This window comes from Mycobacterium sp. DL99 (assembly GCF_004762045.1).
Lineage (GTDB): Bacteria > Actinomycetota > Actinomycetes > Mycobacteriales > Mycobacteriaceae > Mycobacterium.
This window is the reverse complement of the sequence record NZ_SJOM01000007.1, coordinates 3,520,658-3,577,821: the sequence shown is the minus strand read 5'-3', so window position 1 is coordinate 3,577,821 and position 57,164 is coordinate 3,520,658. Positions and strand designations below refer to the sequence as shown.

General features: G+C 67.2%; 56 protein-coding genes and 1 riboswitch (2 of these 57 running past the window's edge). Of the genes, 31 read left to right on the top strand and 25 right to left on the bottom strand.

From position 1 onward, the window contains the following. On the bottom strand, nt 1-167 hold the 5' portion of the coding sequence (locus EYZ64_RS17650) for an SDR family oxidoreductase (RefSeq protein ID WP_210115664.1). 688 nt of this gene lie to the left of the window's left edge; 167 of the gene's 855 nt are visible here — the first part of the coding sequence; it begins with the start codon at nt 165-167; its stop codon lies beyond the left edge, outside the window. Between the two features lie 60 nt (nt 168-227). Here EYZ64_RS17650 and EYZ64_RS17645 point away from each other — a divergent pair, with 60 nt between their 5' ends. The 3 genes from EYZ64_RS17645 (at nt 228) to EYZ64_RS17635 (ending at nt 2,695) form a co-directional block, all read left to right on the top strand. After that, nucleotides 228-1,028, top strand: coding sequence for an SDR family NAD(P)-dependent oxidoreductase (locus tag EYZ64_RS17645; protein ID WP_135455207.1), 801 nt, complete (start codon nt 228-230; stop codon nt 1,026-1,028). Further along, entirely contained in the window at nt 1,025-1,525 is a 501-nt protein-coding gene (locus EYZ64_RS17640; protein ID WP_135455205.1) for a nuclear transport factor 2 family protein, read from the top strand. Before EYZ64_RS17645 ends, EYZ64_RS17640 begins: the two co-directional genes overlap by 4 nt. A 123-nt stretch (nt 1,526-1,648) precedes the next feature. Continuing rightward, nucleotides 1,649-2,695, top strand: a complete 1,047-nt coding sequence (locus tag EYZ64_RS17635; RefSeq protein ID WP_135455203.1) for a DUF7159 family protein — start codon at nt 1,649-1,651, stop codon at nt 2,693-2,695. A gap of 19 nt (nt 2,696-2,714) precedes the next feature. Here EYZ64_RS17635 and EYZ64_RS17630 read toward each other — a convergent pair whose 3' ends face one another. The 5 genes from EYZ64_RS17630 to EYZ64_RS17610 form a co-directional block, all read right to left on the bottom strand. Beyond that, the gene (locus EYZ64_RS17630) at nt 2,715-3,719 is read right to left on the bottom strand and encodes a hypothetical protein (protein ID WP_135455201.1); all 1,005 of its coding nucleotides are present in this window, start codon (nt 3,717-3,719) and stop codon (nt 2,715-2,717) included. Beyond that, on the bottom strand, nt 3,716-5,047 hold the full coding sequence (locus tag EYZ64_RS17625) for a Dyp-type peroxidase (protein ID WP_135455199.1): 1,332 nt from the start codon (nt 5,045-5,047) through the stop codon (nt 3,716-3,718). The genes EYZ64_RS17630 and EYZ64_RS17625 overlap by 4 nt, the downstream gene beginning before the upstream one ends. A 6-nt stretch (nt 5,048-5,053) precedes the next feature. Then, on the bottom strand, nt 5,054-5,575 hold the full coding sequence (locus tag EYZ64_RS17620) for a hypothetical protein (RefSeq protein ID WP_135460087.1): 522 nt from the start codon (nt 5,573-5,575) through the stop codon (nt 5,054-5,056). A 265-nt stretch (nt 5,576-5,840) separates the two neighbouring features. After that, nucleotides 5,841-7,361, bottom strand: a complete 1,521-nt coding sequence (locus EYZ64_RS17615; protein WP_135455197.1) for an AMP-binding protein — start codon at nt 7,359-7,361, stop codon at nt 5,841-5,843. Next, nucleotides 7,358-7,951, bottom strand: coding sequence for a TetR/AcrR family transcriptional regulator (locus EYZ64_RS17610; RefSeq protein ID WP_135455196.1), 594 nt, complete (start codon nt 7,949-7,951; stop codon nt 7,358-7,360). The genes EYZ64_RS17615 and EYZ64_RS17610 overlap by 4 nt, the downstream gene beginning before the upstream one ends. Nucleotides 7,952-8,065: 114 nt before the next feature. Here EYZ64_RS17610 and EYZ64_RS17605 point away from each other — a divergent pair, with 114 nt between their 5' ends. The 3 genes from EYZ64_RS17605 to EYZ64_RS17595 are packed head-to-tail and all read left to right on the top strand — an operon-like array spanning nt 8,066 to nt 10,546. After that, nucleotides 8,066-8,902, top strand: coding sequence for a mycofactocin-coupled SDR family oxidoreductase (locus EYZ64_RS17605; protein ID WP_135455193.1), 837 nt, complete (start codon nt 8,066-8,068; stop codon nt 8,900-8,902). Next, complete coding sequence (locus EYZ64_RS17600; protein ID WP_135455191.1) at nt 8,899-10,083, top strand: cytochrome P450; 1,185 nt, start codon at nt 8,899-8,901, stop codon at nt 10,081-10,083. Before EYZ64_RS17605 ends, EYZ64_RS17600 begins: the two co-directional genes overlap by 4 nt. Nucleotides 10,084-10,087: 4 nt before the next feature. Further along, nucleotides 10,088-10,546 (top strand): SRPBCC family protein, encoded by a 459-nt coding sequence (locus EYZ64_RS17595; RefSeq protein ID WP_135455189.1) that lies wholly within the window; start codon nt 10,088-10,090, stop codon nt 10,544-10,546. A 26-nt stretch (nt 10,547-10,572) separates the two neighbouring features. Here EYZ64_RS17595 and EYZ64_RS17590 read toward each other — a convergent pair whose 3' ends face one another. The 3 genes from EYZ64_RS17590 to EYZ64_RS17580 form a co-directional block, all read right to left on the bottom strand. Next, a complete protein-coding gene (locus EYZ64_RS17590) occupies nt 10,573-12,243 on the bottom strand; it encodes an acyl-CoA synthetase (protein ID WP_135455187.1) in 1,671 nt (556 codons plus the stop codon). A 101-nt stretch (nt 12,244-12,344) separates the two neighbouring features. Then, on the bottom strand, nt 12,345-12,782 hold the full coding sequence (locus EYZ64_RS17585) for a hypothetical protein (RefSeq protein ID WP_135455185.1): 438 nt from the start codon (nt 12,780-12,782) through the stop codon (nt 12,345-12,347). Between the two features lie 113 nt (nt 12,783-12,895). Further along, complete coding sequence (locus EYZ64_RS17580; protein ID WP_135455184.1) at nt 12,896-13,282, bottom strand: Rv0313 family protein; 387 nt, start codon at nt 13,280-13,282, stop codon at nt 12,896-12,898. 89 nt (nt 13,283-13,371) lie between these two features. Here EYZ64_RS17580 and EYZ64_RS17575 point away from each other — a divergent pair, with 89 nt between their 5' ends. From EYZ64_RS17575 to EYZ64_RS17565, 3 genes are all read left to right on the top strand, one after another. After that, nucleotides 13,372-14,172 carry a ketosteroid isomerase family protein gene (locus EYZ64_RS17575; protein ID WP_135455182.1) on the top strand — a complete coding sequence of 267 codons (801 nt, stop codon included), beginning with the start codon at nt 13,372-13,374 and terminating at the stop codon, nt 14,170-14,172. Between the two features lie 71 nt (nt 14,173-14,243). Further along, nucleotides 14,244-14,807 (top strand): hypothetical protein, encoded by a 564-nt coding sequence (locus EYZ64_RS17570; RefSeq protein ID WP_135455180.1) that lies wholly within the window; start codon nt 14,244-14,246, stop codon nt 14,805-14,807. Nucleotides 14,808-14,851: 44 nt separating this feature from the next. Next, nucleotides 14,852-15,253, top strand: coding sequence for a DUF732 domain-containing protein (locus tag EYZ64_RS17565; RefSeq protein WP_135455177.1), 402 nt, complete (start codon nt 14,852-14,854; stop codon nt 15,251-15,253). Here EYZ64_RS17565 and EYZ64_RS17560 read toward each other — a convergent pair. Both EYZ64_RS17560 and EYZ64_RS17555 read right to left on the bottom strand, forming a co-directional pair. Further along, nucleotides 15,250-16,020: an SGNH/GDSL hydrolase family protein gene (locus tag EYZ64_RS17560; RefSeq protein ID WP_135455175.1), complete on the bottom strand. Its 771-nt coding sequence runs from the start codon at nt 16,018-16,020 to the stop codon at nt 15,250-15,252. The two genes, EYZ64_RS17565 and EYZ64_RS17560, sit on opposite strands and share 4 nt — an antisense overlap. A gap of 101 nt (nt 16,021-16,121) precedes the next feature. Beyond that, nucleotides 16,122-16,421, bottom strand: a complete 300-nt coding sequence (locus EYZ64_RS17555) for a hypothetical protein (RefSeq protein ID WP_135455173.1) — start codon at nt 16,419-16,421, stop codon at nt 16,122-16,124. A gap of 298 nt (nt 16,422-16,719) precedes the next feature. On the opposite strand from EYZ64_RS17555, the gene EYZ64_RS17550 reads away from it, so the two are divergent. Then, complete coding sequence (locus EYZ64_RS17550; RefSeq protein ID WP_167857866.1) at nt 16,720-17,217, top strand: NUDIX hydrolase; 498 nt, start codon at nt 16,720-16,722, stop codon at nt 17,215-17,217. A gap of 4 nt (nt 17,218-17,221) precedes the next feature. Here the strand turns inward: EYZ64_RS17550 and EYZ64_RS17545 are convergent, their stop codons facing one another. The 5 genes from EYZ64_RS17545 to lysA form a co-directional block, all read right to left on the bottom strand. Then, nucleotides 17,222-18,340, bottom strand: a complete 1,119-nt coding sequence (locus EYZ64_RS17545) for a PDR/VanB family oxidoreductase (RefSeq protein WP_210115523.1) — start codon at nt 18,338-18,340, stop codon at nt 17,222-17,224. 11 nt (nt 18,341-18,351) lie between these two features. Then, complete coding sequence (locus tag EYZ64_RS17540) at nt 18,352-19,251, bottom strand: metal-dependent hydrolase (protein WP_135455171.1); 900 nt, start codon at nt 19,249-19,251, stop codon at nt 18,352-18,354. A 97-nt stretch (nt 19,252-19,348) separates the two neighbouring features. Continuing rightward, entirely contained in the window at nt 19,349-19,759 is a 411-nt protein-coding gene (locus EYZ64_RS17535) for a hypothetical protein (RefSeq protein ID WP_135455168.1), read from the bottom strand. Nucleotides 19,760-19,838: 79 nt separating this feature from the next. Beyond that, nucleotides 19,839-21,980, bottom strand: coding sequence for a 4-alpha-glucanotransferase (gene malQ, locus EYZ64_RS17530; RefSeq protein WP_135455166.1), 2,142 nt, complete (start codon nt 21,978-21,980; stop codon nt 19,839-19,841). 33 nt (nt 21,981-22,013) lie between these two features. Further along, nucleotides 22,014-23,288, bottom strand: coding sequence for a diaminopimelate decarboxylase (gene lysA / locus EYZ64_RS17525; RefSeq protein ID WP_135455164.1), 1,275 nt, complete (start codon nt 23,286-23,288; stop codon nt 22,014-22,016). Between the two features lie 78 nt (nt 23,289-23,366). Between lysA and EYZ64_RS17520 the strand changes: the two genes are divergently transcribed. Genes EYZ64_RS17520 through EYZ64_RS17510 form a run of 3 tightly spaced genes read left to right on the top strand, consistent with a single transcriptional unit; the run spans nt 23,367 to nt 26,172 of the window. Next, on the top strand, nt 23,367-23,975 hold the full coding sequence (locus EYZ64_RS17520) for a TetR/AcrR family transcriptional regulator (protein WP_135455162.1): 609 nt from the start codon (nt 23,367-23,369) through the stop codon (nt 23,973-23,975). Further along, the gene (locus EYZ64_RS17515) at nt 23,972-24,880 is read left to right on the top strand and encodes an SDR family NAD(P)-dependent oxidoreductase (protein ID WP_135455160.1); all 909 of its coding nucleotides are present in this window, start codon (nt 23,972-23,974) and stop codon (nt 24,878-24,880) included. The genes EYZ64_RS17520 and EYZ64_RS17515 overlap by 4 nt, the downstream gene beginning before the upstream one ends. Before the next feature lie 29 nt (nt 24,881-24,909). Further along, nucleotides 24,910-26,172, top strand: coding sequence for an MFS transporter (locus EYZ64_RS17510; protein WP_167857865.1), 1,263 nt, complete (start codon nt 24,910-24,912; stop codon nt 26,170-26,172). Here the strand turns inward: EYZ64_RS17510 and EYZ64_RS17505 are convergent. Then, nucleotides 26,116-26,445, bottom strand: a complete 330-nt coding sequence (locus EYZ64_RS17505) for a DMT family transporter (RefSeq protein ID WP_167858136.1) — start codon at nt 26,443-26,445, stop codon at nt 26,116-26,118. The genes EYZ64_RS17510 and EYZ64_RS17505 overlap by 57 nt on opposite strands. Further along, a complete protein-coding gene (locus EYZ64_RS17500; RefSeq protein WP_135455156.1) occupies nt 26,445-26,780 on the bottom strand; it encodes a DMT family transporter in 336 nt (111 codons plus the stop codon). Before EYZ64_RS17500 ends, EYZ64_RS17505 begins: the two co-directional genes overlap by 1 nt. A gap of 75 nt (nt 26,781-26,855) precedes the next feature. On the opposite strand from EYZ64_RS17500, the gene EYZ64_RS17495 reads away from it, so the two are divergent. From EYZ64_RS17495 to EYZ64_RS17470, 6 genes are all read left to right on the top strand, one after another. Continuing rightward, nucleotides 26,856-28,427, top strand: coding sequence for a carboxylesterase/lipase family protein (locus EYZ64_RS17495; protein ID WP_135455154.1), 1,572 nt, complete (start codon nt 26,856-26,858; stop codon nt 28,425-28,427). Nucleotides 28,428-28,470: 43 nt separating this feature from the next. Beyond that, nucleotides 28,471-29,382, top strand: coding sequence for a sterol desaturase family protein (locus EYZ64_RS17490; protein WP_135455152.1), 912 nt, complete (start codon nt 28,471-28,473; stop codon nt 29,380-29,382). A gap of 302 nt (nt 29,383-29,684) precedes the next feature. Then, nucleotides 29,685-30,293, top strand: coding sequence for a LysM peptidoglycan-binding domain-containing protein (locus EYZ64_RS17485; RefSeq protein ID WP_135455150.1), 609 nt, complete (start codon nt 29,685-29,687; stop codon nt 30,291-30,293). A gap of 188 nt (nt 30,294-30,481) precedes the next feature. Next, on the top strand, nt 30,482-31,144 hold the full coding sequence (locus tag EYZ64_RS17480; protein WP_135460083.1) for an Rv1815 family serine proteinase: 663 nt from the start codon (nt 30,482-30,484) through the stop codon (nt 31,142-31,144). Nucleotides 31,145-31,248: 104 nt separating this feature from the next. After that, nucleotides 31,249-31,743 carry a VOC family protein gene (locus EYZ64_RS17475; protein ID WP_135455148.1) on the top strand — a complete coding sequence of 165 codons (495 nt, stop codon included), beginning with the start codon at nt 31,249-31,251 and terminating at the stop codon, nt 31,741-31,743. Continuing rightward, nucleotides 31,740-33,215, top strand: coding sequence for an FAD-binding protein (locus EYZ64_RS17470; RefSeq protein ID WP_135455145.1), 1,476 nt, complete (start codon nt 31,740-31,742; stop codon nt 33,213-33,215). Before EYZ64_RS17475 ends, EYZ64_RS17470 begins: the two co-directional genes overlap by 4 nt. On the opposite strand, the gene EYZ64_RS17465 is transcribed toward EYZ64_RS17470, so the two are convergent. Together EYZ64_RS17465 and EYZ64_RS17460 are read right to left on the bottom strand one after the other, a co-directional pair. Next, nucleotides 33,212-35,116: an ABC transporter ATP-binding protein/permease gene (locus tag EYZ64_RS17465; RefSeq protein ID WP_135455143.1), complete on the bottom strand. Its 1,905-nt coding sequence runs from the start codon at nt 35,114-35,116 to the stop codon at nt 33,212-33,214. The genes EYZ64_RS17470 and EYZ64_RS17465 overlap by 4 nt on opposite strands. 41 nt (nt 35,117-35,157) lie before the next feature. Next, a complete protein-coding gene (locus tag EYZ64_RS17460) occupies nt 35,158-37,089 on the bottom strand; it encodes an ABC transporter ATP-binding protein/permease (protein WP_135455141.1) in 1,932 nt (643 codons plus the stop codon). A 120-nt stretch (nt 37,090-37,209) separates the two neighbouring features. Between EYZ64_RS17460 and secA2 the strand changes: the two genes are divergently transcribed. From secA2 to gcvP, 11 genes are all read left to right on the top strand, one after another. Continuing rightward, nucleotides 37,210-39,567, top strand: coding sequence for an accessory Sec system translocase SecA2 (gene secA2, locus EYZ64_RS17455; RefSeq protein ID WP_135455139.1), 2,358 nt, complete (start codon nt 37,210-37,212; stop codon nt 39,565-39,567). 10 nt (nt 39,568-39,577) lie between these two features. Next, a complete protein-coding gene (locus tag EYZ64_RS17450; protein WP_135455137.1) occupies nt 39,578-40,201 on the top strand; it encodes a CDP-alcohol phosphatidyltransferase family protein in 624 nt (207 codons plus the stop codon). Then, complete coding sequence (locus EYZ64_RS17445) at nt 40,198-41,097, top strand: DUF881 domain-containing protein (protein WP_135455135.1); 900 nt, start codon at nt 40,198-40,200, stop codon at nt 41,095-41,097. Before EYZ64_RS17450 ends, EYZ64_RS17445 begins: the two co-directional genes overlap by 4 nt. 28 nt (nt 41,098-41,125) lie before the next feature. Beyond that, on the top strand, nt 41,126-41,458 hold the full coding sequence (locus EYZ64_RS17440) for a small basic family protein (RefSeq protein WP_003882035.1): 333 nt from the start codon (nt 41,126-41,128) through the stop codon (nt 41,456-41,458). 190 nt (nt 41,459-41,648) lie between these two features. Beyond that, nucleotides 41,649-42,401, top strand: a complete 753-nt coding sequence (locus tag EYZ64_RS17435; RefSeq protein ID WP_135460082.1) for a DUF881 domain-containing protein — start codon at nt 41,649-41,651, stop codon at nt 42,399-42,401. Nucleotides 42,402-42,437: 36 nt separating this feature from the next. Further along, entirely contained in the window at nt 42,438-42,833 is a 396-nt protein-coding gene (gcvH, locus tag EYZ64_RS17430) for a glycine cleavage system protein GcvH (protein ID WP_135455133.1), read from the top strand. Between the two features lie 189 nt (nt 42,834-43,022). After that, a complete protein-coding gene (gene garA / locus EYZ64_RS17425) occupies nt 43,023-43,502 on the top strand; it encodes a glycogen accumulation regulator GarA (protein WP_036449747.1) in 480 nt (159 codons plus the stop codon). Between the two features lie 3 nt (nt 43,503-43,505). Further along, entirely contained in the window at nt 43,506-44,258 is a 753-nt protein-coding gene (gene ftsR / locus EYZ64_RS17420) for a transcriptional regulator FtsR (protein ID WP_135455131.1), read from the top strand. A 123-nt stretch (nt 44,259-44,381) separates the two neighbouring features. Then, entirely contained in the window at nt 44,382-44,876 is a 495-nt protein-coding gene (locus tag EYZ64_RS17415; RefSeq protein ID WP_019346056.1) for a bifunctional nuclease family protein, read from the top strand. Nucleotides 44,877-45,131: 255 nt separating this feature from the next. Continuing rightward, a complete protein-coding gene (locus EYZ64_RS17410; protein WP_135455129.1) occupies nt 45,132-45,752 on the top strand; it encodes a MerR family transcriptional regulator in 621 nt (206 codons plus the stop codon). 106 nt (nt 45,753-45,858) lie between these two features. Further along, nucleotides 45,859-45,957: riboswitch (glycine riboswitch) on the top strand. A gap of 153 nt (nt 45,958-46,110) precedes the next feature. After that, nucleotides 46,111-48,942: an aminomethyl-transferring glycine dehydrogenase gene (gene gcvP / locus EYZ64_RS17405; protein ID WP_135455126.1), complete on the top strand. Its 2,832-nt coding sequence runs from the start codon at nt 46,111-46,113 to the stop codon at nt 48,940-48,942. 154 nt (nt 48,943-49,096) lie between these two features. Here the strand turns inward: gcvP and EYZ64_RS17400 are convergent, their stop codons facing one another. The 4 genes from EYZ64_RS17400 to EYZ64_RS17385 form a co-directional block, all read right to left on the bottom strand. Beyond that, complete coding sequence (locus EYZ64_RS17400; RefSeq protein WP_135455124.1) at nt 49,097-51,376, bottom strand: substrate-binding domain-containing protein; 2,280 nt, start codon at nt 51,374-51,376, stop codon at nt 49,097-49,099. 55 nt (nt 51,377-51,431) lie between these two features. After that, a complete protein-coding gene (locus EYZ64_RS17395) occupies nt 51,432-53,642 on the bottom strand; it encodes a malate synthase G (RefSeq protein ID WP_135455122.1) in 2,211 nt (736 codons plus the stop codon). A gap of 78 nt (nt 53,643-53,720) precedes the next feature. Further along, a complete protein-coding gene (locus EYZ64_RS17390) occupies nt 53,721-54,623 on the bottom strand; it encodes a 3-methyladenine DNA glycosylase (RefSeq protein WP_135455120.1) in 903 nt (300 codons plus the stop codon). Nucleotides 54,624-54,709: 86 nt separating this feature from the next. Further along, nucleotides 54,710-55,783, bottom strand: coding sequence for a zinc-binding dehydrogenase (locus EYZ64_RS17385; RefSeq protein WP_135455117.1), 1,074 nt, complete (start codon nt 55,781-55,783; stop codon nt 54,710-54,712). 171 nt (nt 55,784-55,954) lie between these two features. Between EYZ64_RS17385 and EYZ64_RS17380 the strand changes: the two genes are divergently transcribed. Continuing rightward, a complete protein-coding gene (locus tag EYZ64_RS17380; RefSeq protein ID WP_135455115.1) occupies nt 55,955-56,572 on the top strand; it encodes a TetR/AcrR family transcriptional regulator in 618 nt (205 codons plus the stop codon). Between the two features lie 8 nt (nt 56,573-56,580). Here the strand turns inward: EYZ64_RS17380 and EYZ64_RS17375 are convergent, their stop codons facing one another. Further along, on the bottom strand, nt 56,581-57,164 hold the 3' portion of the coding sequence (locus EYZ64_RS17375; RefSeq protein WP_135455113.1) for a hemolysin family protein. It continues 469 nt past the right edge of the window; 584 of the gene's 1,053 nt are visible here — the last part of the coding sequence; the start codon falls outside the window, past its right edge — the gene reads right to left on this strand; its stop codon occupies nt 56,581-56,583.

The following is a 57,164-nucleotide window of genomic DNA, read 5'->3' as shown; positions in this document are numbered from 1 at the left end:
AGCACGCCATCGGCCGCTGCCCGGCGCCCCTGCGGGGTGGACAGATCGGCCACCACCTCACCGGACTTGAGGTCCACGCCGATCACGGTGTGCCCGAGGTCTCGCAGCCGTTCGGCGGCCTGCAATCCCATGCCGGATGCGGACCCGGTAACCGCGTATGTGCCGATGATCGCCTCCTTGCCGCCCGACCGTGGGGCAGTTCGGCGGCCAAAGATAGCATCCGAGGCATGACCGACCTTCCCAAATACGGCCCGTGGGCTGTTATCGCCGGCGGCTCCGAGGGGGTCGGCGCAGAGTTCGCTCGTATGCTCGCCGAAGACGGGTTCAACCTGGTGCTTCTGGCGCGTAAGCCAGGCCCCTTGGAAGCCACCGCGCAGCGCTGCCGGGATCTGGGCGTGCAGGTGCGCACGATGGCGGTGGATCTGGTGGACGATGCGTCGGTCTCCGAGATCGCCGATGCGACCGCCGACCTGGAGGTCGGCTTGCTGATCTACAACGCCGGCGCCAACACCTGCAGCGAACGTTTCCTGGACGCGCCGCTGGCCGATTTCCAGAAGGTCGTCGACCTCAACATCACCAGGATGATGGAGCTGGTCCAGCACTTCGGCCGGCCGATGGCCGCGCGAGGCCGGGGCGGCATCCTGCTGGTGGGTTCACTGGCGGGCTACGCGGGGTCGATGCGGCACACCGTCTACGGCGGGGTGAAGGCGTACGGCCGGCTGTTCGCCGAGAGCCTGTGGCTGGAGTTGCGCGAGTACAACGTCGACGTGCTGGAGCTGGTGCTCGGCGTGACCCGCACCCCGGCGATGGAGCGCGCCGGTCTCAACTTCGAGGCACCCGGAATGCGGATCAACGATCCGGCCGAGGTCGCCGCCGAAGGGCTGGACCACCTCGGTGCGGGGCCGGTTCACGTGGCAGGCGGCAACGCCAAACGCGCCGAGATGAACAGTGCGCCGGACCGGGCTCAGGTGGTGCTCAAGTCCGATGCCGCCATCCGCAACCTGATCAATCAGCGGGCGCCGCAATGACATCCGAGGTGGCTGCGCTCGAGGCGCGACTGCGCCGCCTCGAGGACGAACGCGACATCGCCCGGTTGATCGCGTCATACGGCCCGCACGTGGACGCCGCCGACGCCGACGGGACCGCTGCGCTATGGGCGACCGACGGTCGCTATGAGGTCGAAGGCTGGGCGATGGCCAGCCGGGCAGACGTCCACGCGATGGTCAGCTCGGAATCCCACCGCGCCCTGGTGGCTACCGGCTGCAGTCACTTTCTCGGCCCCGCCGTGGTCACCGTCGACGCCGACACCGCGGTGGCCGTGTGTGAGTCGCTGGTGCTCGTCCACCGCGAGAACCCCGAGGGGTCCGGTGAATATGTGGTGTGGCGGGCAACGGCCAATCACTTCGAACTGGCCCGCAGAGAAGGGCACTGGCAGATCACCCGGCGGTCGAGCCGCCTGCTCAACGGCGACCCGGCAGCACACCGGCTGCTGATCGCCGGCGTGGCCGGAGAGCCCGCGACCTGACCCAGATGAATTCTCGGTGCCCAAGCGGTTACCGATCCCTCCTACGAGATGCCGATACGGGTGGGGCGACTTACGCTCGTCGCGGTCGGGTGTCAGCCGCACGAGGGGAATCGGGGTCTCAGGGTGAAGACAGTGCTGGGGCTGTCGGTGACTTCGCACGGCATCGCCTGGGCACTCGTCGACGGCCGCTGCGCGGACGCGACCCCGCTCGATGACGATGCGTTCGATGTCGACTCCGCCGACCAGCTGACCGCCCGGGCCGCCGCCGCTGCCCGCAGTGCCCAGGCGATCGCCGCCTCCAGCGGCCAGGACGTGGCCGCGATCGGTGTCTCGGCCGTCGGCCCGGTCTCCGACGATCACCTGGCCCAACTCCTCGACCTGCTTGCCGCCGCGGGATTCCACGATGTGCGGCTCGTCCCCGATTCGTCCGACACCACCGACGCAGACGACCCGGGGACGGACACGCAGCTGCGGGCCGCGCGGTCCGCAGCACTGGCCGTCGCGACAAACGCGGTTGTCAGGGCGCCCAGGCCGGTCGCGGTCCGGCCTCCGGCGCCCCGCAGGTACGCTGCCGCGCGCGCCCTGGCCGCCACGGCAGCGGCGGTTGCCACGGGCCTGCTCACGGTGGGATCGCAGTACGTCGAACCGGTCCCGGTCGCGGCCACCGACGATGCTGACATTTCTGCGGCCGCAGAACCGCAGCTCATCACTGTGACCACGCCGCGCGAGGCAGCACGATCGGTGGCGCTGCCCGACGAGCAGTCAGCGGCTGAGCGGGCCGCCCGGGCACCGATCACCGAACCGGCCGAACCGTTGGTGTCGACGCTGTCGGCGGAAGCCGCCCAGCCCGCGATGGCCGTCCAGCCTGTCGCTGCGGCGGAAATTACTGCGCCTCAAGCGATTCCGGTGGCGCATGGGGCAGTGCCGGTCGTCGCGCAGATGCCGGTCGACCCGAGGCCGCTCCAGCAGCCGGCCCCGATTGCCGTTCCAGTGAGCGCGGTTCCGGTGCAGCACATTCCGGCGACGGTCACCGGGCCGATCGTCGGGCCACCGGCGGTCGAGGCGCACCTCGCGACCGACCCGGCGCCCGGCCCCGCGGCAGTGCCGCTGCCCGCACCTGCGCCGGCGCCCGCGCCTGCGGGTCTGTGGTTCCTCGGCGCGATGCCCTAGCGGGGAGCCGCCGCCCGAATCACGGCATGGTCGCCAGGTTGTTCCAGAAATGCCTGAGGCTGTCGGTGCCGCCGAACAACGTCGTGAAATTGGTGGAATCGACCAGCACGATGTCACCGGCCCGGCCGGCCGCCGGCGGCATCCAGATCAGTGCGTTGAACTCGGAGTTGCCCGCCTCGGTGAACGGATGCGGCCGGTTGGGGTCGACCAGTTGGCGCCCCAGCACCCGCAGCGCATCGCCTTCCGGCGCGGTCAGTTCGTAGTGCGGCAGGTGCGGGTGAAAGTTGAAGGTGGTGACATCGGCAAGCAGTCCGGGGGAGTCCAGATCGCGAAGTGCCGTCAACGGCGCGATCTCGGTGGTGCCTTCCACGACTGCCGGGCGCAATCCCCAGACGTTGTGCACCGGGACGTCCAGCGCCGCCATCAACGAGCGGGTGTACTGCCCGAAGCGCTGTTGCCGCGGTACCAGCGGATCGCCGTGATGCAGGTACTCCACCTGGCGCCGGGCGTAGTCGTCGGTGTCGCCGACATCGTGATGCGGCGCCAGCAGCAGGCAGGTGCCCTCACGCTGCAGCCAGCGGCGGATCGCGTCGACCTCGGCCGGGGCGGCCTCTTGTTCGGACAGGATGTGGTCGAGGCCGAACACCATCAGGGTGTCGCAATCGTCGAGCACCCGCTCATCGATCGGAAGGCGGTATCCGGCCTGATCGATTCGCTGGAACACCGCCACCGGATGCCCGGTGACGTCACCGGCCAACTCCTGGAAAGCCAGCGTCGAACGGTGGAACAACTCCAGCGTGCCGGCGATGCCCTGCAGGAAGGCGGCCGCATCGTATTCGGGCGTCTCATATGACGGCCACAGCACATTGCGGACCTCGGTCATGGTGGAGAACCGGTTCTCCATGGCCGCCGGATCGCGCTGGGCTTCCCACGGGTAGCTCCAGGTCCAGTAGATGCTGATCCGGCGGCGTCCGTCGTGCCGGCGCGGAACGTGCGTCTGGTTGTAGGTGCGGGCACCGGTCATGAGGCTGCCTCCGCACCGCCGGTGGCCAGAAACCGTAGTGCCGACATGCCCGGCAGGAAGAAGTAGGCGCCACCCCGGAGTGTGGTGAACGCCGGAATTCCTTTGTGCACCTTACGTATCGGCCGCTTGGGGATGGTGAAGTCCAGGGTTCCGTCCTGGGTGCCGCAGATCGGGTCGTGCTCGTTGCCCAGTTCGTGGAACGTCTTGTCGTTGATCCAGACGTTCTGCGCGAATTCGAACTGGCGCACCAGGTCGGCGCAGATGATGAACGCGGCGATGCCGCGATCCGCTCCGTCATCGGGTGCACCGTCGGGTAGGGCCGGACCGTACGTGGCGCCGCGCCGGATCATCCGGCGCCGGTTCATGTAGTGCGCGGTGTCACGTGGGTTGAGCCGGCGCGCATGCGACCCCAGCGGGCAGGCGTAGCCGAAGGGGTCCATCTCCTTGTAGTTGAAATCGTTGTTGCGCATGGGATCTGCGCCCAGCTCGGGATCGTCGTGCTCGGGTGCCAGCACCAGGGGAGCGCCGCTGCGCCACCGGCCCATGAACTTCGCGGCCAGCAGCTCCTCGGCCTCCGGCGAATCCGACCGCTCGCGAAGGTAGTCCCGAAACAACCCGACGTGCTCCTCGAGCCGGCGGTAGGCCATGTAACTGCCGTTGCGTGAAAGCACTTCCGGTTCCGGCAGATTGGGGATAGATCCATCCTCATCGGGATAGCCGAGGATGAACTCACCGGGCTCCAGCGGGTCACCTGAACCCGGCGTCGGCTCCTCCCCGGTACCCTTCATGACCGGCTGGGACAACCGGTCACGGAACCCGAAGTGGTCGTGGGCGTAGTTGAACGGCGGGGTTGCGTTCAGGTCCAGATAGGACAGGCTCCGCACCCCGGCGGTTCGGTCCAGGAGTTTGTCGTGCTCCTCGATGGAGCGGTGGAACTGCTCGTCGGTACGGGAGAACAGGATCGCGATCGCATGCAGATCCTCCCCGGCCAGACCGCCCAACCAGTGTTCGGGTGCCGCCTCGCCGGTATCGCCAAGGATCGTGGCACGCTGCGCCATGCCTTGCCGGAACGCATCCGGGAACGTGGCCAACGACTCCTCACCGACACCGAGTGCCCGCAGTCCGGTCCAGGTGAACGCCAGCGTCACCCACCGGTCGGATTCGTCCATGGTGGACATCGCGTCTGACGCAGACTGCACCTTGTCCAGCAGCTCGGTGAGCCAGGCCCGGCCGCCCTCCGGGGTGTCGAAGGTCAGGAACTCGTAGCGCCCGGTGATGGCCGGGGTACGGGTCAGCAGGATGTGCTGGATCTCGTCGAACTCGAGCACGGCCGGCTACTGCATCTGATCGAGCATGGTGGAGAAGGCGGCCTTGAGCCGCAGTGCTTTCTTGATCTCGTCGGCAGTCACGTACGGGTACTCGCCGTACTCCAGGAAGCTCGGGACCTGGTGGGCCCGGACGAACTCGATGAATGCCTGGGGGTTTTCCTTCCAGTCCTCGGGGAACCCCTCCAGATTGGTGAACACGGTGGTGATGCCGGTGGCGCTGAACAATTGCACCGCATCCTCGGTGTACTTGTCGAAGTCGGTGTCGAAGATGCCCTGATATTGGAAATGCAGTCCCGAGCCGACGTCGAAAAGTACCCAACGCAAATAATGCAGCCGCAGCGGCGCCAGCACGTCCGGGCTGGCTGCGATCGCCTCCTCGATCTGCTTGCCGTATGCGCGCACCACCTCTTCACGGCCTTCTTTTACCTTCGCGATGATGGAAAAGCCGTGGCAGGCAGGAGTTCTCGGGTAGGTGGGCCCGTAGCGGCCCTCCTCGAGTTCGAAGTACCCCTCCGGCGGGATGGCCATCGCAGCCGGTTTGGTCCAGTCAGGATTTGTGGCAGTCAATTTGGGACCCCCTATGCGATCTCAGATAACGCGGAACGCTAGCACTGCTGGGGGCCCGCCAACGGCGAATATGTTGACGGGTCATTAAATTTGACGGGGCATTTCTCGGAAAACCTGGATAACACGCGTACCGGGCGTATTGTCCGCTGTGTCGGGGCCGTTCGAGGGGTAGGCCACGACCGTCCCGAGTGACAGGGCGCCAGAGGTTGGGCAGCGGCCCGATCTGTTACGCGTCCTGGGCGCCGCGCCGGTCCACGGCAGCGCGAGCGAAGGTGCGAACCTGGTCCTTGGCGACCTTCCCGTTGCCGGTCAGCGGTAGCGCGTCGGTGAACAGCACCACCCGCGGTCGTTTGAAACCCGCGATCTCTGTCCGGACGTGGTCGACGAGCTCGTCGGCAGTAGGTCGGTGTCCCTGCACCAGGACGATGACCGCGCACACCGCCTCGCCCCAGTAGTCGTCGGGGACGGCGACCACGGCCACCTGGTCTACCGCGGGGTGGCCCGACAACACATCCTCGACTTCCCGCGACGACACGTTCTCGCCGCCGGTGACGATGATGTCCTTGAGCCGGTCGACCACGAACAGTCTGCCGTCGGTATCGATGCGGCCCATGTCGCCGGTGTGCAGCCAACCGTTCTCGGTAGTCACACCGCCGGGCCAGTATCCGGGGGTCACCTGCGCGCCGCGCACCACGATCTCGCCGACCTGCCCGGACGGCAGCAGCCCACCGGTGGGGCCGGCGATCCCGATCTCGACGTCCCGGTGCGGATAGCCGGCGCTCGTGAGCAACTCGGGTCGCCCCGCGGCTCCGGCCCGATGGTCGTCGGGACCGAGAAACGTGATGTTCCCACCGGTTTCTGTCATCCCGTAACCCTGGTGGAAGTCCACCCCGAGCATCTCGATCGCCCGGCGAAGCAAATCCAGCGGCATCGCGGCCGATCCGTAGGCGATCGCCCGGAGGCTCGGCAACTCGGTCCCGGTGCGGCTCAGATGGCCGAGCAGCGAGTGCAGCATCGTCGGCGCCAGCGAGCACGAGGTCACCCCGTGTGAGCGGACGAGCTGTGCGAAACCCTCCGGGCGGAACTGTGCGCACAGCACGACGGTGGCGGCGACCGCATGCTGGACCAGCATGTTGTATCCGGCGATGTGACACATCGGGAACGGCAGCAGATACACCCCGCCGGGCTGCACGGAGCGGCCCTCGACCGACCCCCATACCGCTGTGAGGATCGAACGATGGCTGTGCACAACAGCTTTCGGAACACCCGTGGATCCGCTGGTGAACAACAGCCAGGCCGGATCGTCGGGGTTCGTGACCTCAGGGCAGGGGAGATCGGCAGCGGGGGCGGTCCGCCACCGCTCGCCTTCGAACGCGATTGCGTGCTCGACGGGAGCTCCGTTGCCGGCCAGGGCCGACAGATAACGCTCGTCGCCGAGCAACAGGGAGGGAGCGGCGGTGACCAACTGCGCGGCTTGCTCGGCCGGGCTGAGACGCTGGTTGATCAGCGTCAGTACGCGTCCACTGCGCGGTACGGCGTAGTACAGCTGCGCGTAGGCCGCGCTGTTGTCGGCGACCACGGCGACCCGGTCACCCGGGGCGGTCCGGGCGGCCACCCAGCCTGCGACACCACGGATCTGGCGATCGAACTCGGCGAATGTCGCGGTGGTGCCGTCATCGGTCACCACGGCCCGGCGCTGAGGCGCACCGGCGGCCGCCGCCGAGATCAACTCATGCAGAAGGGTCATGCCGGGCCACCCGGGGGGAGTTCGAACCGGTCCAGATATCGCCGCACGAAATCCTGTGCCTGCCTGTGGCCACGGCTGATGCCCAGGCCCTGCTCGAGCACCAGGATGCGCGCCAGGCTCGCCACGATCATCGACATCACCACGGGTGGGAACTCGTCGGTGTCGACGCCGTGGGCCCGCAGCGCCGAGGCCATCGCCGACTCCTCAAGGTCACGGAACCGGTCGGCGTAGCCGGCGATCTCGCTGCGGATGGCCTTGCGGTGGTTGGCCAGCGCCATGAACTCCATCCACAGCGCCGCACCCTGCGCGCTGTTGAGTTCCCACAGCGCGTGCAGCGGGGAGTCCTCGGCGAACGCCTCCTGCTGGGTGCTCAGGTTCGTCTCGGCGCCGGCCTGCAACACCGCCACGAACAGGTCGTCCATGCTGGGGAAGTAGTAGTGCACGAGTGCGGGCTTGACCCCGGCCTTCGCGGCCACCCGCCGCGACGTCGCCGCGGCGTATCCCTCTTCGAGCATGACCTGGGCGGTGGCCCGGATCAGCGCTCGTCGGGTGGTCGAATCGCGTCCGGAAGGGGCCTTTTGCGTACTCATCGCACCCTTGACCATGCGCGGCGACGACTGCTAGACATGGCCTGAGTGTAATTATTGGGCGATCGCCCAATCTCGGCAGTGCGGTGGCACCTGCCCCGGCAACGAAGGTGGGCAATGACAGGACGGGTCGACGGCAAGGTTGCACTGATCACCGGGGCGGCACGTGGGCAGGGGCGCAGCCATGCCGTGCGGCTGGCAGCCGAGGGCGCCGACATCATCGCCGTGGACATCTGCGCGACCTTCGACCGGTCACCGGCATCGGGCGCCACGGCCGAGGACCTCGCCGAGACCGCCGATCTGGTCAAGAACCTGGGCCGACGCATCGTCACCGCCGAGGTCGACGTGCGCGATTTCAGCGCACTCAAGACAGCGGTCGACAGCGGCGTCGAGCAGCTGGGCCGGCTCGACATCATCGCGGCCAACGCGGGCATCGGCACCACCGGGGTGAAGCTGGACCGGATGGACGAGGACCTCTGGCAGGAGATGATCGACGTCAACCTGAGCGGGGTGTGGAAGACGGTGAAAGCCGGTGTGCCCCAAATGCTCGCGGGTGGGCGCGGCGGTTCGATCATCCTGACCAGTTCGGTGGCCGGGTCGAAGGCCTACCCGTTCACGGGGCACTATGTCGCGGCCAAGCACGGCGTGGTCGGCCTGATGCGCAGCTTCGCGGTCGAGCTGGGCCCGCATTCGATCCGGGTGAACTCTGTGCATCCGACCCACGTCAACAGCCCGATGCTGATGAACGAGAAGACCTACCGCATGTTCCGGCCGGATCTGGAGAATCCTGGACCCGACGATCTGGCGCCGATCTGCCAGACCTTCCACATGCTGCCGATCCCGTGGGTCACGCCCGAGGACATCAGCAATGCGGTGCTGTTCCTGGCGTCGGACGAAGCCCGGTACATCACCGGGGTCACCCTGCCCGTCGATGCCGGCAGCTGCCTGAAATGACCGTCTATTACGACCCGTACGACGTCGGCATCGTCGCCGACCCGTATCCGGTGTACGCCCGCCTGCGCGACGAGGCGCCGATCTATCACAACGAGCGCTATGACTTCTGGGCGTTGTCGCGGCACGCCGATGTCGAAAAGGCGTTGTCGGACTGGGAAACCTTCTCCAACAGCCGAAGTGACATCCTCGAACTGGTCAATTCCGACTTCGACATGCCCCCGGGCGTGATGATGTTCGAAGACCCGCCCATGCACACCCTGTTGCGCGGGCTGATGTCGAGGGTGTTCACGCCGCGGCGGATGGCCGAGATCGAGGATCAGATCCGGCAGTTCTGCGTGCGCTGTCTGGACCCGCTGGTCGGCTCGAGCGGATTCAACATCATCGCCGAACTGGCCTCGATGATGCCGATGCGGGTGATCGGAATGCTGCTCGGTATACCGGAATCCGAGCAGATCGAGGTTCGGGATGCCAACGACGCCAATCTGCGCACCAGGCCCGGCGCGCCGATGAAGGTCGTCCAGGCCGACCGTATCGCCGACGGCCGGATCTACGCCGACTACGTCGAGTGGCGGGCCAACAACCCCTCCGACGACCTGATGACGGCGCTGCTCAACGTCGAGTTCACCGACGAGTTCGGTGTCACCCGCAAGCTTGAGCGCAAAGAGGTCCTGCACTACACCCAGGTAGTGGCCGGGGCGGGCAACGAGACCACCGGCCGGCTCATCGGCTGGCTGGCGAAAGTGCTCGCCGAACACCCCGACCAGCGTCGCGAGGTGACCCAGGACCGCTCACTGCTGACCCGAGCGGTCGACGAGACACTCCGCTTCGAACCAACCGGACCGCACGTGGCACGTTGGTTGGCAAGGGATTTCGAGTACGACGGCACCACGGTGCCGGCCGGGAGTGCGATGCTGCTGTTGTTCGGGGCCGCAAACCGCGACCCGCGTCGCTACCGCAACCCCGATACCTTCGACATCCACCGTGACAACATCAGTCACCTGACCTTCGGCAAGGGGTTGCACTACTGCCTGGGTGCCAACCTGGCCCGGCTGGAAGGTCGCGTCGCGCTCGACGAGCTGCTCAACCGCTTCCCTGAGTGGGAGATCGACTACGACAGTGCGCAACTCGCTCCGACCTCCACGGTGCGCGGCTGGGAGCAACTGCGCCTTGTGGTGAACTGAGCACGTGAACATCTGGATCGGACGGGCCCGGCGCAGCGTCAGCGGTGAGGTGCCCGCACCACCCGAGCAGGTGCGGGCCTTCTACGTCGACCTGGACAACATCTCGCAGGTGCACCCGCTCGTGCAGTGGGTGCGCAGCACGTCCCGGGTGGACCTGGCCGACGGGTATCAGCAGGACTATCAGATCCGCGATCGAATCCCATTGGGGCCGTTTGCACTTCCGATCACCTACCGGACACGGCTCATCGTTCCCACCGCAGGCGCGGTGACCGCGCAGGCTCGGCAGTTCCCGCAGGTGCAACTGGACAGCCAAGTGGACTTCGCGGCAACCGAGACCGGAACCCGGATCACCGAGGAGCTGACCATTGCCGCGCCCAGGCCGTTGTTGGCGATCACCGTGGAGCAGGCGGTGGACGCCCACGCCACGATGCTCGCGGCGATCGGGAAACTGTTCGCGGTCTGAGCGGTTCGCGAAAGGGACTCCTCGGACTACGAGGTGGCGACCGCCTCCGCGTGCTCTGTGGCCACCGACTTCGCCCAGCGGTAGTCGGCCTTGCCTGCGGGGGAGCGCACGATCTGGGGTGACCGGACGAAGGCCTTCGGGATCTTGTAGCGCGCGATCGCACGCTCGCACACCGCCACGAGTTCCTCATCGGTGGCCGAGGCGCCTTCGGCGAACTGGACGACCGCCACGACCTCGTTGCCCCAACGCTCCGAGGGGCGGCCGACCACAACCACGTCGTAGACGGCGGGGTGCGCGGCGATGGCCCGCTCGACCTCCTCGACGAAGATCTTCTCGCCGCCGGAGTTGATGGTGACAGAATCGCGGCCCAGCAGCTGAATCCGTCCGTCTTCCAAGACGTTTGCCCGGTCACCCGGAACCGACCAGCGCACTCCGTCGATGGTGGGGAAGGTGCGTGCGGTCTTGGCCTCGTCGCCCAGGTAGCCCAGCGGGATCAGGTCGCGCCGCGCCAGCCAGCCGCCGCCTTCGCCAGGGCCGAGCACCCGGGACATATCCTCGGCGACCACCGCGGTATCGGACTGGGCGTTGAAGGTGGCGGCCTCGGACTCGGTGCCCGCGGTCGACGCGGTGCTCATCTGTGCGCCGGACTCCGAGGCGCCCACCGCGTCGATCAGCATGAGATGTGGCAGTGCGGCCAGGATTCGCTCGCGCACGGTCGGCGAGAGCGGCGCGCCACCGTTGCTGATCGTGAACAGACCGGACAGGTCGTAGTCGCCCTTCTCGATCTCGTCGATCAGCGGCCGGGCGATCGCGTCGCCGACGACGGGGATACTGAGCACCCGTTCGCGCGCAGCGAGTGTCAGCACGTTGTCGGGGCGCATGCGGACCACATCGTCGGGGATGACGAGCTTTCCGCCCATGGTGATGGCGTTGTAGGCGGCCCACTGGGCGGCGCCGTGCATGAACGGCGGGATCATCAGCAGCGACAAGCCGCCACCCGCGGTGCGGGCCCGCTCGGCGAGTTCCTCGTACGACGCGATGAAGGTGTCGCTGCCGAACGGCCGGCCACCCATAGAGGACAGGAAGATGTCGTGCTGGCGCCACAGCACGCCCTTGGGCATGCCCGTGGTGCCGCCGGTGTAGAGGACGTAGAGATCATCGCCCGACGGGGTCGGCATTCCCGCCTGTGGCGCAGGAGTTTTCAGGACCGTCTCGTAATCGACGGCGCCCGGCAGCAGTTCGTTGCCCGATTCGTCGGCGACCTGGATGAGCACCCGCAGATTCGGCAGCTGGTCGCGGATCGCGGCCACCCTGGGCGCGAACTCGGCGTTGTAGATGACCGCCCGGGCGTTCGAATCCTTCAGCAGGTAGAGGAGTTCTTCCTCCACGTAGCGGTAGCTGACGTTGAACGGTGCCACCCGGGCGCGGTAGCTGCCGATCATCGACTCGAGGTACTCGTTGCCGTTGCGCAGGTAGATGCCGAGGTGGTCCTGACCTGATTCGTGCCCGGCCAACCCATCCCGCTCGGTGTGCGGGCCGAGGCCGGCCGACACCAGATAGTGGGCGAAGCCGTCGACGCGCGCGTCGAACTCGGCGTAGCTCAAGCGGCGGTCCCGCCACACCAGGAAGGTCTGATCGGGCACGGCTTTGGCCACCGTGGAGAACACTGTGGACAGATCGAACTTGACGTCGCTCATGGCACTCCTGGTCACGGATTCGGGCCCCACGACCATACATGCACCACCCGGCTGTATGGCCGGGGGGATGTGACGCGCGCCTCAGCTCGCGAAGGTATCCGTCAGACCGGGAAGAACCCGTCTCCGGTCAGCACACCGGGCTGCCACCCTTGCGGTCCGAGGCACAGCATCGGCCGGCCGTCAGGCGACTGAGCGGCCTCCTGCGGCCCCGGGCACGGCGACCCGATCTCCTGCACGCCGTTCAACGGGTAGGCGTAGGTCCAGAAGCCGGTGTAGACCGGTGGCCACTGGTTGGGAATCCACTTGCACTGCATGGCGGTGCCGCCCGGACCGCGGCCGAACACGTTGCGATCCCAGCTGTAGCAGGGAGCACCGTTGGAAGCCTCGTAGCTCATACCCGGGACATCGGTGGGGTAGCGGCCTGGATTGTCGGGATACATGTTGCTGCCGTCGTCGGCCATGGCGCCCGGCGCTGCCGAGATCGCTGTTGCCAGTGCCGCCGCGGCGACCGCCGTCGTGGCGAAGAGTTCGCGAATCATGTTCCACCCTCAGCATTGCCGACCGCCAGTCGCATCAGGCTGGCCAGTTCGTTGACTTTGGGCCAGAAGCCTAGCCGGTCGCCAAGGCGATCAGTCGACATTTGGGGTCGTTGTTACTCGCCGGTATCGGTGTCGAGCACGCTGACCGCGATGCCGTAGGGCAAGAACCGCACCCGGCGGGTGGGATCGGTGTTGCCGGCGTTGGCCCGCAGGGCGTCGAGCTCACATGCATACACCTGCTCGATGTGGGCACCGCCGGCGTCGTCGACGGTGTAGATCGCCCACACCCCGTCACCCTTCTCCCCGGTGGTCTCCGGTTGTGTCCTCGGCCGTGAGAACCGGGACACCTCATCCAGCAGTCCTGCCCAGCCGCCGCCCTGACCGGGGTTGCCCAAGAATTTGCCCAACCCGTCGAGGGCATCGCGTAACCCTTCGCCCGCCTCGCGGGCGACGCGGTCGAAGTCCTCGGGGTCGAACCCGAACGGTCCACTGCCACTCATTGCGTTCTCCTCGGTGGTTGTGGGTAATCCCACGTGTCCAACACCAGTGTGCGCGCACGCGCGGCCGGGCGGGATGGTAAACGATCCATATGGTCTTCACACGGGACGAGCTATTGACCACTGTCGAGTTGTCACCGCAGGCAGCGGGTGCGCACGACCGGCAGGGATGGGTGGGGCTGTTCGCTGCGGGCGGACAGGTCGAGGACCCGGTGGGTTCACGGCCACACCGCGGGCCCGCGCAGATCGAGCGGTTCTACGACACCTTCATCGCCCCGCGCGACATCACCTTCCACCGAGACGTCGACATCGTCAGCGGGTCGACGGTCATCCGCGACCTCGAGCTCGAGGTCGTCATGAGCCCGTCGGTCACCATGCGGATCCCCGCTTATCTGCGCTACGCGGTGGTTCCCGCGTCGGCCGGGCCGCGTATCGCCGAGCTGCAGGCCTACTGGGAGCTGCCCGCGATGATCGGGCAATTCGCCCGGGCAGGCCTCGGCGCGGTGCCGGTCGGGCTGCGCCTGAGCGTGGCGTTGCTGCGTAACCAGGGGCCGTCGGGCACGCTCGGGTTCGCCAAGGGGATGGGCGGCGCCGGCCGGGCGGGTAAGCGCGTGATCGCCGGATTGCTCGACGACCTGTGCGCCGGGGACGCGGTGGCCGTACAACGGCGGCTGGGTGCCGACACCGTCATCTGTGCCGGTGACGAGGGACCGCTGAATGCGTCCGGGCTGGTGGAACTCACCTCGGGCGCGTCCTGGCGCAAACTGATCGCGTCCGGGTCGAGTCTGGTGGCCGGGCTGGACCGCGACGGCCGCCGGGCCGTCCTGATCGCCGATCTGGGTAGCGGGCCGCGCGCGGTCGCCAGGTTGCGGTACTTCGCTGACGCGACGTGAACGCGGCATGAACACGCACACGGGCCCGGCTGCACCGTCCCCACATCCCGGCGTGAGACCGTAGAAGGATCATGGCTGATCACGCTTACATCACCTACGAGGAATTCGGTCGGCGGTTCTTCGAGGTGGCCGTATCCGAGGACCGGGTCGGCGACGCCATCGGGGCGATCGCCGGCGACGCGTTCGAACTGGGCCCGATCGGCCAGGGACCGGGCAAGATCGCCAAGGTCACCGCGCGGGTCAAGATCCAGAAGCCCCGGGTGAGTCGCATCGTGGGCGAAACCATCACGTTCTCCATCCGGATCCCGCTGGAGATCGACATGGTGATCGACCTGCGCATCGACCGCCCCAAGTTCATGGTGTTCGGCGAGATCGCCTTGCGCGCCTCGGCGTTGGCCGCCGAGCCGCTGCTGCTGATCCTCGACGTCAAGAAGCCGCGGCCGTCCGACATCTCGATCCATGTCACCTCCAAGTCGTTGCGTGCCGAGGTGCTGCGCATCCTGGCGGGAGTTGACGCGGAGATCAAACGGTTCATCGCCGCGCACGTGGCAGGTGAGATCGACAGCCCGGAATCCGAGCAGGCCAAGGTGATTGACGTCGCGAAGGAACTCGACTCGGCCTGGGGCGGGATCTGACACCTCGGCGGGCCGTCTGCGTGACGGCCCGTAGGATTCAAGCCATGCAGCGCAACGTGATCCGGTCCGGTCGAGTGCTCGCGAGTGTCGGGGCATCGCTGGTGACTGGGGTCGCAGCTGTGATGATCGCCGCGCCGGCCCACGCCGATCCGGTTGATCAGACTTTCGTCGACGCGCTGAGTCAGGCGGGCGTGGGTGCGGTGGATCCGGCTCAGGCCGTCACGCTCGGGCAGTCGGTGTGCCCGATGCTTGCCGAGCCGGGTCAGAACGCCGCCGATGTGGCGGCCAAGGTCGCCGATACCGGCGGGATGTCACTGGGGCCGGCCACGATGTTCACCGGGATCGCGATCTCGACGTTCTGCCCCGCGATGGTGGCCAAGGCCGGTGAGGGCAATCTGACCGGCGGCCCGGCCGATCTCGCCTGGTCGATCCTCGGCTTCGGTTAGGCACTCAGGTACATCAGGGCGGGCCGCCGCGGCAAGCGGCCGGTGCCGCCGGACTGCCCGCGAAAGTGACGCCACAGCCACGGCATGAGCATGTTCTGCGTCCACAGCACCTGTGAGTACGCCCGGGACCGGAACGACTGAGTCTGGTCGGGGCTGGTTGCCAGCGCCCAATCATGGTTGCTGCCAGGCAATCCGAGCGCCTCGGCAGCTGCTGCGGCGAACAGGCGGTGTCCCTTCGCCGACCCGTGCACCCGGTCGGGGCTCCAGGTTTCCGTCTCGCGCATAGAGGGCGCCGAGTACAGATCCACAAGGTGGAACTCGTACCGATCGGCGGCCTCGTTGATCGCGTCGTTGATCTGGACCACCCGCTTTCCGAGCAACCGACCCACCGGCAGGATCTGGGTGATGTCCGGGAACGTGGTCGTGACGACGGTGATCCCGGATTCCGCGAGCATGCGGTAGACGTGCTCGAGATCGCCGAGTGCGCGGGTGAACGAGCGCCCGGGCCGGGTCACATCGTTCATCCCGATGCACACGGTGACCAGGTCGGGCCGCATGGAGAGCGCGGTGGGCAGCTGCGTGTGGAGTACATCGCCGATCCGGTGGCCGCGAATGGCGAGATTGGCATAACCCAACCCCGGGTAGAGCCCGTCGAGGCGCACCGCGAGCCGATCGGCGAAACCCATCAGGCCGACGGTGTCGTCGCCATCCCACAGTCCTTCGGTCTGGCTGTCGCCGAGGGCGACATACCGGGTGAAACGTCGCACTCTGGGGACTCTAGCGCGCACCAGATCGGGCCTTGCACCCAGACACGTCGGAGGGGCGCCCGAAAAGGGCGCCCCTCCTTGATGTTTCGCAATGTTTGGGCTTACTTCACATCGACGTAAACTGTCTTGTTGAGCACGGTGGTCTGCAAATCGCCGCCCGGGCTGCTGGAATCCGTCCGGCTGAAGGTCTGTCCCGGCCGCACTGCGACCACGGTGGCCTTGTCCAACGGGGTGGAACCGACGTGGTTGACGATCACCTTGTAGCCCTGCGACTGCAATTGACTGATGGTCTGCTGGGCATTGCCCGGGCCGGTGGGTGCGGCTTGGGCGGGCGCGGCCAGGCCGATCACCGCCGCGGCTGCTGCGCCGACCAGTGCTGTAGCAAATCCGAGTCTCATCATCTTTGGTGCCTTCTTTCTTGTTCTGTTATGCCGCATGCGGCGCGCCGTTAGCGCATGTCGGTTGGCGCCGTAGCAAGTTCTCTTAGGTGTTACCTAAGAGTTAACCGGCAGTTCACAAATAAAATTCCGGCTGTACGAAAGTGTTTGACGAGGGGTGCGTCACATTCGGGAATTGGGGGATGGGTGCCAGGCGGGGTTCGTGATGCCGATGCCGAAGTGACTGGAATTACGCACATCTGGCAAAGTGGTCTGCATCACCGATGTTGCCGGAATGGCGTCACCGCGTAGCGTGCAACCCGTGGCCAAGCTGAGTGCCGGGGTGCTGCTGTACCGCTTCACCGGAACCGATGTCGAGGTGCTGATCGCCCACCCCGGCGGGCCGTTCTGGGCCCGCAAGGATGCCGGGGCGTGGTCGGTGCCCAAGGGGGAGTACGACGACGGCGAAGATCCCTGGGCGGCGGCCCAACGTGAATTCACCGAGGAGCTCGGTGCCCCGCCACCCGCAGGCCCGCGCATCGATCTCGAACCGGTACGCCAGGCGGGCGGCAAGTTGGTCACCGCCTTCGCGGTGCACGGGGACTTCGACACCACCACGGCCGTCAGCAACACGTTCACGGTGGAGTTGCCCAAAGGGTCGGGGCGGTTCGTCGAGTTCCCCGAAATCGACCGTGTCGCTTGGGTTTCGGTGGCGACAGCGCGCGCCAAGCTGCTGAATGGGCAGCGTCCCCTGTTGGACCGGTTGATGGCCGCGCCCGAGCTGGCCGGCTACGGAGAGGGTCATCCGGAAGCCGGGTAACGACTCAGAGATCGAGCGTCAGCCGGTCCCCGGCCTCGGCCCGTGACACGCAGGTCAGCAGGTAGCCCGCATCGCGCTCGGGGTCGGTCAACAACGTATCGCGATGCTGCACAGTCCCGTCGGTGACCCGGATCCGGCACGTTCCGCAGAAACCTTGTTGGCATGAGTATGGGGCATTCACCCCGGCCCGGCCCAACGCGGCGAGCAGGGTCTCGTCGGCTCCGACGGTCACCGAGGTGCCGGTGGAGGCGATGGTCACCGAGAACTCGGCACCGTCGACAACCGGTGGCGCCGCGAATCTTTCGAAATGCAGCTCCACGTCGTCCCGGCCCGTGAGCGCGGCCCGGATTCCGGTCAGCATCGGGGCCGGACCGCAGGCATACACCGTGGTGCCGTCGGGGCAGTCACCGAGAAGATCCTCGGCACTGGGCAGGCCGTCGACATCGTCGGTGCGGATCTCGATGCGGTCGCCGAACCGGGCGAGCTCGTCCAGGAACGGCAGGCTGTCGCGACTGCGCCCGGCGTAGACCATCGACCAGTCGATACCCAACCGCGCCGCCAACCCGAGCATCGGCAGGATCGGGGTGATGCCGATTCCGCCTGCGATGAAGCGGAACCGCTGGGTGGGCGACCCGTAGCCGGGCACCGTGAGGGCGAATGCATTGCGCGGGCCGTGGGTGCTGACCCGGCTGCCGATCTGCAGGCTGTCGTGCACCTCGACGGAGCCGCCGCCGCCATCGGGGATGCGCCGCACCGCAATTCGATAACTGTCGGTAACCGTCGGATCGCCGCACAGCGAGTACTGCCGCACCCGACCGCTGGCCAGGTGCAGGTCGATATGCGAACCCGGAAACCACTGCGGCAGCTTCTCGCCGTCAGCGGCGGCCAGCGTCAGCGCGATGACGTCCTGATCGTGGGCCACCACCTGCCGGCCCGTCACCGTCAGCGCGATCGTGCGATCCAGCTCCGGTGGCGGCAGACTGGTGCGCCGAACGAGCCGGCCCACCGTCCAGATGGTGGCGATGGCGGCACCGGCGGCGCCGAGCATCGGATCGTGGCGAAAACGGCCCGACATGCTCGGTGGCAGCCGGCGGTATCGGGATATCAGTGACAGCGTCGGCATGGCTGAGCCCGTCACAGGTGCGCGGCCCGCGCCGCAGGCGAACTCGCCAGATACGCGACAGCCTGGGCCGTCGAACCCATCTCCTCGGGGGAGAAACCGGGCCGGCAGTAGGCCAGGGTGTTCGAGCCGAACATCCGGGAGAACTTCGGCAGCAGCCCGAGCTTGGAATCACGCATGCGCATCTTGTTCATCCGCCACCAGCCGATGTCGAGGGTCGGGTCGCTCTTGACCATCGCCCAGCAGCCGCGCTGGAAGAACAGGTAGACGGCCGTCGCGGCGATCGACATCGCCCGCACCCGGCTGAAATAGCTGTCCTGGAAGTACACCGCGACGTCGTGGGCGACACTGCGGTGTTCGACCTCCTCGGCGCCGTGCCAGCGGAACAGGTCGGTCATCGTCGGGTCGGTGTCGTAGTCCTCCCAGGCGCAGTTCAGCACGAAGTCCCCCAGCACCGCGGTGTAGTGCTCGATCGCGGCGATGAGCCAGAGCCGGTCGCACAGATGGGCCAGCCTGCGGCGCGGATCGGGGGAGTCCGACGGCGCCAGCGTCTTGGTGAACACGTGCTCCACCAAGGACAGCACCGGCTGGTAATCCACACCGTGGCTGGTGAGGAACTGGTCGAGCACCTGATCGTGCGTCTCGGCGTGGGTGGCCTCCTGGCCGATGAAGCCACGCATGTCGTCGGCGAGCTTGGGATCGCGCACATACGGCAGCGCTTCGTTGAACGTCGCGACGAACCAGTGCTCGGCCACCGGCAGCACCACGTTGAACAGATTCACCATCGACGAGGCCACGGGATGGCCTGGGATCCAGTGCAACGGGATGTCGTCGAGATCGAAGTGCACCTTCCTGGCCTGGATCTGTACCGGGCCGGGGTCGATCTCATGGTCGAACCGCAACGGACGCAACATCGAGAGCCTCCTGGGATGAGTGGACTCTCAGCAGTGTACGGATTTAGGTGGGAACGGCGGTACCGGGTTGCCTCTTTCGGGGCGGGCCCGGTTCAGATCAGGCCGGCGGCGGGGTGCCCGCGCCCGGCGCCCCGGCGATCGGGACCACCGGCGTCGGCGTCACCGTGGTCACACCGTTACTGCCGACCCTCGGGCCGCCCGGGACAGCCGAATCGGCACCCTGCTGGGCCGCGGCCTCGCTGCAATCGAGCATCAGGATCATCTTGCCGCTGGAGTTGATCTTCTGGGAATCGACCAGGCACTCGGACTGCGGCAGGGCGCTGCCGAAGGAACCGCCGAAGGTGGCCCTGACGCCCTGGCTCTTCAGGATCGCCAGCGCCTTCATATAGGGCTCGCCGACGACGTTGACCGAGGAAGCGGTCGGTTGTGAGGTGGCGGTGCCTGCGGCCAGCAGGGCGATCGAACCGGCGGCGAGCAGACCGCCGCTGAGCGCAACAAGCTTCTTCACGTGAACTCCGTCAGTCGGGTGCGTTTGCGAACATATCGCAGCTGTGACGAATGTGAAACCGGAGCAGACGCCCCGCGCGTTACATCCGGTCCCGGGTCGGGCGGGCGGTGATCGCCGACATCACGTCGCACAACGCCGCCGCTCGCGGATCCACGAACGCATGTTCGAGCAGAATTCGCCTGCCGTCGGGACCCGCCAGCGGTATCCGCCAGTTCGGGTATTCGTCGGTGGTGCCGGGTTGATTCTGGGTGCGCACCTCACCGACCGCGTCGGCCAGCGACAGAGCCAGCAATTTCGAGGGAGTGCGCCCCAGATAGCGGTACAGCGCCGATACGACCTGATCGGTGTCCGGACGGGGTCCGAGCAACCCGACCCGGCGCAGCTCGTCGAGCCAGGCTGCCTGCGCGGTGCGATCCGCGGCCAGTTCCTGATCGGCCGGCCGGGTCAGCAGGCCCAGTTGTTCCCGCAACCGCACGTGCTCGCCGACCAGATATCCGGGTGTCGGAGGGAGATCGTGGGTGGTCACCGACGACAGGCAGTACTCGCGCCAGTGTTCGGCGGGTAAGGGTCCTCCGGACCAGTCGGACTCGAACCACAGGATCGAGGTGCCGAACAGGCCCCGCTCGCGCAGGTAGTCACGCACCCAGGGTTCGACGGTGCCCAGGTCCTCGCCGACCACGAGGGCGCCGGCCCGGTGCGCCTCGAGCGCGATGATGCCGATCATCGCATCGTGGTCGTAGCGCACATAGGTGCCTTCGGTCGGTGCGGCCCCCTTCGGGATCCACCACAACCGGAACATGCCGATGATGTGGTCGATCCGTACCCCGCCGGCGTGCCGGAGCGCCATGTTGACCACCGCCCGGAACGGCTCGTACGCCTCCTCGGCGAGGCGGTCCGGCCGCCACGGCGGCTGTGACCAGTCCTGCCCGAGCTGGTTGAACTCATCCGGCGGTGCGCCCGCCGTGACCCCGAGCGCCAGCACGTCCTGAAGGGCCCAGGCATCGGCACCGTCGGGATCGACGCCGACGGCGAGGTCGCTCATGATGCCGAGTTCCATCCCGGCCTGCACCGCGGTGGCCTGGGCCGCGGTGAGCTGATCATCGAGTACCCACTGCAGCCAGCGATGGAAGTCGACGGCCTGAGGGTTGGCCGCGGCGAATGCGGCGACTTCAGGGTTCGCCGGATGCTGCAACGCGTGGGGCCAGCCGTGCCAGTCGGCACCGTACCGTTCGGCCAGCGCGCTCCAGATCGCGAAATCTTCGAGGCTGCGGCTCTGCCGGGCCTGGTAGGCGGCGTACGCCACCTCTCGGCCCGCCGAACGTTCGACCCGGTACACCTGCTCCAGTGCGGTGCGTTTGGCCTGCCAGGCCGCATCACGGTCGATGGTCGGGTGGCGGTCGGAACGTTTGTTGAGCGCGGTGCGCAGCGCCCGGATACGGCCGCGGTGTGGGACCGCGGCGAACTCCGGGATGGCTTCCACCCGCAGGTAGAGCGGACTGCCGAAGCGACGGGAGGTGGGCAGATACGGCGAGGGCTCCATCGGTGCGGTGGGGGCGGCCGCATGCAGCGGATTGACCAGGATGAAACCCGCGCCGTGCTCGGCCGCCGACCACACCGCCAGATCGGTCAGGTCCGTGATGTCGCCTGTGCCCCAGGAGCTTTGAGATCGAACGCTGTAGAGCTGGACGGCCAGGCCCCAGGCTCGCCGTTGGCCCAGCCGGGCGGGCAGGTCCAGCGTGGCGGGGGAGATCACCACAGGGGTTTCGCTATCGAACTCACCGACCCGCAACCGCAGCCGGTGATAGCCCAGCGGCAGGTCCGCCGGCAGCTCGAACGTGGCCTCACCGACCAACCGGTCCCCGAGGTCGTACGGGGGCCGGTTGTTCTCCAGTTGTCGCAGGCCGCTGCGTTCGGTGCCGTCCTCGAGGAACAGCGTGAGCTCGACCGGATCCCCGTGGGTGACATGCACCCAGAAACTCGACGGCTCCCTCGCCCGGCCCAGCACGATGGGCGGCAGAGGGCGTTGCCAGTACTGGCGGTCGTGCCCGGCCAGCGCGTCGGCGCGTTCCCGCTCGGTGCCGGCCGGCACGCCGAGAGCTTCGAGCACGGCGACCAGTGTCGACTCCGCGACAGCGGTGCGCCGGCCGGTCCAGTCGTCGAACTCCGCGGCCACGCCGTAGCGGCGAGCCAACTCCAGCAGGGCCGGGGACGGTTCGTTCATGACGCCAATCTTGCTGCCCAGAACGCGATCATGTCAGTCGACATCGCGGGACAGCAGGTCCTCCCAGGTGTCCCGGCGCACCACCAGCCGGGCTGTTCCGTTGTGCGCGAACACAACCGGAACCCGGCGGGCGCCGTTGTACTGATTCGACATGGTGTAGCAGTAGGCCCCGGTGACCGGCACCGCCAGCAGATCGCCGACCTTCGGTTCACGCAGTGCCACGGCGTCGATGAGCTGATCGCCGGACTCGCAGTGCCTGCCGACGACGCTGACCGTCTCACCGCCGCCGACGCGGTCGGCGATGGTGGCCTCGAACCGCTGCCCGGTCAGCGACACCTCCAGGTTGTCGCCCATGCCGCCGTCCACCGCCACGTGGGTGATCACCCCGCGTTTGACGGTGGTGACGCGGTACAGCGTGCAGGCGCTGGTCGCCACCATGCTGCGACCGGGTTCGACGATGATCCGGCTGTCGCGCGGCAACAGCTCACGGGCCTGGGCCACCATCGCCTCGGCATAGTCGTCCAGGCTCGGCGGGTGCTCGTCGTAGGTGTAGCGCACCCCGAGCCCGCCGCCGAGGTCGTAGACCTCGAACGTGCCCAGCGCGGCGATCGGTTTCACCGCCGCGGCCAACTGCTCGACATTGAGCAGTTGCGATCCCACGTGGGTGTGCACACCGTCCAGGCGTAGCCGCGGGCTGGCCTCGATCCGCGCGATGGCCGCCCGGGCGTCCGCGGGCATCAGGCCGAACTTGGACCCGGCATGGCCGGTGGCCTGCGAGGCGTGTGTGGCGGCCTCGACGCCCGGAATCACCCGGACCAGACAGGGTTGCCGGTGGCCGGAGGGCACAATCCGCTCCAGCCGGTCGATGTCGTCGAAGTTGTCGACCACCACCAGGCCCACACCGTGCCCGACGGCCAGGGTGAGCTCCTCATCGGTCTTGGCGTTGCCGTGCAGCACCAGCCGGCCCGGCTCGGCGCCGGCCTTGAGTGCCGACAGGATCTCGCCCCCGCCGGCGACATCGAGGTGTAGCCCTTCGGACGCCATCACCCGCTGGACCGCGGTGCACGGGAAGGACTTCGACGCGAACGCGACATCGCTGCGCGGCCAGCGACTGCGGAACGCCGAGAGGTAGTCGGCGGCCCGCTGCCGCAAGGCGCCTTCGTCCACCACGATCGCCGGGGTACCGAATTGCTCGGCGATGGCGTCCAGCCGGCAGCCGCCGACCACCAGGGTGCCGTCGGCGTCCTGCCGGGTTCCGGGCGGGAAGAGGCCGATCAGATCGCTGGTGGTCTCGCTGTGGATCGTCACCGGTTCAGCGTGCCACTGGCGAGATGCCCACGAGCGTTGATAGCCTGTCTGTAACGATCCGTACAGAGGCAGGTTCAGGTGACAACTGCAGCCACGAGGCGACAACGGCAGGGCGCGGATTCTCGCGAACAGATCCTCGACGCCACCGAGCGACTGATGGCCACCCGCGGCTACGCCGCCACCTCGATCAGCGACATCCGCAAGGCCTGCGGCCTGCCGGCCAGCTCCATCTACTGGCATTTCGGGTCCAAGGACGGCGTCCTCGCCGCCGTGATGGAACGCGGAGCCGACCGCTTCTTCGCGGCCATCCCGAGCGGCGGGAGCATCGACGAGCAGTTGGCGGTCCTGGCGGACCAGCAGTCACAGCGCCCCGAGTTCCTCCGGATCCTGTACCTGCTGTCGCTGGAACGCAGCGATGACCCGACGGTGACCGCCGTGGTGCGCCGCGTGCGGGGCACTGCCATCTCGCGTTTCTCGGCCGCCGTGCGCGGCCAGCTGCCCGCGGATGTGCCACCACGACGTGCGGAGCGGGTGGTGGCCGAACTCACGGCATTCGCCGTCGCGCAGTCCGACGGCGTGTTCTTCGCCGGACACCTCGAGCCCGACAGCACCGACGTGGCGCGTATGTACCAGCGGCTGTGGCAAGCCGTCACCGCCCTGATCCCGATACTCCTGGAGGAAACGTGACCGGCAGGACCGCGATCATCACCGGCGCGAACACCGGGCTGGGATTCGAATGCGCGCGTGCACTCCTGGAATCCGATCCGGGGTGGCACGTGGTGCTGGCGGTGCGCGACGCCCAACGCGGCGCCGACGCCGCGGCCCGGCTCGACTGTCCGGGACGCACCACGGTCGCTGAACTCGACCTGGCATCGCTACGGTCGGTGCGCGACTTCGCCGTCAGATTGCCGCAACTGGAGGTTCCGCCGTTGGCCGCGCTGGTGTGCAACGCCGGGCTGCAGGTGGTCTCGGGTTCGCCGGCGACGGCGGACGGCTATGAGATGACGTTCGGCGTCAACCATCTCGGTCATTTCGCCCTGGTGCAGCATGTGCTCGGCGCCCTGACGGCCCCCGCGCGAATCGTGGTGGTCAGCAGCGGCACCCACGATCCGGACAAGTTCACGGGTATGCCTGCGCCGCAATATAATTCAGCTGAAGAACTACTGCGTCCGCCGGTGGGCGGCCTGACGGGCGAAGAGGGCCGGCGTCGCTACACCACCTCCAAACTCTGCAACATGCTCTTCAGCTACGAGTTGGACCGGCGGCTGGGGCACGGTGCCCGCGGAGTCACGGTCAACGCATTCGATCCGGGCCTGATGCCGGGGTCGGGGCTGGCCAGGGACTACGGGGGCGTACAGCGGCTGGCCTGGCGCCTGTTCATGCCGGCACTGCGGATCCTGCCCAACGTGAACAGCACCAGGCGTTCTGGAGCCCATCTCGCCGCGCTCGTCGAGGATCCCGCCCTCGACGGCGTCACAGGGGAGTACTTCGAGGGAACTCGCCGGATCCGCTCCTCGCGCGATTCGTACGACTCGGCGAAGGCTGCAGATCTGTGGCAGGTCAGCGAACGGTTGGTGTCGGCGGTCGGCTAGCTCGCCCGGGCCGCAGTAGTGTCGCCCCAGTGACATCCGGGCCGGTTTCAGAAGATGGCGACACCGTCGTGCTGCGCCGGGCCCGGATCGCGGTGGGAGCGTTGTTCCTGACCAACGGAGCGATCTTCGCCAATCTGCTGCCGCGTTATCCGGAGATCAAAACCGATCTGCATCTGAGCAACGCGGTGTACGGCGCGGCCGTCGCCTCGTTCGCCGGCGGGGCACTGGTCGCGGGACTCACTGCGGCGACGTTGATTCGACGGTTCCGCAGCGCACGCGTCGCGGTCATCGGCACCGTCGCCCTGGCCGCTTTCGTCGTCGCAGCCGGTGGCGCGGGCACGCCGCTCATGCTTGCCGCGGCCCTGTTTCTGGCCGGCGCCTGCGATTCGGTGGTCGACGTCGCACAGAACGCACACGGGCTGCGGCTGCAACGCGAACACGGTCGCTCGATCATCAACTCCCTGCACGCGGTCTGGGCTGCCGGGGCGATCCTCGGTGGGCTCACCGGTGCCGGCGCGATCGCACTGGGCGTACCGCGCGGAATCCACCTTTTGGTGGTCGGAGTGCTTTTGAGTGCGGTGGCGCTGGTCGCCTACCGCTACCTGCTGCCGGGCTCCGACCATGATGACCACCCGGCCGCACACGCCGCGGCGGCGGGGAGCAAGGCCGGGCCGCGGGTGTACCTGATCCTGCTGGCACTGGTGCTGATCGCCATCGCCGGCGCCACGGTCGAGGACGCCGGAAACTCGTGGGCCACGTTGTACCTGCGCGACACCCTGCACGCGCCGCCGGCGGTGGCGGTCTTCGGCTACATCGCACTGGTCGGGTTCATGTTCATCGGCCGGCTGATCGGCGACCGGCTGGTCGACCGCTTCGGCGAGGCCACCGTGGCGCGGACGGGCGGTTTGATCGCTGCTGTCGGGATGGGGTCCGCGCTGGCGTTCCCTAGCATCGCCACCACGATCGCCGGGTTCGCGCTCGCGGGTCTGGGCGTGGCCACCCTGGTGCCCGCCGCCATGCACGGCGCCGATCAGCTGCCCGGGCTGCGACCCGGCACCGGTCTGACCGTGGTCACCTGGCTGATGCGGGTCGGGTTCTTCGGGGCACCGCTGCTGGTCGGGCTTGTCGCCGATGCCGCCGGATTGCGGGCCGGACTGCTGGCGGTACCGGTGGCCGGGCTGGTGGCGGTCCTGCTGGCCGGGGCGCTGCCGCGGAGGCCGGCGTCGGTGCCTGATTCAGTGCGTGGGCCCGACGCCCGCGAGCTCGATCGTGAACACACCCGACACGATTAGCCCGATGCCGAGCATCATCACCGGGGTCAGCGGCTCCTTGAACAGGAACTTGGCGATGACCGCGACGAGGGCGACCCCACACGCGGTCCAGATGCCGTAGGCGATCCCTACCGGTACACCCAAGGACAGGGCCAGCCACAGCAGATAGAACGACATCACATACCCGGCCACCACCGGCGCGATCCAGGCCTTACGGCGGAACCCGTCCGAGGCGCGCAGCCCAAGCGTGGCGAACACCTCGACCAGGATTGCCCCGGTCAGCGCCAGCCACATCATGATTCGGCCTGCCGCGAGTGTGACCCGAGTTCGACCAGCAGCACACCCGCGATGATCAATCCGATGCCGGCGACGATCGGCCAGGTGAACGGGTCGCCGAACAGCACCGCCGCCAGCACGGCCGTCGCCGCGGTACCCAGGGCACCCCAGATGCCGTAGGCGACGCCGACGGGCATGCCGGCCCGCAGCACCAGGGTCAACAACACGAACGCGGCCAGATAGCCCGACACCACCAGCACCAGCCATCCCGAATGGTCCTGGGACGCGCGCAGCGACAACGTGGCGCTGACTTCGGTGACGACGGCCGCGATCAACAACGCCCAGGTCCGCACCGGACCAACCTATCCGAGCGCGGGGCGGCGGGTGAGTACCGTGGGGGAGTTCGCCCAGATTCGCCGAGGAGCCGCATGACCGATCCGACACGCACCCCCGGGCCGGTCGTCGACACCGGGTACGGCCCGATTCGCGGGACCGACGACGGAATCGTCAAGCAGTGGATGGGTATTCGCTACGCCGCCGCGCCCGTCGGCGAGTTGCGGTGGCGGGCCCCACAACCTCCCGGCGGCTGGAACGAGATCGCCGACGCGACCGGCGCCGGGCCGGTGTGCCCGCAGATCGCCGATCCGAGGCTCCCGCTCGACCTCGGTGGACGCCAGGGCGAGGACAGTCTGGTGCTCAACGTCTGGGCGCCGAGCGGAACCGAGGCCGGCGACGCCAAACCGGTCATGGTGTGGGTTCACGGCGGTGCCTACGTCATGGGCTCCGGGAGTCAGCCGCTCTACGACGGGTCGGTCCTGGCCGCAGAAGGTGATGTCGTCGTGGTCACCGTCAACTACCGCCTCGGCCCGTTCGGCTTCCTGGACCTGTCCCATTTCAACGGGCGCCCCGGTGCGAAGGGACTGCGTTTCGACACCAACCTCGGTCTGCGCGACGTGCTGTCGGCGCTGCAGTGGGTGCGCGACAACATCGCCGCATTCGGCGGGGACCCGCAACAGGTGACCTTGTTCGGGGAGTCGGCCGGCGGCGGGATCGTCACCACCCTGCTGGCCAGCCCGGCCGCCGAAGGGCTTTTCAGTGCGGCGATCGCGCAGAGTTCCCCTGCGACATCGGTGTACGACGCCGAGCGCTCCCGCGCCGTGGCCGCCCAGTTCCTCGAGCGCCTGGGCGTCGACGGCGACGAGGTCGGGCGATTGTCCGGCGCGCCGGTGCCCAGCATCCTGTCCGCGGCCAAGGAGGTTTTCGACGCGGTGCCGACCCAGACGCCGGGCCTGCTGGCATTCGCCCCCATCGTCGACGGCGATGTGGTTCCGGACTATCCGGTCGCGGCGGCAAGCGAGGGCCGCACCCACCCGGTGCCGCTGATCATCGGGACCAACGAGCACGAAGGCACGGTGTTCCGCTGGATGAAGTCACCGCTGATGCCGATCACCCCCGGTGCATTGCGGTCCATGTTCGCCGCCATCGCGGCCGAACAGCCCGGCCTGCAACTGCCGACCGAAGCCCAGATCACCTCCGCCTATGCGGGTTTACGTCCCAAGGCGATCGGATTGGGCGTGGCGCGCGACATCGGTTTCCGCATGCCGACCCTGTGGTTCGCCGAGGGACACAGCACCGTCGCCCCCGTGCATATGTACCGCTTCGACTTCACCACCCCGATGCTGCGTCTACTGCGGCTCGGCGCCGCCCATGCGACCGAACTGCCTTACATCTGGGGCAATCTGGTCGCCGGGCCGAAGGACCCGACGTTCAAGTTGGGTGGGCTCAAGCACGGGCGAGCGGTGTCGCAGCGGGTGCGTCGTCGGTGGGTCAACTTCGCCACCACCGGGCAGCCCTCGGGTGCCCTCGGGGAACCGGTGTGGCGGTCGTACCGCCGGGAGGACCGGGCCTCCCTGGTGATCAACAAGAACGATAAGACGGTCGCCGACCTGGACCGCGATATCCACGCGGCCTGGGGGAGCCAGATACTCAATTTCCGGTAAGACGAATCCAATGAGACAAATCCGCTGAGACAAAGATGTTGACATGGACATGATCAGGTCCGTACTGGACTTTCTGCCTCCGCCGATGCGGGACCCGGTGTTCTTCGCCATCCCGTTCTTCCTGGTGTTGTTGACCGTGGAGTGGGCGGCGGCCCGGCGCCTGGAGCACCTCGAATCCGAGCGGGCACCCGCCGGTGCGTTCAATATCCGCGATGCGTGGGCGAGCATCTCGATGGGGTTGGTGTCGATCCTCACCACCGCCGGATGGAAACTGCTGGCGTTGTTGGGTTATGCCGCCATCTACGCCTATCTGGCGCCCTGGCACCTGCCCGGAAACCGGTGGTACACCTGGGTGATCGCGATCGTCGGGGTGGATCTGCTGTTCTACGGCTACCACCGGGTGGCACACCGGGTGCGGTTGATCTGGGCGACGCATCAGGCCCATCACTCGAGTGAGTACTACAACTTCGCCACCGCACTGCGGCAGAAATGGAACAACAGCGGCGAAATCCTGGCCTGGATTCCGTTGCCACTGCTCGGCATCCCACCGTGGCTGGTGTTCGCCAGCTTCTCGGTGAACCTGGTCTATCAGTTCTGGGTTCATACCGAGCGAGTCGGAAAGTTATGGCGGCCAATCGAATTCATCTTCAACACGCCGTCGCATCATCGCGTGCACCACGGACGTGACCAGCTGTACCTGGACCGCAACTACGGCGGCATCCTGATCATCTGGGACCGGATGTTCGGCACGTTCCAGCCGGAGGTGTTCCGGCCGCACTACGGGCTGACCAAGCCGGTGGGCACGTTCAACATCTGGAAGCTGCAGACCCACGAATACGTGGCCATTGCTCGCGACGTGCGGCGGGCCGGCCGCCTGCGTGACCGGCTGGGCTACATCTTCGGTCCGCCGGGCTGGCAGCCCGCCGACATTATCGAATCCCAGCCGGTCGGGTAGCGCGTTCGCCGGCCGCGACCTGGCCCCCGCTGTGACCCGGGACATGAACGGCTGCTGTCACCGCCATAACCATTGGCCGGCACAACAATTGACGCCGTCCACTATTCGGCCTGAGCTTCGATTTGCGACACGCCGCGCGGATGTGATCCGGGCCTTCTTTCGTCGAAACTCCCAGTGTTCCCCAGTGTTTGTGTGACGTTTGAATTCGGGCCGAGCCGAATGGCACCAAAGCAAACTTCAAATCAGTAAGGTCGACTCAGCCGGGTGCACAATCCGGATCACGGTCAAGAAAGGGGCAATGCGTGGGAGACACACTGACCGAAGGACAGAAGCTGGAGAAGGGGGGGTCGCTCACCTCCAACAACGGCGCGTACACGCTGACGTTGCAGGATGATGGCAACCTCGTGTTGGAGGCACGTGGCCAAGCGGTCTGGTCGACTTCCACCAACGGCCAGGACGTGGTGCGGGCGGAGGTGCAGACCGACGGTAACTTCGTGCTGTACACCTCGGAGAAGCCCGTGTGGCACACCGACACCAAGGGCAAGAAGGACGTCAAGCTGGTTCTCCAGGACGACCGCAACCTGGTGCTGTACGCCGCCGACGGGCCCGCGTGGTCGTCCAATACCGAGACCTCCGAGCCGCCGCCACCGGCGCCCGAGGCCGCCGCGCCCGAGGTCGAGGTCGCCCCGGCCGCGGTCGAGGAGCCGGTAGCCGCGCCCGAGCCGGCCGCGCCGCCGCCACCCCCGCCGGCACCCGAGCCGCGGACCTACACCGTGGTCTCCGGCGACACCCTGTGGGCGATCGCCGAGCGGTTCTACGGGGACGGCAACAAGTACCAGCAGATCGCCGATGCCAGCGGCGTCGCCAACCCTGACCTGATTCACCCGGGCCAGGTTCTGACGATTCCCTGACCTAGAACAGATGCACGGCCCGGACCTTCATGGTCCGGGCCGTCGTCGTTTTCGGCCCGTGGATACGGGTACCCCCGGTAACGAAGTTGCCGCCTGGCCGATATTGATGTCGGTAGGGTGACTTTCACCACGTCCGAAAACGAGGGAGGCCGGCCGTGAACAGTTGGCTTGGTGGGGTGATGCGGGCGATGGCGGGGGTGTCGGTGGCAGGGCTGCTGGTATGTCCGGTCCCGACGGCCGCGGCGGCGGGTTCGCTGGTGTATCCCGGGATGGAGATCCGGCAGGGCACCAATTTGTGCACTCTGGGCTTCGTGGACCCGGTGAGTCGGGTCGGGTTCACCGCGGGGCACTGCCGCGGCGGCGGACCGGTTAACGACCGGGACGGCAATTCCATCGGGCACATGGGCTCCTTCCGGGACAACACGCCCGACGGTGCCACCGTCGACACCAATCACATGATCTCCGACTGGGAGACCATCCAACTGGCCGGCGACGTCGCGGTGAACAACATCCTGCCGGGTGGTCGGATGCTCGTGGAGGATGCGGCGGTGGTGCCGACGCCCGGGGCCCCGGTCTGCCACTTCGGGGTGGTGACCGGGGAGACCTGCGGCACCGTCGAGGCCGTCAACAACGGCTGGTTCACCATGGCCAACGGCGTGGTCAGCCAGAAGGGCGATTCGGGTGGCCCGGTGTACATCGTCACGCCGGATGGCCGCGCCGCCATCGTCGGGATGTTCAACAGCACGTGGGGTAACTACCCGGCCGCCGTATCGTGGCAGAACGCCAGTGGGCAGGCCCGCAGTGACGGCGCGCCACTCGGCGAGGTGTCGAATCTGGTCGGGCAACCCTGACCGCTCCGAACCGGACGCCCGGCGGTGTACGTCATGGGCGGGGCGAATCGCAGAACTAGAACACGTTCTAGCGTTCGCGCCGGGTGGGCGATATTCTCATGGCGATGTTTGATCAGACACCTGTCCAGATTGCCTGGGTCACCGCCGATCTGGACGCCACCGAACAGGCGCTGACCACCCTGCTGGGGGCGCGCCGGTGGGTGCGTATGCCCGCGGTGCACTTCAGCCCCGAGGCCTGCAGCTACCGCGGCCGGCCCGCCGATTTCGTGGCCGACATCTCGCTGAGCTACGCCGGTGACACCCAGTTGGAGCTCATCGCGCCGGTACGCGGCGAGAGCGTCTACACCGAGTTCCTGGATCGCCACGGGGCGGGCCTGCACCACATCTGCATCGAGGCGGCCGATCCCGAGGCGTTCGAGGCAAAGCTGCGGGACGCCGAAGGCGGCGGGACACCCGTTGTCTGCCAGGGAGTCATGCCTGGGGGCATGAGATTCGCCTACCTGTCGGCCGCGGCGGCCGGGGTGCCGTATCTGGAGATCGCTTACATTCCGCCCGAGATCCGGGCGTTCTTCGAGTATGTGAAACAGGAGCAGCAGTGAAGGAAATCCCCGAGGTCGTCGAGGCTGCGGACGTCGAATCCTGGTCCGACGAGTTCGACGTCGTGGTGATCGGGTTCGGCATCGCCGGAGGCTGCGCAGCGGTCAGTGCCGCAGCACAGGGCGCCCGCGTCCTGGTGTTGGAGAAGGCGGCGGCGGCCGGCGGTACCACCTCGATGGCGGGCGGGCACTTCTATCTCGGTGGCGGGACCGCCGTGCAGGAGGCGACCGGGCACCCGGACACCGCCGAAGAGATGTACAAGTACCTGGTCGCCGTGTCCCGCGAACCTGATCTGGACAAGATCCGCGCCTACAGCGAAGACAGCGTGGAGCACTTCAATTGGCTTGAGGCGCTGGGTTTCCAGTTCGAACGCAGCTTCTACCCGGGCAAGGTGGTGGTGCCGCCCGGTACCGAGGGGCTGTCCTACACCGGCAACGAGAAGGTCTGGCCGTTCACCGAACAGGCCCAGCCGGCTCCCCGCGGACACTCCGTGCCGGTGCCGGGGGAGTTGGGCGGCGCCGCGATGGTGATCGACCTCCTGCTGAAACGCGCTGAGGCACTGGGCGTCACGATCCGCTACGAGATCGGGGCCACCAACCTGATCGTGGACGACGGAGCGGTGGTCGGCGTCAAGTGGAAGCACTTCGGCGAAACCGGTTGCATCAAGGCGAAATCGGTCATCATCACCGCGGGCGGGTTCGCGATGAACCCCGAGATGGTCGCCGAATACACCCCGGCGCTCGGCAAGAAGCGTCGCACCAAGCACCACGGTGAGGTCGAGCCCTACATCCTGGGCAACCCCAACGACGACGGCCTCGGTATCCGGATGGGTGTCGCGGCCGGCGGCGTGGCCAACGGCATGGATCAGCTGTTCATCACCGCCGCGGCCTACCCACCGGAGATCCTGCTGACCGGCGTCATCGTCAACAACCAGGGACAGCGCTTCGTCGCGGAGGATTCCTACCACTCACGTACCTCGGCGTTCGTCCTGCGGCAGCCCGATCAGCAGGCGTACCTCATCGTGGACGAGGCGCACATGGAGATGCCGGCCATGCCGCTGATCAAGTTCATCGACGGCTACGAGACGGTCGCCGACGTCGAAGCGGCGCTAGGCATTCCGTCCGGGAACCTGGCGGCGACGTTGGACCGCTACAACAAGAACGCGGCCGACGGCGAGGATCCCGACTTCCACAAGCAACCCGACTACATCGCCGCACAGGACACGGGCCCGTACGCGGCCTTCGACCTGTCGCTCGGCGTCGCCATGTACTCGGGATTCACCATGGGCGGGCTGACGGTATCGATCGACGGCGAGGTCCTGCGGGAGGACGGCAGCGTTATCTCAGGCCTGTATGCGGCAGGGGCCTGCGCATCCAACATCGCCCAGGACGGCGAGGGATACGCCAGCGGCGTGCAGCTCGGCGAAGGCTCTTTCTTCGGTCGCCGCGCCGGTACGCACGCGGCAGCGCGCTAGTTCACGGACGCGAGGTTCCACCGGCCGTCGCCGAGCAGTTCCAGGCGACGGTCGTGGAGCCGGTTGACGCTGTCGCGGTGGCTGATGCTGACCACGATGCAGTCGGGCAGCTCGGTGCGCAGCGTCGTGTACAACGCGTACTGCTGGCCGGCGTCGAGTGCCGAGGTGGCTTCGTCGAGGAACACCGCCGACGGTTTGGCCAGCAGAACCCGGACGAATGCGATTCGCTGCTGTTCGCCCGGGGACAGCACCTTTCCCCAATCGGCCTCTTCGTCCAGCCGGGAGGTCAGGTTGCCCAGCGCAACCGCGTCGAGCGCTGCCCGGATCTCGTCGTCGCTGTAGGTGCCGGCCGGTGAGGGATAGCAGGCCACTGTCCGTAGATCGCCCAGCGGGGCGTAGGGGAGTTGGGACAGGAACATCACCCCGCCCTGCTCGGGATAACGCACCGTGCCGGATCCGTACGGCCACAGCCGTGCCAGGCTGCGCAACAGCGTCGTCTTCCCGGTACCGGACGGCCCGGTGATGACCAACGAATCGCCGGGCGCCAATTTCATGTCGAGATCGTGCAGAAGCAGGTCGCCCTCGGGTGACCGCACTTCGACATCCTCGAGCTCGACTCCGCCGTTGGTGCTCACCCCGGTATCCAATCGCGGTAGCGCCCTTGCCTGTTCGTTCGCGGTGACGAGACCGTCGAGGCGGATGATGGCGGCCCGGTAGCCCGCGAATGCGTCGTACACCGAGCGGAAGAAGCTCAGCGAACTCTGCACCCGATTGAAGGCACTCGACGACTGCAGGACGTCGCCGTACGTCAGCTGACCCGCGAACAACCGTGGCGCCTGGATGATCAGCGGGAGAGGGTCGATGATCTGGTTGATCGACCGATTCCAGCCGAGAAACGCGACTCCCCGGAGCACGAGCCTGCGGTAATTGGCGATGACCCTGGCGAATCGGTCTGCGAGCGTGGCACGTTCGGTATTTTCGCCGTGATAGAAGCCGACTGCCTCGGCGCCGTCACGGACGCGCACGAGTGCGTACCGGAACGCGGCGTTGGTGAGTGAGTTGCGGAAGGTCAGGCGGATCATCGGCCTGCCGATCCAGATCGCCACGACGGTTGTCATCGCCACCCACACCAGCGCGATCCAGAACAACGCCTTGGGCACCGTGATGCCCAGAATCGTCAACGGGCCGGCGAGATTCCACAGGATCGGCGTGAACGCGACGACCGACACGATCGAATACACCGATCCGAACATCAGCGTCTGCGCGGTGGCGACGGTCGGCGTGTTGGTCTCGGGGCCGGTTCCGGTGGTGAAGACATCGATGTCCTGCTGGATGCGCTGATCCGGATTGTCGATCGGGTTACCGCCGAACCCGCCGATGAATCTGCCGCGGTAGTAGGCGCGTTGGTCCAGCCAGTCGCTGGTGAGCCGGTTGGTGAGCCAGACCCGCCACCGAACGATGAAGTACTGCATCAGATACAGGTCGAGCAGAGTGCGGGTGATGTCCGCCGTCACCAACATCGCGAAGATCAGGATCGACTGCCAGAAACCGTCGATTCCAGAGCGGCGCACCGCTTCATCGCCCGAACCGGCACCGGAGAACGCCACCTGCAGGGCCGTGGTCTGGTCGTTGAGGTAGTAGCTGAACAACACGTCCATGCGCACCGAGAGCATCACCGACAAGAGCAGAACTCCGAGCAGTACCCACACCGGAATGCTCTGGCGCCCAATGAAATAGCCACCGGTAACCCGCCAGAACTGACGGCCCCATGTGGTGATGCGAGCCAGCACGGCCAGGACGGCCACGAGTGCCACCGCGCCGATCGTCCACGCTTTGAGGACCCAGAACAGCGACGCAAGGATCTCGTTGCCCCAGTCCAGTGACTGGGTGAACATCTCCATGGCCGAAAACTACCGGGAACCGCCCGGTTTGGTTGCCGGTATCAGGGTTGCTTGACCAGGTCGGCCGCGTCGTCCTCGATCCGGCCGAGTCGCCACTCCCCGTCTCCGAGCAACTGGAGTTCGTGGGTGTGGTGCTGCTCGACGGTCGTGCGGTGGCTGACGCTGACCAGGATGGTGTTCGGCAGATCCGTGCGCACCCGTTGATACAGCATGTACTCAAGGCCTTCGTCGAGCGCAGACGTCGACTCGTCGAGGAACACCACCTTGGGCTTGACGAGCAGGATCCGGGCGAACGCAATCCTTTGTTGCTCACCGGGAGACAGCACCTTGGCCCAGTCCTGTACCTCGTCGAGTCGGCTGACCAGATGTGCCAGGGCCACCTCGTCGAGGGTCCGCATGAGCGTCTCGTCGTCGACGACACCTTCCTCACCCGGGTAGGTCACCACCGCGCGCAGGTCACCGAGTGGGACATACGGCAACTGCGAAAGGAACATGGTTTCGTTGGGGCCGCATGGGCGGGTCAGCGTGCCCGACGTGAACGGCCACAATTCGGCGAGGCTGCGCAGCAGTGTGGTCTTGCCGCTGCCCGAGGGCCCGGTGATCACCAACGTGTCTCCCACCTGGAGGTGCAGGTCGAGCGGGTTGATGAGTTGCCTGCCGTCGGGCGTGCGGACCTCGATGTCGGAGAGCTTCACGGTGCCGTCCACACATGGAGTGGTGGTCACCTCGGGCAGTTCTCTGGCCTCCTCGTTGGAGACGACCAGCCCGTGGAGGCGGATGATGGCGGCGCGGTAGCCGGCGAAGTTGTCGTAGGCGCCGCGGAAGAACGACAGGCCATCCAGCAGACTGCGGAACGCCGTGGCAGTCTGTGTGAGTGCGCCGAGCGTGATCTCGCCGCTGTAGAACCGCGGGAATTGAACGGCGTACGGGATCAGCTCCTGGGCCTGGCCGATCGTCAGGTTCCAGCCGAGGAACTTTGTCATTCGGTTGATATAGCGCTTGTAGTTCACGATGACGGGGGCGAACAGGTGCCGCAGCCCGGTGCGCTCGGCGAGTTCGCCGCGGTAGAACGCCACGGCCTCCGATGCGTCGCGTAGGCGCACCAGTGCATACCGGAACGCGGCGTTGTACTTCTCGTTGTTGAACGACAAAGCGATGATTGGCCGGCCGAGCCAGAACGCCACGACTGTGGCGAACAGGACGTACACGATTCCGATCCAGAAGATCGCCCTGGGGAGGTCGATTCCGACGAAAGGCAGGGTGATCTCGCCCGACAGATTCCACAGAATCGCGGTGAACGAAATCATCGAAGCGATGGCATTGATCGCGCCGAACAACAACGTCGCTGTCGAGGTGTTGCTCGGCCTGTTGGGCAGGGAGTCGGTGCTGCCCGTGAAGATGTCGATATCGGACTGGATGCGCTGATCCGGGTTGTCGATCGTGCCGTCGATGAAGCGGGCTCGGTAGTAGGCCTTGCCGTCCAGCCAGTCGGAGGTGAGCTGGTCGGTGAGCCAGGCGCGCCAGCGCAGCATGAAACGCTGCGACATGTACAGGTCGAGCATGATCCGGCCGACGTTGAGGACTGCCAGGATGGCAAAGACGGTCATTGCCAACCAGAAGCCGTCCCGACCGGACACCTTCACTGCTTCGTTGCCGCTGGAGATGCCGGATGCAATGACCTGGAAGCTGGTCATCAGGTCGTTGCCATAGAAACTGAACAGCACATTGAGCCGCACACTGGTGATCACCGACAGCAGCAGCGCGGCGAGCCACACCCACACCTTGACGCTCGCAGCGCCGGTGAAGTAACCGCTGCTGACGCGCCAGAACTGCCTGCCCCATTCGGTGAAGCGTGCGATCAGGAACAGGATCACCATCGTCGACACCGCTGCGATCAGCCAACCCTTGGCGATCCACATCAGCGATGTCGGCAGCTCGCTGCCCCAGTCGAGAGTTGGGGTGAACATCTCCATGCGGGCAAAGTACCCCTACCAACTGGCATGAGCCGGGTCGGACGTCCCAGGGCACGGCTGTGCCGATCCGGTTCGGGGTCACGCTCAAAGGCATCCGCCGCGCCCGCGTACCGTGAACATGTGCCGAAGACGTCCAGCGCCAAACCGGGCCGCGTGAGCAGCAAGTTCTGGAAGCTATTGGGGGCCACCACCGAGCGGAATCAGGCCCGGTCGCTCTCCGAGGTCAAGGGAGCTGCCGAATTCGAGGACAAGGCTGCCGGACTCGACGACGAGCAGCTCACCAAGGCCGCCAAGCTGCTCGAACTGCAGGACCTGGCCGCGTCCGCGGACATGCCGCAGTTCCTGGCACTGGCGCGGGAAGCTGCCGATCGAACGACCTCCCTGCGTCCCTTCGATGTGCAGCTGCTGGCAGCACTGCGCATGCTTGCCGGGGACGTCGTGGAGATGGCCACCGGTGAGGGCAAGACCCTGGCCGGGGCGATCGCGGCGGCCGGCTACGCGATCGGTGGCAGGCACGTCCATGTCATCACCATCAACGACTACCTGGCGCGCCGCGACGCCGAGTGGATGACCCCGCTGCTGGAGGCGCTGGGGCTCACGGTCGGCTGGATCACCGCCGACTCCACCGCCGAGCAGCGCCGCGCGGCCTACGAGTGCGACATCACCTACGCCTCGGTCAACGAGATCGGCTTCGACGTGCTGCGCGATCAGCTGGTCACCGACGTCGCCGACCTCGTCTCTCCGAATCCCGACGTGGCCCTCATCGATGAAGCGGACTCGGTGCTGGTCGACGAGGCGCTGGTGCCGCTGGTGCTGGCCGGCACCAGTCACCGAGAACAGCCGCGCGTCGAGATCATCCGGATGGTCGGCGAGCTGATCAGCGGAACCGGTTCTGACGAGTACTTCGCGACCGACGACGACAACCGCAACGTGCACCTCACCGAGGCCGGGGCCCGCAAGCTCGAGGCCCGCCTGGGCAATATCGACCTGTACTCCGAGGAACACGTCGCCACCACGCTCACCGAGGTCAACGTCGCGCTGCACGCGCACGTGCTGCTGCAGCGCGACGTGCATTACATCGTCCGTGACGGCGCGGTCCACCTGATCAACGCGTCCCGTGGCCGGATCGCCTCGCTGCAGCGCTGGCCGGACGGCCTGCAGGCCGCCGTCGAGGCCAAGGAGGACATCGAGACCACCGAGACCGGTGAGGTGCTCGACACCATCACGGTGCAGGCACTGGTCAACCGGTACCCGACCGTCTGCGGCATGACGGGTACCGCGCTGGCCGCCGGCGAGCAGCTGCGTCAGTTCTACAAGCTCGGGGTGTCGCCGATCCCGCCGAACAAGCCCAACGTCCGCGAGGACGAGACGGACCGGGTCTATCTCACCGAGGCGGCCAAGAACCACGCCATCGTCGAACACATCGCCGAGGTGCACGAGACCGGTCAACCCGTGCTCGTCGGTACCCACGACGTGGCCGAGTCCGAGGACGTGCACCGCAGGCTGGTCAAGGCGGGCGTACCCGCCGTCGTGCTCAACGCCAAGAACGACGCCGAGGAGGCGGCCGTGATCGCCGAGGCTGGCAAGCTGGGCTCGGTCACGGTGTCCACCCAGATGGCCGGTCGCGGCACCGACATCCGGCTCGGCGGATCCGATGCGGCCGACGACTCGCCGGAAAAGCAGAAGGTGGCCGATCTCGGCGGGTTGCATGTGGTCGGCACGGGCCGTCACCACACCGAACGCCTCGACAACCAATTGCGCGGACGGTCCGGGCGCCAGGGCGACCCCGGGTCCACGGTCTTCTTCTCCAGCTGGGAGGACGAGGTCGTGGCCTCCCACCTCGACGACACCAAGCTGCCCACCGAAACCGACGAGGACGGCCGGATCACCGCGCCCAAGGCCGCGGGTCTGCTCGACCACGCGCAGCGCGTCGCCGAGGGCCGGCTGCTCGACGTGCACGCCAACACCTGGCGTTACAACCAGCTGATCGCGCAGCAGCGCGCCATCATCGTGGACCGCCGCGAAACCCTGCTGCGCACCGACACCGCACGCCAGGAGCTTCAGGCCCGGTCACCGGAGCGCTACGCCAAGCTGGCCGAGGAACTGGGGGAGGACGGCGAGGAGAAGCTGGAGAAGGTCTGCCGGCTGATCATGCTCTACCACCTGGACCGCGGCTGGTGTGACCATCTGGCCTTCCTCGCCGACATCCGGGAGAGCATCCACCTGCGGGCGTTGGGTCGCCAGAACCCGCTCGACGAATTCCACCGGATGGCCGTCGACGCCTTCGCCTCGCTGGCCGCCGATGCCATCGAGGCCGCCCAGCAGACCTTCGACACGGCGGAGGAGATCGAGGCCGAACCGGGCATCGATCTGTCCAAGCTCGCGCGGCCGACGTCGACGTGGACGTACATGGTCCACGACAATCCGCTCAACGACGACACCATGTCGGCACTGAGCCTGCCGGGCGTGTTCCGCTAGGTTTTAAGGCATGGACCACGCGCCTGCTCCGGAGGGCAGGAGCGCACCGCCGCCGACTGACGCACGCGACCGGGTATTCACCGTGCCGAACGCGCTCAGTGTGCTGCGCCTGCTGCTGGTACCGGTGTTCCTGTGGCTGCTGTTCGGTGCGCACGCCAACGGGTGGGCCGTAGCGGTCCTGATGTTCAGCGGCTTCTCCGACTGGGCCGACGGGAAGATCGCGCGCCTGGTCGACAATCAGTCGTCGCGGCTCGGCGAGCTGCTCGATCCGCTCGTCGACCGGATCTACATGGTCACGGTTCCGGTCGCCCTGGCGCTGTACGGCGTGGTGCCGTGGTGGTTGGTGCTGACCCTGCTGGGCCGCGATGTGCTGCTCGCCGCCACGCTGCCGATCCTGCGTCGCCGGGGCCTGACGGCGCTGCCGGTGACGTATGTGGGCAAGGCCGCGACCTTTGCCCTGATGTCGGCCTTCCCGTGGGTGCTGCTCGGTCAGTGGGACACGACGTGGAGCCGGGTGGCACTGGCCTGCGGATGGGCCTTCCTGCTGTGGGGCGTGGCGTTGTACCTGTGGTCTGCGGTGCTCTACCTGATCCAGGTGACGATGGTGGTGCGACAACTCCCCGTCAGATCATGAGCACCCTGGGCGGCTACGAGTCGGGGGCAGGGCTCAACGACCATGAGGCCCACGCCCCCAAGCGCATTCCGCTGCCCTCGCTCCTGCGGTCATTGCTGTCGGAGCACCTCGACCCGGGCTATGCCGCGGCCGCCGCCGCACGTGAGGCCGGTGACCGGCCCCGCCGGCGGTTCACCGATATCGGGTGGTTGCTGGTGGGCGCAGGCGCGATTGCCACGGTGTTTGCGGTCGCAGCGGGGCAGGCTCAGACGGCGGCCCCGGCCGCACGCGTTGCCCAGCACACGCTCGCCGGGCGGGTTCGAGCGGCTCAGGCCGGTGCCGACACGGCCAGTACCGAGCGCGACGCGCTCGTCGATCAGCTGGACGCCGAGCGGCGCAGCAGGCTCGGCATGGATGAGAACGGCCAGCGGTTGCTCGGCAGTCTGGACACGGCCAACATCGAAGCGGCCGCCATTCCGATGATCGGTCCCGGGCTGACCGTCACGGTCACGGATCCGGGTCTGTCAAAGGACCTCAGCGACGTGTCCAAACAGCGGGTCGCCGGTAATCAGCAGATCATCCTCGACCGGGACCTGCAGCTGGTGGTGAACTCACTGTGGGCCAGTGGGGCAGAGGCGGTTTCGGTGGGCGGGGTGCGGGTCGGCGCTGGCGTCACGATCCGCCAGGCGGGTGGCGGGATTCTGGTCGACAACCAGCCGATCACGAGTCCGTATGTCATTGTGGCCATCGGACCGCCGAAGGGGATGGCCGATACGTTCGATCGCACTCCGGGTCTGCAGCGGCTGCGGTTGTTGGAGACTTCCTACGGGGTCGGGGCGAACGTGAGCGCGGGCGACGGTCTGACCGTGCCCGCGGTGTCGGTACGGGATGTCAACTTCGCCAAACAGATTGGATAGGCCTGACGTGCACAGGATTGACCGTTAGATGATCGGGATCGTCGCACTGGTCGTCGGGATCGTGCTCGGATTGGTGTTCCATCCGAGCGTTCCCGAGTTCGTCGAGCCGTACCTTCCGATCGCGGTGGTGGCCGCGCTGGACGCGGTCTTCGGCGGGTTGAGGGCCTATCTGGAGCGGATATTCGACGCCAAGGTGTTCGTGGTGTCGTTCGTGTTCAACGTGTTGGTGGCGGCGCTGATCGTGTACGTCGGCGATCAGCTGGGCGTCGGTACCCAGTTGTCGACGGCGATCATCGTGGTTCTCGGTATCCGGATCTTCGGTAATGCCGCCGCACTGCGGCGCAGGTTGTTCGGCGCCTGACGTGAGCGAATCGGAGTCCAAACCCCCGGCCGAGCCGGACCCGCCGTCCGGCACCACCGAACCGGACCAGCCCGAAGACCGGCCGGAGCCTCAGCCGGAGGCCGAGGCGGAACACAAGCCCGAACACAAGCCCGAACACAAGCCCGAACACAAACCTGAACACCACGCCGAGCACCACGGCCGTCATGAGATGCCCGCGGATGTCTCGCCACGCCGGTTCCGGAATCTGCGAATCGTGCGCCGCAGCCGTTCGCAGCTCGTGTTCGGCGGTCTCGGCGTGCTGTTGTGCATCCTGCTCGGTATGGCGATCGTCACGCAGGTCCGCCAGAACGAGTCGGGGGATTCGCTGGAGACCGCGCGGCCGGCGGATCTGCTCGTGCTACTCGATTCCCTGCAGCAACGTGAAGCCTCGCTCAACACCGAGGTCGGCGATCTACAGCGGACACTGCAGCAGTTGCAGGCCTCGGGCAGCAGTGACCAGGCCGCGATCGAGAATGCCCAGTCCCGGCTGGAGGCGCTGTCCATCCAGATCGGGACGGTGGCCGCGACGGGTCCCGGAGTGACGCTCACCATAGAAGACAATGCGCCCGGGGTGCCCGCCGAGACCATGCTCGATGTGATCAACGAGCTGCGCGCGGCCGGCGCCGAGGCCGTCGAGATCCGCGGCGGGGATCAGCAATCCGCCGTGCGGGTGGGCCTCGACACCTGGATCATCGGCACCCCCGGGCAGCTCACGGTCGACGACGTGACCCTGCGGCCGCCGTATTCGGTTCTGGCGATAGGGGATCCGCCCACGCTGGCGGCCGCGATGAACATTCCCGGCGGGGCAATGGACAGTGTGAAACGTGTCGGCGGCACGATGGTGGTACAACAAGCCGAGCGCGTCGACGTCACCGCCTTGCGGCAACCGAAACCACGCCAATACGCTCAGCCCGTCAAGTGAGCAGAGCAACCAACTCTCCCGACCATAAGGAGCGCCGTGAGCGAGATCCCAGCCGACCTGTACTACACCTCGGAGCACGAGTGGGTATCGCGTACCGGTGACGACACGGTGCGCGTCGGCATCACCGATTACGCGCAGTCCGCACTCGGCGATGTGGTGTTCGTCCAACTGCCCGAAGTCGGGGCCCAGCTGGCCTCCGGTGACGCGTTCGGCGAGGTCGAGTCGACCAAGTCGGTGTCGGACCTGTACGCCCCCGTGGCGGCGAAAGTCGTTGCGGTCAACGGTGATCTGGACGGCAGTCCGCAGCTGGTCAATTCCGACCCCTACGGCGAAGGCTGGCTGGTCGATCTGCGGCTCGAGGAGGGCACGATCGAGGACGCCCTGGCCGGTTTGCTCGACGCGGACGGCTACCGCGCCGCCGTGACCGAGTAAGGAATTGTTAGGGTTTCGAGGGCCGGTCGCAAAGACCGGTTGGGCCGTACCCTGCGCGCAGATATCTTCACCATCGGATCCGGCGGTGGTGGACCCAATGATGGCTGATGCGCGGTACGGTCGACGTGAGACCGACGATGGGCTGGGGCCACGCCGGGCAACGCCACAGCAGCCAGTGAGGAGCAGCGGGTGACGGACAAGGACAGCAATTTGGGGGCCGACCAGTCGGAAGACGTGACGGTGGAAACCACATCGGTTTTCCGCGCGGATTTTCTGAACGAACTGGATGCGCCCGCGACGGCCGGTACCGAAGGCGCCGTTTCCGGTGTCGAGGGCCTGCCCGCGGGCTCGGCATTGCTCGTCGTCAAGCGCGGACCGAACGCCGGATCGCGTTTTCTGCTCGATCAGCCGACGACCTCGGCGGGGCGCCACCCGGACAGCGATATTTTTCTCGATGACGTCACGGTGAGCCGTCGGCACGCCGAGTTCCGGTTGGAGAGCGGTGAGTTCCAGGTTGTCGACGTCGGCAGCCTCAACGGAACGTACGTCAACCGCGAGCCGGTCGATTCGGCCGTACTCGCCAATGGTGACGAAGTGCAGATCGGGAAGTTCCGCCTGGTGTTCCTGACGGGCCCTCGTTCTGACGACGACAGCGGCCAGACCAGCTAGCCGATGACTGCCCCCGACAGACCTGCACTGGCCGGGATGTCGATCGGCGCAGTGCTGGACCTGCTCCGGGGCGACTTTCCGGACATCAGCATCTCCAAGATTCGGTTCCTTGAGGCCGAGGGGCTGGTGACGCCGCAGCGGACGGCGTCGGGGTACCGGCGGTTCACGGCGTACGACTGTGCGCGGTTGCGATTCATCCTGACCGCGCAGCGTGACCAGTATCTGCCGTTGAAGGTGATCAAGGCGCAGCTGGACGCGCTACCCGACGGGGAGCTGCCTCAGGCGGGATCCACCTACGGGGTACCGCGTCTGGTGCCGGTATCCGGTGATGGCGCCGATGCGGCCGGGTCCGGGGCTGCCGTCGTCGCGGCGGTGGCGCCGACCCAGGTACGGCTGTCCCGCGAAGACCTGTTGGCCCGGTCGGGCATCGACGATGAGACGCTGGGGGCGCTGGTCCGCAACGGCATCATCATCGCCGGGCCCGCCGGGTTTTTCGATGAACATTCCGTGGTGATCGCCCAGTGTGCGCGGGCCCTGGGCGACTACGGCGTCGAGCCCCGACACCTGCGGGCATTCCGCTCCGCGGCCGACCGGCAATCCGATCTGATCGCCCAGATCGCAGGCCCAGTGGGCAAGGCGGGCAAGGCCGGAGCCCGCGACCGAGCCGACGATCTGGCTCGTGAAGTGGCCGCCTTGGCCATCACTTTGCACACGTCTCTGATCAAGTCCGCCGTACGCGACGTTCTGGATCGCTGAGGACTAGACTCGTTTCGACGGCCAGTTCGTCTAAGTCGGGACCCCTGGCGATCGGTAACTGGCGGACTGCGCGACGGACGAAGATTCGACGAAACGGCACGGCGGTGCGGAGGGCAGGCACAGATGGCTGAGGTTCGCGTGGTCGGCATTCGGGTGGAGCAACCGCAGAACCAACCCGTGTTGCTTTTGCGGGAGTCCAACGGTGACCGTTACCTACCGATCTGGATCGGGCAGTCGGAGGCCGCCGCGATCGCGCTGGAACAGCAGGGTGTCGAACCGACCCGGCCTCTCACTCACGACCTGATCCGAGATGTCATTGCCGCCCTTGGGCATTCGCTCAAGGAGGTGCGGATCGTGGACCTGCAGGAAGGCACCTTCTACGCCGACCTGATCTTCGACCGCGACATCAAGGTCTCGGCCAGGCCGTCGGACTCGGTGGCGATCGCCCTGCGCGTCGGCGTGCCGATCTACGTGGAGGAAGCGGTGCTTGCCGAGGCCGGCCTGCTGATTCCCGACGAGAACGACGAAGAAGCCGCAGGCACCGTCCGTGAGGACGAGGTGGAGAAGTTCAAGGAGTTCCTGGACAGCGTTTCGCCGGACGACTTCAAGGCGACATGACCGTCCCGCCCCCCGCTGCGCGGCCGCAGATCACGGATACGTCTCAAGTGCGCATACCGGTGTCAACACGCGGCGCGGGAGACAATCCGGCGGGAATTCGGGCGCCATACTTTCTTCGCAGCGGGCAATCAGGGCCCGGCGGGAAGCGTATGCTCGACACATTCGAGCTCGCAGCAAACCGTCGCGGCAGAGATCGCCGCGTTGCAGGACATAGGAGTACGGTGCGTGCGAGTTCGAACGGCGAGAGGATTCACAGTGGGTGACACGCCACGGCAGGAAGAGCTGGATCTGACCACCGGGAGCGGCGCGGAGCCGCCCGTCAGGCCATCTGGCGAACCCGTGCAGGGAGGCCTGTTCCCCGACGATTCGGTGCCCGACGAACTGGTCGGTTACCGCGGTCCCAGTGCATGCCAGATCGCCGGTATCACCTACCGGCAGCTCGATTACTGGGCCCGCACCTCCCTGGTGGTTCCCTCGATCCGCGGCGCGGCCGGCTCGGGCAGCCAGCGCCTGTATTCGTTCAAGGACGTCCTGGTCCTCAAGATCGTCAAGCGGTTGCTGGACACCGGTATCTCGTTGCACAACATCCGGGTCGCGGTCGACCACCTACGCCAGCGCGGCGTGCAGGATCTGGCCAACATCACCCTGTTCTCCGACGGCACCACGGTCTATGAGTGCACCTCGGCCGAAGAGGTTGTCGATCTGCTGCAGGGCGGCCAGGGCGTGTTCGGCATCGCGGTATCCGGCGCCATGCGTGAGTTGACCGGCACCATCGCCGACTTCCCGGGCGAGCGTGCCGACGGCGGCGAGTCCATCGCATCACCCGAGGATGAGTTGGCGTCGCGCCGCAAAAGCCGCGACCGCAAGATCGGCTGATCTCCCCTCGCGAACAGACACCTAGCTGCCCCGCATCCAGCGATGTGGGGCAGCTGCGCGTCTGTTCGCGGGCATAGGTGAGCGGCCGGTAGAATTATCGACGCATCGCCCTCGTGCGGGAGAGTTTCGTGACAGCCAGCCACGGACGCCGAAGGAGCAATACCTCTCCGTCAACCTCTCAGGCACCCAGGACCGCGCCAGGCCCCGATGCCTCTGGAAAGTGGTGCCCATCGGGTACCCGCCCATGGGGAAAAGTCCTGTACCGGGGCTGAATCTCTCAGGCGCCCGGACCGGGTCGACGACAGAGGGAGAGGGACTGCTACGACGTCTGAGCACGTCTGCGCCTCAGGAGAGTGTCGTGTCCGACCAGCATCAATCGCGTTTCGCCGATCGCCACATCGGCCCGGACGCCTCCGCCGTCAGCACCATGCTCGACGTGATCGGCGTGGCCTCCCTCGACGAGCTCGCCGCCAAGGCGCTTCCGGCAGGCATCCTCGACGCGCTGTCCTCTGGTGGTGTCGCCCCGGGCCTGGAGGGTCTGCCCGCGCCGGCCACCGAAGAGGAGTCGCTGGCCGAGTTGCGCGCGTTGGCCGACTCCAATACGACCGCGGTCTCGATGATCGGCCAGGGCTACTTCGACACCTTCACGCCCGCTGTGCTGCGGCGCAACATTCTTGAGAACCCCGCCTGGTACACCGCGTACACGCCGTATCAGCCCGAGATCAGCCAGGGCCGCCTCGAGGCGCTGCTGAACTTCCAGACCATGGTGTCGGATCTGACCGGACTCGAGGTGGCGAACGCCTCGATGCTCGACGAGGGCACCGCCGCGGCCGAGGCCATGACGCTGATGCACCGCGCGACCAAGTCGAAGGCGAATCGACTGCTGGTCGACACCGACGTGTATGCGCAGACCGCGGCCGTGCTGGCCACCCGTGCGGAGCCGCTCGGCATCGAGATTGTCACGGCCGATCTGCGCCAGGGACTTCCGGACGGCGAGTTCTTCGGCGTCATCGTGCAACTGCCGGGAGCGAGCGGACGTGTCGATGACTGGGCTGGACTGATCAGTGCAGCCCACGAGCGGGACGCGCTCGTCGCCGTCGGCGCCGATCTGCTAGCGCTGACCGTGATCACCCCGCCGGGGGAGATCGGGGCCGACGTGGCCTTCGGAACCAGCCAACGGTTCGGTGTGCCAATGGGATTCGGCGGTCCGCACGCCGGTTATCTCGCCGTGCACGCCAAGCACGCCCGGCAGCTTCCGGGCCGGTTGGTCGGCGTGTCCGTCGACGCGGACGGGGCCCCGGCGTACCGCCTGGCGCTGCAGACTCGTGAGCAGCACATCCGCCGGGACAAGGCGACCAGCAACATCTGTACCGCGCAGGTGCTGCTGGCGGTGATGGCCGCGATGTACGCCAGCTATCACGGTGCACCGGGTTTGACCGCCATCGCCCGCCGCGTGCACGGTCATGCCTCAGCCATCGCGGGCGCGCTCGGAGACGCGTTGGTGCACGACAAGTACTTCGACACCGTGCTGGCCCGGGTTCCCGGACGCGCCGACGATGTGATCGCCGCGGCCAAGGCCAAGGGGATCAACCTGTGGCGCGTCGACGCCGACCACGTGTCCGTGTCCTGCGACGAGGCGACCACCGGTGCGCATGTGGCTGCGGTCGTGGAGGCGTTCGAGGTTTCGCCCGCCGCTCCGGTGTCCGCCGGCATCCTGACGCGAACCTCCGAGTTCCTGACTCATCCGGCATTCAACTCCTACCGCACCGAGACCGAGATGATGCGCTACCTCCGGTCGCTGGCGGACAAGGATATTGCCTTGGACCGCAGCATGATTCCGCTGGGCTCCTGCACGATGAAGCTCAACGCGGCCGCAGAGATGGAGCCGATCACCTGGCCCGAATTCGGCCGTCAGCACCCATTCGCACCGGCGTCGGACAACCCGGGGCTGCGCAAACTGATCGCCGATCTGCAGGACTGGCTCACCGGGATCACCGGCTACGACCAGATTTCGTTGCAGCCCAACGCCGGTTCGCAAGGTGAGTACGCCGGACTCCTGGCGATCAAGGCCTACCACGTCTCCCGCGGTGACGTCGACCGTGACCTCTGCCTGATCCCGTCGAGCGCACACGGCACCAACGCGGCCTCGGCGGCACTGGCCGGGATGCGGGTCGTGGTGGTGGCCTGTCGCGAGAACGGCGACGTCGACCTCGACGACCTGCGCGCGAAGATTGCCGAGCATGCGGATCGCGTTGCGGCGCTGATGATCACCTACCCGTCGACGCACGGGGTGTACGAGCACGACGTCGCCGACATCTGCGCTGCGGTGCACGACGTGGGCGGCCAGGTCTATGTGGACGGCGCGAACCTCAATGCGTTGGTCGGGTTGGCCCGGCCGGGCCGATTCGGCGGTGACGTCAGCCACCTGAACCTGCACAAGACGTTCTGCATCCCGCACGGCGGTGGCGGCCCGGGGGTCGGGCCGGTCGCGGTTCGATCCCATCTGGCTCCCTTCCTGCCGGGCCATCCGCTGGCGGACGAACTGCCCGATGAGCACACGGTCTCGGCCGCCCCGTACGGGTCGGCGTCGATCCTGCCGATCACCTGGGCTTACATCCGGATGATGGGTGCCGAGGGCCTGCGGGAGGCGACTCTGACTGCGATCGCGTCAGCGAACTACGTGGCCCGCCGGCTCGACGAGTACTACCCGGTGCTCTACACGGGCGAGAACGGCATGGTCGCCCACGAGTGCATCCTGGACCTCCGGGGGATCACCAAGGACACCGGCGTGACCGTCGACGATGTGGCAAAGCGCCTCGCGGACTACGGATTCCATGCACCGACCATGAGCTTCCCGGTGGCCGGCACGTTGATGGTCGAGCCGACCGAGAGTGAGAGCCTGACCGAGGTCGACGCGTTCTGCGACGCGATGATCGCGATTCGCGCCGAGATCGACCGGGTCGGTTCGGGGGAGTGGCCGGTGGATGACAACCCGCTGCGCGGCGCTCCCCACACAGCCGAGTGCCTGCTCGTGGCCGACTGGGATCATCCGTACACCCGCGAACAGGCCGCCTACCCGTTGGGCAAGGGGTACCGACCCAAGGTCTGGCCCCCGGTGCGGCGTATCGACGGCGCCTATGGCGACCGGAATCTGGTGTGCTCCTGCCCGCCGGTCGAGGCATTCGCCTGAGGCATACCCGCGGCCGGTGTACCGGTCGCGGGATTCGTACGTCGCTTTCTACCCCAGGGCTGCGCTCGGTCGCGGCGAACAGCCCTGGGGTAGAAAGCGGCGCATCAGCGCGTTGATGCGTCACCGGGGGACGGGCGCGGCAGGGTGCTGAGGCTCAGCCCAGCATGGTGTTGACGGCGGTGGCCAGTTCGGGCGAGGTCGAGCTGGAGAGGTGCTGATACGTGCCGCTGCTCGCCTGTGCGACGGCTTCCCAGGTGGTCCGGTCCGAGCCGCTGCCGAAATCGATCACGTCGACCGCGATCGGACGGGCTGGGTCGAAAGCGCCGCGGATGAACTCCTGCAGTCCCGCCCCGTCCAGGCTCTGATCGGTGTGCGGGCCGGTGGTGATCACCAGAATGGAATTAGCCTGGCCCTCACGATATTTCGACAGCGCCTCGGTGTAGACCATCCGCAGCGTCGTGAACGACACCGCACCGCCTCCGGACGCCGACTGCTGGTCCAGCGTCGAGGTCAGCGCATCGGAGCGACGCTCACCGCCGACCGGCTCGGCCAACGGCCCCGTCGAGACGTCAGAGCGGCCTTCGGTGCCGTCGAAGGTCCACAGGCCGACCGCCGCGGTGTCCGGCAGTGCCTTGACCCGGCTGTTGAGCGCGGCCACCACGTTGGCCAACCGGGACTTGCCGCCCTCCTCGGTCGGCATCGACTGGTCGAGCATGATGGTGACGGCGGGGCTTCCCGTCGGCGTAGCTGTCGCGTTGGCCAGCGTCACCCGCATGGTGTTGTCGCCGATCGACAACGGCGCGGCCAGCTGACCGAAAGCGGTCACATCGCTGGACGGTGGTGTCGTCCCCTCAGCCCGGAATCCGGCCTTGGCGAGCACGGCGAGCTGCTCGGGCTTGCGCAGGTAGCGGGCGAATTCGCTGGCCGCAGTGACCTGCTCCTTCTCCAGCCAGTCTCCGGCCAGCAGAACCGTCGGGTAGTCGGCGGTGGCCGTCGGGCCGGGCGGCACCCAGCCGGCCAGGGAGCCCTTGGCGTCATCGAGCGAGCTGCCCCGCTGGAAGATCTGTTGTTCGGTGGTGGCCACCGCGTGCACCGGCGCGGTCGCCGGATCGGAGGCATTGAGCAGCGCATCGAAGGCGGTTCCCAGCTCGGTGTCGTCGAGCTTGGGCTGCCCGCGGAGCAGACTGTTGACGCCGTTCATGCCCGAGGTGGCCGGCGCGCCCGCGGGGGCGGATGCCGCAGCGACGGCCTCGGCGGCCAAGGGAGCGGCATCGCCGTTGCTGCGGGTCGGCAACGCGAGTTTGAGTGTGCCCCAACCGGGCAGCTTGAGCGCGTTCATCGCGGCCGGGCTGCTCTGCAGTTGCGGCAGGGTGGCCCAGGACTGTTGTGCCAGTGCGTCCTTGAGCTGCGGACGGACCGCGAGCAGGACCGGTGAGGTGACCAGGGATCGGCTGTCGCTGACGGCCTTGGCGCCTGCCGTCGCCTCCAGCCGCGCCTCGGCGATGCCGGAGGCCGGAATCCACAGTGCCGGACGGTCGCCGAGCTCGCTCGGCCACGTGTTGGCGAAGCCACCGACCACCCGGTCGGATTCGGCGGACTGCACGCGCACCTTGACGCAGCGGTCACCGACGGGGCTGACCGACTCGTTGTACGTGTTGGCCAGTCCCTCGATGTGCGTCGAGATGGTCGGGTCGGCGATCACGGCGACTCCGAGTTCGCCGTCGACGCAGCGCGCGGCCGCGGCATCGCTGCGGCCGGCGAGGACGTCACCGAAGAATTTCCACAGGATCATCGCGCCGACCACGGCCACCACGGTGCAAAGCGCGACGATCACGCCGACGCTGACACCGCGCCGCCCGGACTGAACGGCGCGGTGGCTGCCGGTCCACTCGCCGCCGTCCCAGTCGCCGCCGTGCTGGCGGCTCGACGGGGCGGACGGGGGTGGTGGCTCGGAGACGGCGCCGAACTGCGCGGTCGGCTGATCATCGGCGTAGTCGCCCTCGGAATACTCGTCGGAGTACTCCGCGGCATAGTCGTCGTCGGCATCGGCGTACTTGCCGCGGTAACCGTCGACGTACTCGTCCTCGTAACCGTCGTCGTCGGCGTCGGCGTAATCGGCCTCGACGTAGTCCGCTTCGTCGTAATCGGCGTACTCCGAATCGCGATAGTCCGATTCGTAGTCGTCGTCACCGTCGGCGTACTGGGGCGCACGGTAATCGGGCTCGGCCCGGTAGCCCCGGTAGTCAGGCTCTTCGCGGTACGCCGGTGCATCCCGGTACCCGCGATCGGCCTGATGCCCGGACGTGTCGAAATCGTCTGCGGCGCGCCGTGACTGCTCGCGGCGGGGAGGTTCGTAGCCGTCGGAATACCCGGGCTCGCCGACATGCGGCTCGTCGGGAGCATCCTCAGGGTCGGGAATGCTGTGCCTGCCCATTCCTAACCCCTGTACGTCTCGCGCCGACTAGTCATCCGGACCCGCCGAAGTCTAATCACTTCCCGGCGGTGCTCGCTTTGAACTCGCGGCGGCGCCGGTGCAGGATCGGCTCGGTGTAGCCGTTGGGCTGCTGGGCCCCGGACAGGATCAGCTCCTGCGCCGCGCCGAACGCGATGCTGGCATCCGGGTTCGGTGCCATCGCCAGATAGTCGGGATCACCGGCGTTCTGCTCGTCGACGACGGCGGCCATCCGGCGCAGGCTGGCCTTGACGTCCTCTTCGGTGATGACGCCGTGACGCAGCCAGTTGGCCAGCAGCTGGCTGGAGATCCGCAGCGTGGCGCGGTCTTCCATCAGCGCGACGTTGTGGATGTCGGGCACCTTCGAGCAGCCGACGCCGGCGTCGATCCAGCGGACCACATAGCCCAGGATCGACTGGCAGTTGTTGTCCACCTCTTCGTGGATCTCCTCGGGTGACCAGGTCAGGGAGGAGTCCGCGAGCGGGATCGTCAGCAGTTCTTCGATCGTGGCGCGCTTCTTGCCGGCCAGTTCCTTCTGCACGGCCTCGACGTCCACCTGGTGGTAGTGCATCGCGTGCAAGGTGGCCGCGGTCGGCGACGGCACCCACGCGGTGGTGGCGCCGGCCTTGGGCTGACCGATCTTCTGCTCGACCATGTCGGCCATCAGATCGGTCATGGCCCACATGCCCTTGCCGATCTGGGCCTTACCGGCCAGGCCGGTGGCCAGGCCGACGTCGACGTTGTTGTCCTCGTACGCCTTGATCCACGGCTGGGTCTTCATGCCGCCCTTGCGGATCATCGGGCCGGCCTCCATCGAGGTGTGGATCTCGTCGCCGGTGCGATCCAGGAAGCCGGTGTTGATGAACACCACGCGGTCGGCCGCTGCCTTGATGCAGGCTTTCAGGTTGACCGTGGTGCGGCGTTCCTCGTCCATGATGCCGACCTTGAGGGTGCCCCCGGGCAGGCCCAGGACGTCCTCGACGCGGCCGAACAGCTCGCAGGCGAAGGCGACCTCGTCGGGGCCGTGCATCTTGGGCTTCACGATGTAGACCGAGCCGGTCCGGCTGTTGGTCAGCTCGCCGTTCTCTTCGGTGGACTTCAGCCCGTGCATGGCGATCAGTCCGGTGAACAGCGCGTCCTGGATCCCCTCGGGGATCTCGTTGCCGTCCGCATCAACGATCGCGTCGTTGGTCATCAGGTGTCCGACGTTGCGCACGAACAGCAGGCTGCGTCCGGGCAGGGTCAGCTCGCCCTCGCCGTCGGGCGTGGTGAAGGTGCGGTCGGGGTTGAGGACGCGGGTGAAGGTCTTGCCGCCCTTGGCGACCTCTTCCGTTAGATCGCCCCGGTTCAGGCCCAGCCAGTTGCGGTAGCCGAGCACCTTGTCATCGGCGTCGACGGCGGCCACCGAGTCCTCGAAGTCCATGATCGTGGTGATCGCGGATTCCAGGACGACGTCCTTGATGCCGGCGGCGTCGGTGGAGCCGACGGGGGAGTCGGGGTCGACGAGGATCTCGATGTGCAGGCCGTGGTTGACCAGCAGCACCGACCACTGCGGCTGCCCGAGTTCACCCGTGTAACCGACGAACTGTTCGGGGGTGGCCAGGCCGGCGGACAGACCGTCGCCGTACTCGACGAGCAACTGGCCTTCGTCGATCTTGAGACCGGTGGCATCGCTCCACGAGCCCGCGGTCAGCGGCACGGCCTGATCCAGGAAGTTGCGCGCATAGGCGATCACCTTGTCGCCGCGGACAGGGTTGTATCCGCCGCCGGACCCCGCCCCCGTCTCGGCGCCGCCCTCGTCACTGATGACGTCGGTGCCGTACAGCGCGTCGTAGAGCGAGCCCCAGCGGGCGTTGGCGGCATTGAGCGCGAAACGGGCGTTGAGGATCGGCACAACGAGCTGCGGGCCGGCGGTCGAGGTGATCTCGTCGTCGACGCCGGACGTGGTGATGGTGAAGTCGGCGGGCTCGGGCAGCAGGTAGCCGATATCGGTGAGGAACTGCTTGTAGGCCTCGGGGTCGACCGGCTCGAGCACGTGGGCGCGGTGCCACTTGTCGATCTGCGCCTGCAGATCGTCGCGACGGGCCAGCAGGTCCTGATTCTTGGGGGTGAGGTCGGCGACGACCTTGTCGACGCCGGACCAGAAGCTGTCCGGGTCGACGCCGGTGCCCGGCAGTGCCTCGTTCGTGATGAAGTCGTGCAGCACCTGTGCAACGCGCAGGTTTCCGACAGTCACGCGATTGGTCATGCGCGTTTCCTCCCTCGGCTCCAGGCACCGTGCGATGCCTGCCGTTTATCCAGCTTACCCATTGGTAACGTCGGCCTTTCAGCCGTCCAGCCTGGTGAGCAACAGCTCACACCGGTTTGCCAGAGTGACCCGCAACGGAGCCGCCCGCTCGGCGATGCGCTGTTGGGCCCTGACGTATTCGGCACGCCCGGCCGGTGTTTCGATGGCGATCGGCTCGAAACCATACTGCTTCAAGTCGTATGGGCTGGCACACATATCGAGCGCCCGCGCGTCGGCCGCGAGATCGAGCGCGTCCATCACCAATTCCGACGGCACCAGCGGACCCAGTTTGTAGGCCCACTTGTAGGTGTCCATGGCGGCGTGGATGCAGCCGGGCTGTTCGGTGTCGATCTGCTGGTCCCGGCTCAGTTGCCGGTCGTTGCGGGGAACGGCAGCGTCGGTGAAGAACCGGAATGCATCGAAGTGGCTGCACCGCAACGGCATTGATTCGACGACGGCATCGGTTCCGGCGGTGCCGAGGCGCAGTGGAACCTGGTCGTGGCGTAGCTGGGGAGTCCGGTAGACCATTGCCCATTCATGTAGGCCGAAGCAGTTCATCCGGGGTGCCCGGGTGGCGGTCGCGCGCATCAGACGTGCCACGAATCGGACCGTCTCGATGCGCGAGCGCAGGTATTCGTCCCGGACCGTGACGCCGTGCGGGTGTCGGCCGTACCCGGTGCGTTGCAGATAGGAGCCGGCGTTCTCGCCGGCGAGTACCACCCCGAACCCCGGATGCCATCGCCGTAGCTGCCGGGGACGGAGGCTGTAATAAGTGAACAGGAAATCCCATACCGGATGCGGTTCACCGGCGTGTTGGCGGCGCAGGTGTGGTGTGAGGAAGTCGTCGCTGCGGCGCCGGTGTGATTCTGCTCGGGCCGCCCAGTCCGGGGCCGCCAATACCTCTTCGGCTTCGGCGACACCCGGAAGGGTCAGCCCGGGCATGGTGCATCCCGTCGCTCTTCCATGTCTCCTCCACTGGGTGGCCCGCCGCCGCCGTGCGGCTTGAGCCTACCTGTGGCGTTGCGGGCTCAGCCGTGTGCGCCGGTGGTGACCACCAGCCGGCCCGTGGTCTGCCGGGCCTGCATCCGCTCCAGCTGTGCCGGCAGGTCCGACCAGGCCACCTGGGCGCCGATGACGGTCTGGATGGCCCCGGTACGCAGCATTTCGAGCAACTTGACGTGGGCATCGAGGCCCTCGGAGCGGGCGGGCCAGTTGAACCCGAGGGTGCGGCGGACCGCGAGCGGGTCGGTCACGTAGACCAGGCATACCCCGCACACGTCGAAGTTGCCGTAGGCGATGGGACGCGGCGAGAGGTAGTCGCCGTCCTCCAGCGCGATGTCCTCGGCGAATCCGGCCATCAGGTGACGCCCGTTGAAACCCATGCAGCGGAAGGTATCGGTGGTCACGCTCCCTCCGACCGCATCGAATGCGACGTCCACGCCGCGGCCATAGGTGAGGTCCATGACCTGCTCCACCCAGTCGCCGTTGCGGTAGTTGATGGCGTGGTCGGCACCGAGCCGGCGACAGAAGTCGAGCTTCTCGTCACTGCCCGCGGTGGCGATCACGCGGGCACCGAGAGCCTTGCCGAGCACCAGCGCGCCCGATCCGGTTCCACCGGCCGCCGCGTGCACCAGCAGCGTCTCGCCGGGCTTGAGCCGGCCCCTCTCGTGCAGCGCGAACCAACCCAGATGGAACGGGTAGTGCAGGGCGGCTCCGTCGGCGTCGCTGACCCAGTCGGGCAGCTCGAGGGCGGTCGCCGCATCGACGATCGCGTACGAGGCGTACCCGCCGAAGGCCATCGACGGGATGCCCACGATGCGCCGGCCCACCAGGTGCTCGGCGCCGAGCCCGGCGCTCTCGACGACGCCCACGGCCTCCATGCCGGGGATGAACGGCGGCTGCAGGGGCATGGTCGTGTACCGGCCCTGAATGACGTCGATGTCGTTGAAGTTCAGGCAGAAGGCCCGCACCGCGACCCGGATCTCACCCGGCCCGGGTGCGCGGACCTCCACGGTCTGGCGCTCGAGCACCTTCGCCGGATCGCCGAGGGCGATGGCCACCCAGGCTTCAGCCGAAATCGGTTTGGCTGCAGTCTCGTTCACTGTTTCTCCATTTCATGGTTGATGTTGAGGGAAGTCGCTTGGGCTCCTATGAACATTTGTTGTTACACGTTGTAACAACAAATGTGGCACCATGGCAATAGATGGTGGCGCCGCTGGAGCTGGACGGTGTGCCAGACTCGGCTGACCTGCCCGGCGATGTGAGGAGACAGCGTGGCGACGCGTTCGGCCGGCACTCGCCATCGGCGGCAGGGGTCACGTCCAGATCCGTCGATCGACCAGGCCGTGCTGAGTACGACCCGCCGACTGTTGGTGCAGCGTGGCTACGCGGCGACGTCCATCGACCTGATCGCCAGCACGGCCGGGGTCAGCCGGCCGACCATCTATCGCAGGTGGAAATCCAAGGCGCTCCTGGTCCACGAAGCGGTGTTCCCGGATCTGGACCCCGCTGCCCCGAGCGACGACGTCGCCACCGAGGTCACCCGGCTGTGTCGCGGTGCATTTCTGATGTTCTGCGATCCCGCTGTGCGGGAATCGATTCCGGGTCTGTTGACCGATCTGCGGGCGGACTCCGACATCCGCAGGCTCATGACGGAGCGGCTCGACGCCGCCGCGCGCACGCAGCTCGCGTCACTCGTGACCGCCGCCGCCTCGGAGGGGCTGGTCCGTCGGCAGGTCAATGTCGACACCATCATGGATGCGATCGGCGGGGCAGCCCTGTACGCCGTGTGCGTGCGCGGGATCGACGACGCGGAACAGGCCATCGAAAGTGCGGCCGTCGAACTGGCCGACCTGATTCTGCGTGGCCTGCTCGATCGACCCGGGGGATAGTCCCGCGCTCAGATGCGGTGCGTACCGTCGCGCACCGTTCCGACCAGGTCCTCTACCAGGTCCTCCAGTGCGACCATCGCGGTGACGGTGTCGTCCGCTCCGGTCACGAGCGCGAGGTGACTGTTGCTCCGCCGCATCCGCGACAATGCGTCGGGCAGCGGCGTCGAGGCCGGGACCCGCGGCAGCGGACGCACCATGGACACATCCAGCACCGCATCGGGGTCGTTGATGTGTGGCAGCACATCCTTGATGTGCAGATATCCGATGAACTCGCCGAACGAATCCGCCACCGGGAAGCGTGAGTACCCGGTCTCGGTGAGGGCCCGCTCCACATCGCCGACGGTCGGTCCTGAACCCGGCGCGGCCACCCGGATGGCGTGAATCTCGTTCAACGGCATCGCGACATCGCTGACCGAGCGGCTGCGGGTCTGCAGGGCCCGGGTCAGCCGACCGTGCTCTTCGGTGTCGAGCAGGCCCTCGGATACCGACTCCGCGATCATCTCGGCCAGTTCGACGGTCGACACGGCCGATTCCAGCTCGTCCTTCGGTTCGACGCGGAACGCCCGCAGGGTGGCGTTGGCACACCAGTTGT

Bases quoted from the DNA above. Each gene is read 5' to 3' on its own strand.
- EYZ64_RS17450 (WP_135455137.1), top strand. From the start codon at position 39,578: ATGGACCACGCGCCTGCTCCGGAGGGCAGGAGCGCACCGCCGCCGACT.
- malQ (WP_135455166.1), bottom strand. From the start codon at position 21,980: ATGAACGAACCGTCCCCGGCCCTGCTGGAGTTGGCTCGCCGCTACGGC.
- EYZ64_RS17610 (WP_135455196.1), bottom strand. From the start codon at position 7,951: ATGAGTACGCAAAAGGCCCCTTCCGGACGCGATTCGACCACCCGACGA.
- EYZ64_RS17565 (WP_135455177.1), top strand. From the start codon at position 14,852: ATGCAGCGCAACGTGATCCGGTCCGGTCGAGTGCTCGCGAGTGTCGGG.
- EYZ64_RS17540 (WP_135455171.1), bottom strand. From the start codon at position 19,251: ATGTTGCGTCCGTTGCGGTTCGACCATGAGATCGACCCCGGCCCGGTA.
- EYZ64_RS17585 (WP_135455185.1), bottom strand. From the start codon at position 12,782: ATGATTCGCGAACTCTTCGCCACGACGGCGGTCGCCGCGGCGGCACTG.
- EYZ64_RS17555 (WP_135455173.1), bottom strand. From the start codon at position 16,421: ATGATGAGACTCGGATTTGCTACAGCACTGGTCGGCGCAGCAGCCGCG.
- EYZ64_RS17605 (WP_135455193.1), top strand. From the start codon at position 8,066: ATGACAGGACGGGTCGACGGCAAGGTTGCACTGATCACCGGGGCGGCA.
- EYZ64_RS17505 (WP_167858136.1), bottom strand. From the start codon at position 26,445: ATGTGGCTGGCGCTGACCGGGGCAATCCTGGTCGAGGTGTTCGCCACG.
- EYZ64_RS17440 (WP_003882035.1), top strand. From the start codon at position 41,126: ATGATCGGGATCGTCGCACTGGTCGTCGGGATCGTGCTCGGATTGGTG.
- ftsR (WP_135455131.1), top strand. From the start codon at position 43,506: ATGACTGCCCCCGACAGACCTGCACTGGCCGGGATGTCGATCGGCGCA.
- EYZ64_RS17435 (WP_135460082.1), top strand. From the start codon at position 41,649: ATGCCCGCGGATGTCTCGCCACGCCGGTTCCGGAATCTGCGAATCGTG.
- EYZ64_RS17630 (WP_135455201.1), bottom strand. From the start codon at position 3,719: ATGACCGGTGCCCGCACCTACAACCAGACGCACGTTCCGCGCCGGCAC.
- EYZ64_RS17570 (WP_135455180.1), top strand. From the start codon at position 14,244: ATGGCTGATCACGCTTACATCACCTACGAGGAATTCGGTCGGCGGTTC.
- EYZ64_RS17480 (WP_135460083.1), top strand. From the start codon at position 30,482: ATGGCGGGGGTGTCGGTGGCAGGGCTGCTGGTATGTCCGGTCCCGACG.
- EYZ64_RS17475 (WP_135455148.1), top strand. From the start codon at position 31,249: ATGTTTGATCAGACACCTGTCCAGATTGCCTGGGTCACCGCCGATCTG.
- EYZ64_RS17395 (WP_135455122.1), bottom strand. From the start codon at position 53,642: ATGACCAATCGCGTGACTGTCGGAAACCTGCGCGTTGCACAGGTGCTG.
- EYZ64_RS17465 (WP_135455143.1), bottom strand. From the start codon at position 35,116: ATGGAGATGTTCACCCAGTCACTGGACTGGGGCAACGAGATCCTTGCG.
- EYZ64_RS17415 (WP_019346056.1), top strand. From the start codon at position 44,382: ATGGCTGAGGTTCGCGTGGTCGGCATTCGGGTGGAGCAACCGCAGAAC.
- EYZ64_RS17495 (WP_135455154.1), top strand. From the start codon at position 26,856: ATGACCGATCCGACACGCACCCCCGGGCCGGTCGTCGACACCGGGTAC.
- EYZ64_RS17390 (WP_135455120.1), bottom strand. From the start codon at position 54,623: ATGCCCGGGCTGACCCTTCCGGGTGTCGCCGAAGCCGAAGAGGTATTG.
- EYZ64_RS17545 (WP_210115523.1), bottom strand. From the start codon at position 18,340: ATGCCGACGCTGTCACTGATATCCCGATACCGCCGGCTGCCACCGAGC.
- EYZ64_RS17445 (WP_135455135.1), top strand. From the start codon at position 40,198: ATGAGCACCCTGGGCGGCTACGAGTCGGGGGCAGGGCTCAACGACCAT.
- EYZ64_RS17400 (WP_135455124.1), bottom strand. From the start codon at position 51,376: ATGGGCAGGCACAGCATTCCCGACCCTGAGGATGCTCCCGACGAGCCG.
- EYZ64_RS17575 (WP_135455182.1), top strand. From the start codon at position 13,372: ATGGTCTTCACACGGGACGAGCTATTGACCACTGTCGAGTTGTCACCG.
- EYZ64_RS17645 (WP_135455207.1), top strand. From the start codon at position 228: ATGACCGACCTTCCCAAATACGGCCCGTGGGCTGTTATCGCCGGCGGC.
- EYZ64_RS17490 (WP_135455152.1), top strand. From the start codon at position 28,471: ATGGACATGATCAGGTCCGTACTGGACTTTCTGCCTCCGCCGATGCGG.
- EYZ64_RS17620 (WP_135460087.1), bottom strand. From the start codon at position 5,575: ATGGCCATCCCGCCGGAGGGGTACTTCGAACTCGAGGAGGGCCGCTAC.
- EYZ64_RS17640 (WP_135455205.1), top strand. From the start codon at position 1,025: ATGACATCCGAGGTGGCTGCGCTCGAGGCGCGACTGCGCCGCCTCGAG.
- EYZ64_RS17460 (WP_135455141.1), bottom strand. From the start codon at position 37,089: ATGGAGATGTTCACCCCAACTCTCGACTGGGGCAGCGAGCTGCCGACA.
- EYZ64_RS17590 (WP_135455187.1), bottom strand. From the start codon at position 12,243: ATGAGCGACGTCAAGTTCGATCTGTCCACAGTGTTCTCCACGGTGGCC.
- EYZ64_RS17600 (WP_135455191.1), top strand. From the start codon at position 8,899: ATGACCGTCTATTACGACCCGTACGACGTCGGCATCGTCGCCGACCCG.
- EYZ64_RS17580 (WP_135455184.1), bottom strand. From the start codon at position 13,282: ATGAGTGGCAGTGGACCGTTCGGGTTCGACCCCGAGGACTTCGACCGC.
- EYZ64_RS17615 (WP_135455197.1), bottom strand. From the start codon at position 7,361: ATGACCCTTCTGCATGAGTTGATCTCGGCGGCGGCCGCCGGTGCGCCT.